A 46,274-nucleotide genomic window follows, 5' to 3' on the forward strand; every position below is an offset into this window, starting at 1 on the left:
CAGGAGAAGACCGTCCCCGAGATCGTCGAGCAGGTGCTCCTCGACGCGGGCTTTCCCGCCGCCCGCATCGTGAAGCGCCTCAGCGGCACGTACTCGAAGCTTGCGTCATGCACGCAGTACAACGAGACGATGCTCGCGTTCGTGTCGCGGCTGCTCGAGGCCGAGGGCATCTCGTACTGGGTCGAGGACGGTCGAGGTGGGCTCGACCTCGTCCTCGGCGATTCGCCCGACGCGCATCGCGCCGCGGCCACGGCGACCTTGCCGTTCGCGGAGGATGGCGGCGACGTGCTCGGCCCCTGGCGCATCCGCTCGATCGCCGAGCGGGAGGCGTTGCGGCCCCAGAAGGTGACCCTCCGCGACCTGGACTGGCAGAAGCCCGCGCTCGACCTCGAGTCCTCGAGCGAGAAGAGCAGCCCCGGCGCGCGCGAGCACTACGAGTATCCCGCCGGCTACGTCACGCCGGCGGAAGGAAAGGCGCGCGCGAAGGCACGCATCGAAGCGTTCGCGTCCGCGTCGAGCGGTGTGGAGAGCGAAGGCGTCGCCCCCGCGCTCGCCGCGGGCGGGACGTTCACGCTCGAGAACGCGCCGGCAGACGCCCTCTCGATCGAATGGCTCGTCACCGCGGTGACGCACACCTACGACGGCGAGCTGTCCCCCGGCCATCGCTGGAACACGGAGGCCCTCGCGATCCCGAAGAGCGTGCCGTTCCGGCCGTTGCTGAAGACCCCGCGCCCGCGCATCCGCGGGCCGCAGACGGCGTTCGTGACCGGCCCGGCCGGCCAGGAGATCCACACCGACGCGCACGCGCGCGTGAAGCTGAAATACCACTGGGACCGCCACTCCGCGTTCGACGACAAGAGCTCGGCGTGGGTGCGCGTCGCGCAGCTCGCGATGTCCGGGTCGATGGCGATCCCGCGCATCGGCTGGGAGGTCCTCGTCGAGTTCGAGCACGGCGATCCGGACCGGCCGATCGTGACGGGACGCGTCTACAACGCGATGTACCTGCCGCCGTACGCGTTGCCGGCAAAGAAGACGGTGTCGACGCTCCTCTCGTACAGCTCGCCCGGGGGCGCGGGCCACAACGAGATCCGCATCGACGACCTCGCCGGCAGCGAGCACATCCACATGCACGCGCAGAAGGACATGGAGCTCACGGTCGCGAACGACCGCACCTCCAAGGTGACGACGAGCCGGATGTCGACGGTCAAGGTCGACGAGACGATCACGGTGAAGGGCAACCGCTCGCGCGAAGTGCAGGGCCTCTGGGACGTCACCGTCGCCGGCAACCAGACGCTCGCCGTCGAGGGCGCGCGCACCAAGACGGTGAAGAAGGACGAGAAGGTCACCGTCGTCGGCGACCGCAAGCTGAGCGTCACCGGCGCGCACGACGTGACGAGCAAGGCGAACCTCACCCTTGCGACCGCCGGCGACGTCGCGGCGAACGTGACGGGCAGCCTGACGGAGAGCGCGGACGAGGGCGCGAGCCTCGTCGTCGGCGACGACATGAGCCTGACGTGCGGCGGCCCGAAGGCCGAGACCGCGAAGATGGGGAAGACCTCGACGATCGAGGGCAAACAGAGCCTCACCGTCGGCGGAGCGCTCATCGACGTCTCGGGCAAGGACCTCTCGCTCACGGTCGGCGGCAAGCGCACCTCCACGATCGGCGCAGCGTGGAACGTCACGTCCGCGGCCGACATCGCGATCGCCAGCGCCGACGCGCTGGAGCTCACGATCGGCGGCGCGCTCACGATGACGGGCGCGACGGGGATCGCCTTCAAGGTCGGCGGCTCGAAGGTCTTCGTCGGTGCCGGTGGCGTGACGATCGAGTCGAGCAAGGTGAAGGTCACGTCGGACGGTCCGGCCTCGCTGCTCGCGGCGGTCGTCGGCAGCAAGTAGGCGACGCCCCGCCGACCGGCGCGAAGTGACGCGGCTCAGGCTCGAGACTTCGCGGGTTTCACGCCGAGCTTCTTCGACTCCGTCGCCGTCTGCTGGATGAGCTTCTCGAGCACCGCGGCGTCGACGTCGGCGAGGCGCTTCACGTAGAGGCAACCCTTGCCGGTCGTGTGCTTGCCGAGCGACGCGAGCAGCTTCGCGACCTTCGGGCTCTCGAGCCCCGCCATCACGTAGAAGGTGAGCGCCGCCGAACGCGGCGAGAACCCGATGCGCGGCGCGTCGCCCTCGCGGCCGGACTCGTAGACGTAGTGGTAGGAGCCGAACCCGACGATGCTCGTGCCCCACATCTTCGGCTTCTCGCCGCTCGCCTTCTCCATCATCTTCGAGACGGCGACGGCGTCCTTCCGCTTCTGCGGATCCTCGATCCCGTCGAGGAACGCCTTCACGCTGAGCTCGTTCTGCTTCGTCTTCGCCTCGGCCATCGTGCCCGCCACTCTACTCGAAAGTCAGCGGAAGGCGGCATGTGTCCAGGCCTTCGCGCCGTCGTCGCCGGTCACACGCACGCGGACGGACGGCGTGGGTCGCGCTTCGTTTCCAGCGAGTTCACCAGGTCGTCGTAGTTGTGGAAGTTGAAGCGGCGCACGAGCTCGTTGCAGAAGGCGAGGCCGCGGACGCTGTTGCCGAGGTCGTCGAGCCGCGGCGACCAGATGCAGAGGCCGAGGACGTTGGGGACGACGACCATCATCGCGCCGGAGACGCCGCTCTTCGCCGGCAAGCCGACGGTGAACGCGAACTCGCCGGAGAAGTCGTACATCCCGCACGAGTACATGAGCGAGAGGCAGGCGCGGACGGTGTCGAAGTGGAAGATGCGCTCGTTCGTGATCGGGCAGACGCCGCCGTTCGCGAGCACGGCCGCGATGACGGCGGAGCGCTCGCACGTCGTCTCGATCGAGCAGCACTGGAAGTAGAACTCGAGCGTGTCGATGAGGTCGGTGTTCTCGGGGAACACGCGCTTCTCTTTCATGAAGTAGCCGAGCGCGTAGTTGCGATCGCCCTTCTCCTTCTCGGAGAGGTACACCGCGTTCGAGAAGCCGGGCTTCGCGCCGCCGGCGAGCCGGCGCCACTGCTCGATGACGTGGTCGAAGCGATCCGCGACGGTGGCGCCGCGCTTGATCAGCGAACACGTCGCGATCGCACCGGCGTTGATCATCGGGTTGTGGGGGCGGTTCTCCTTGTTGAGCGTGAGCTCGTTGAAGCCGCGGCCGCTCGGCTCGCGGCCGATCACCTCGTGCACGGCCTCGATGCCGATCTCCTCCGCCGCGATGCAGTAGTTGATCGGCTTCATCGTCGATTGCGCGGTGAAGTCCACCGCTGCATCGCCGGCCGACCAGCGCATGCCGTCGATGCTGCAGATCGCGACGCCGTAGGCCTTCGGATCGACCCGCGCGAGCTGCGGGATGTACGTCGCTACCGCGCCGTCCTCGAGCGCGCGGCCCTGCTCGAAGATCTCAGCGAGCTCACGCCCGAACCCAGCGAAGTCTGCGATGACGGCCACGCGGCCACTCTACTACGTTGAGGGGCGATGATCGCTCTCCGTGCCGTCGTCGCCGCGGGCGTGCTCCTCGTCGCTCGCGACGCGCGCGCCGACGACGCGAGCCCGTATCGGCTCAAGTGGCAATACGACGCGCCGCTCCTCGCGCTCGGCCTCGCCGGCTCGATGACGTCGTTCATCGGTCACCGAAGCCCGCGTGTCATCCCGGCTGCGAGCCGCCGGCGGGAATGCTCGCGATCGACGAAGGCGTCATCGGCAACTACTCGCGGCCTGCGCACGGGCTCGCGAGCGTGATCGTCCTCGGGCTCGTCGCGGCGCCGATCCTCTTCGACGCCGCGGACACGCGCTTCCGCGGCTGGTTCGAGGACACGGTCGTGCTCCTCGAGTCGGTCGTCGTCACGCAGGCGATCACGCAGCTCACGAAGTCCGCCGTCGGCCGCACCGCGCCTTTCGTCTACAACCCGAGCGCGCTGCAAGACGACCTCGACAGCCCGGACGCGTACCGCAGCTTCATCTCGGGCCACAGCTCCACGTCGTTCGCGGCGGCGACGTCGTACGCGGTCACGTTCTGGAAGCGTCATCCCCGGAGCCCGTGGCGCTTCGTCGTCCTCGGCGTCGGGCACGCGCTCGCGACGAGCGTCGCGCTCCTGAAGATCGAGGCGGGATACCACTACCCGACGGACGTCGCCGCGGGCGCGCTGGTCGGGAGCGCGGTCGGTCTCGCGCTCCCGATGCTGCACTCGGAGTGGTGAGCTCGGAGTGGTGAGCTCGCGCTGCCGGTCTACTTCTCCGCGACGACGCCGAGCGCGTTGACGTTGAACGTGAACGACTTCGTGTCGTTCCCGAGCGTGACCGCGATCGTGTCGCCGTCGACGCGCGCGAACGAGAGCACGAGCGAGCGTCCCTTCGGCGACGCGAGGCGATAGGTCCCCGCCTGCGGGACGGGATCGACCCAGCGCACCTGGATGCCCTGCACCGCGAGGTCCCACCTGCCCTTCGTGCCCGTCCACGAGCGGCTGCCGTCGATCTGGATCCCCTCCGTCACGCCGTTGGGGAGCGCCGTCTGCGTGATGTCGCCGGTGCCGGTCCCGCTGCGTCCGTCCGCGATGCGCGTCCACGTGCCCTCGTATTCGACGCGGCGCGATTTGGAGTCGAAATCCCACGTGACGTGGGCGGTGCCGGTGACCTTCACCTTGCCGTTCGAGATCTCCTTCCACTCGTGGTCGACGACGATCTCGTCCTCGTTCTTCTCGACCTTCACGACGTGCGTGCCGCTGAACTTCTGCCCGCGATAGATGCAGTTTCCAGGCTTCGCGCCATAGGTGACGGACAGCGTCGCGTCCACGAGCGTGATCTCGGCGCACGGCAGCTGCGTCTGGATGAACGTCTTCAGCTCGCCGGCGGCGTCCTTCACCGCCTTGCCGATCGTGAAGTTCGTCGAGATCTCGACCGTGTTCTGCTGGAGCGACGCGGCCTCGGACTCGGCCTGCGACTCCTCGAGCGCCTCGCGGGCCTCGCCCAGCGTCATCGGCTCCGAGGACTCCTCGGAGTCCTTGGGGCACCCGGTCAGGAACGCGCTCAGGGTGAGGGTGGCGGCCAGGGTCCCGATCGTCGTCGCTCGCATCATCGTGGTCTCCTCCCGAAGGTACGCCGTCCCGCGTTGCATGAACGTTGCCAGCGCCATTGTCGCTGTTTTCTGCGGGTTATTCCCGCGTCGTGAACGACGGGAGGGGAGGGCGTGACCACGCGAGGACGGACCGGCGCGCGTCCGGGGGGGACGCGCGGACGTCCACCCCTCAGCGCTGGGCGGCGAGCACCTCGCGCACGAAGTCGTCGACCGAGCGCGGCGCGTGGCCCGTGATGCGCTCCACCTCGTTCGTCGTGAAGTCGCCCCAGCCCGACGCGTAGGCGGCGCAGTAGTCGTGGATGACGCCGGCGGTCCAGTCGTCGGCGCCCATCGCGCGCATCGCGTCGGCGGCGGCCTGCGGCGGGACCGGCACGTAGGCGACCGGCTTGCCGAGCCCGCGCGACACCGCCGCCGCGACGGCGTGGTAATCGATGCTCGCGGGCCCCGTCAGCTCGAGGACGGAGCGGTCGAAGGTGTCCGTCGTCGCGGCGACGATCGCGGCGTCCGCGACGTCGCGCGTGTCGATCATGCCCATCTTGCCGTCGCCGACGCCGAAGTAGATCTGCCCCTGACCGAGGATGGTCGGGAGCGACGCGAAGAGGTTCTGGAGGAAGAGGTGAGGGCGGAGCACGACGTACGCGAGGCCCGAGGCGAGGAGCGCGGCTTCGGTGCGACCGTGCTGGCGCGTGTTGTCGGTCGGGCCGTCGGGGCTCGCCTTCAGCGCCGAGATCCGCACGATCTTCCTCACGCCGGTCTTCTTCGCCGCGTCGATCGCGGCGAGGGTCTGCTCCGCCGCGCGCGCGTTCGCGGGGGTGATGAGGACGACCGTGTCCGCCTCGACGAAGGCGCGCTCGAGCGACGCGCGGTCCTCGAACGAGCCGAGCGCGACCTTCGCGCCGAGGGCGGCGAGCGACTCGCCCTTCGCCGCGTCGCGGACGAGCGCGACGACGGGCGCCTTCTTGGCGGCGAGCCCCTCCACGACGCGCCGGCCGATGTTGCCCGTAGCTCCCGTGACGACGATGTTCTTTGCCATGCGCACCAGGATGGCGCTCTCGAGCGCGCGGCAGTAGCGTCGATCGGCGAAAGGCATTTTTGTCGTGGCAGCAAAAATCATCGGCGCCGCGGCGCAGGAGGACCTCAACGACGTGCAGCTCTTCGTGCGCGTCGTGAAGGCGGAGAGCTTCACCGCCGCCGCGAAGGAGCAGGGCCTCCCGATCTCCACCGTGAGCCGCCGCGTCGCGCGGCTCGAGGAGAAGCTCGGGACGCGCCTGCTCGAGCGGACGACGCGGAGCCTCCGCCTCTCCGAGACCGGGCGCACGTATTTCACGCACGCGGAGCGCGCGCTGGAGGAGCTCGCGCGCGGGAGCCGTCAGGTCCGCGAGCGCCACGTCGTACCGCGCGGCAAGGTGCGGCTCACCTGCACCGCCGCGCTCGGTCCCGCCGTCACGCGCGCGCTCGCGCCGTACCTCGTCGCGCAGCCGCTCGTCACGGTGGAGATCGACGTCACCGATCGCCGCGTCGATCTCTCGCTGCGCGGCATCGACGTCGCCGTTCGCGCCGGCGACGTCGGCGCGCCCGACTACGTCGCGAGGAAGCTCGTCGAGAGCCCGCGGCACCTCTTCGCGAGCCCCGCCTACCTCGCGCGGAAGGGGCGGCCGGAGGAGGTGGCGGACCTCGAGGCGCACGACCTCGTCGGCGCGGGGACGTCGGGCGCGAGCGCGGTCTGGGAGCTGTGGTCGGGCGAGCGCCGGCGTCGCTTCGCGTTCGCGCCGCGGCTCTACGTGACCGACTTCACGTCGGCGAAGCAGGCCGTGCTCGCCGGCGTGGGGATCGGCCTCCTGCCGTCGCGCACCTGCGCGGAGCACGTGCGGAGCGGCGAGCTCGTACGCGTGCTGCCGGCGGTCGCGGGTCCGACCGGCGCGGTATGGCTCGTGTACCGCTCGCGGCGCACCGCGACGGCGGCGGTGCGCTCGTGCGCCGAGCACCTCCTCACGACCCTACGCTTCGACCCGAACGCGTGATCGGCGCTCAGCCCGGCGCCGCTGCGCGTGAGGCGCACGCTCAGCCTGGCGGCGGGAACGTCTTCGCGAGGAGCTCGAGCGCGCGCGGTGTCTCGCTCGCCTCGATGTGTGGATCGGCGTGCCGCGCGCGTGGGACCTTCGTGTACGTGACCTCGGCCTCGCGCTTGCGGAGCGCCTCCGCCAGCGCGACGGACTGCGACCACGGCACCGTGCAGTCGTCGGCGCCGTGCGCGATCATGAACGGCGGCAGCACGCGCGCGGTCTCGACGTAGCCGATCAGGTTCGCGGCGCGCGTCGCGGCGACGCAGGCCGGATCGCCGAGGTCGAGCCAGCGATCGCCGCACACCCACGTCGACTCCGCGGTCGAAGGGCCGGAGTGGCGCTCGTACGTCTCGGGGCACGCGACGGGCGGGTGGGCCGCGTGCTGCGCGTCCATCTGCGCGAAGTCGGTCGGCCCGTACCAGTCCACCACCGCCTGCACCGCGGCGGACACGTGCGCGTTGCCGAGGGAGGGATCGTCGAACGCGGTCGGCTGATCGCCGGTGACGCCGAGCATCACCGCGAGCCAGCCGCCGGCCGAGTCTCCCCACGCCGCGAAGCGCTCCGGGTCGAGGTCCCATCGCTCCGCGTTCGCGCGGAGGAAGCGCACCGCCGCCTTCGCGTCGCGCGCGGCGGCGGGGAAGGGGGCCTCCGGCGCGAGGCGGTAGTTCACCGCCGCGAACACGTAGCCCGCGGCGACGACGGCCTCCGCGGCGGGGCCGAGCTCCACCATCCGCGCGGAGCCGGTGTGGAACGCGCCGCCGTGGAAGCGCACGACGACGGGGTAGGGCTTCCTCCCGTTCTGCGGCACGAACAGGTCGAGCTTCTGCGTCGGCGAAGACGCGGCGTAGGGGATCGCGGCGTGCGAGGTCGCCCCCGAGATCGCGCCGCCTCCTTGCGTCTCCGCGAACTCCACCTCCGCGGCGCTCCGCGCCGGACCGGCCGGCTGCGTCGCGCACGCGGCGCACACGACGCAGGCGGCGCACGCGGCGCACGCGAGGAGCATGACGAGGGCGCGCGGCGACATCGCGTCCAGCGTACCCCCGCGCGGCGGGGTTGCGGAAATAACATAACGTGTTATGTAATGCTCATGCCGGACCTCGTCGCCGATCTCGGGCATCTCTTCCTCGGCAGCCGCCTCAAGCGGGTCGCGGAGCGGCTCCAGGCCGACGCGGCCAAGGTGCATCGCGCGATGGGCGTGGACGCGCAGCCGGCGGAGGTCGCGCTCCTCGCCGCGCTCGATCGTTTCGGACCGATGACAGTCTCGGCGACGGTGGAGGCGCTCGGCGTCAGCCAGCCGGCGGTGACGCGCACGGCGGCGGGGCTCGTCGAGCGGGGCCTCGTCGCCTCGGAGCCGGGGGAGGACCAGCGGCAGAAGCTGCTCACGCTGACGCGGCAGGGCCGCGCGCTGATCGCGAAGGCGAAGAAGGCGGCGTGGCCGATCATCGACGAGGCGGTCACGGCGCTCTGCGCGCCGCTCGCGGGGACGTTGCTCGAGCAGCTCGCGCTCCTGGAGCAGGGCCTCGAGGAGCGGCCGCTCGAGGCGCGGGCGCTGGCGGCGGCGGACCGCGCGCGCGACGTCGTCACGATTCGCGACTACGACGACGAGCTCGCGACGGCGTTCCACGACATCAACGCGGAGTGGATCGAGTCGATGTTCGTGCTCGAGAAGAAGGACGTCGAGATCCTCTCGAACCCACGCGGGACCATCATTGATTCAGGCGGTGTTGTCCTTTTTGCCGAATCAAAGGAGCTCGGCGTGATAGGCACCGCCGCGCTGATGAAGGTCGAAGACGGCGTCTACGAGCTCACGAAGATGGGCGTGACGGAGCGCGCCCGCGGCCGCAAGGCAGGTGAGCTCCTGCTCTCCGCCGCGATCGCACGAGCGAAGGCGATGCGCGTAAAGACGCTCTACCTCCTCACGAACCGAAAATGTGTAGCCGCGATCCGACTCTACGAAAAGCTCGGCTTCATCCACGACAACGAGATCAATCGCCGCTACGGCGCCACCTACACTCGCTGCGACGTCGCAATGCGATATCCACTCTGACGTCCGCGCCTGACGTCCGCGCCTGACGTCCGCGTCCGATGTCGCTCTGACGTCCGCGCTATGGCTGCGCGCGGACGCAGATGCGGCCGACGAGCGAGACGTTCGCGCACCGCGGCAGCTCGGGTGGGCACTCGCTCGCGGTCTGGCACTCGTCGCTGCAGCGGAGCTGTCCGCCGGTGCCTTCGAGGCAGACCGCGCTCGTGCAGTCCTGACCGTCCGCGCACGGCTGCCCAGGAGCCGTCGTCCCGCGCGCGCCCGGGGTGCAGGCGCAGATGCCGTCGCACTCACACCGGAGCGCGAGCTGGCAGTCATGGTTGAAGCTGCACTCGGTGCCGGTCGCGCCGGGCCCGTTCGCGTCACGGGCCGCGCGCGCATCGCTCCCGGCGTCGAGCGCGGCGTCGCCGCCCTTCGCGTCAGCGGCCGTCGCGTCGGCGACATCGTCATCGTCATCGTCATCGCCATCGTCGTCGTCGTCGCTGCTTTTGACGGGAGGCCGGCGCCGATCGGTCGCGACATCGGCAACCGCGCCGTCAGCAGGAAGCACGACATAGTTCACGTCGCGGCACCCAACCGCGAGGATCCCCACATAAACCACCGACGCTGCACCCATCGCAACCCCGGCACGAAGCCGCCGCATCGATCCATCATACCATCACGCCACGACGAGCCCTCACCCGCGTGCGCGAGGTCAGGGGTCGCCGTTGCGTTCGCGGACGGCGGCTTGCCAGCGGTGGAGTCGTTCGCGGAGCTCGCGCATGCGGTGTTCGTCGGGCGCGGCGGCGAGGCGGGCTTGCGTGCGGACGGCGTGCGACTCGGCGAGGACCGCGTTCGTGTCTTCGTGCGCGGCCTCCGCGCGTGCGCCGGCTTCGCGTGCGTGGCGGATGACGTCTTCCACCGTGCGGTCGCTGTCGGGGAGCTCCGCGTCGTGCAGTCGCGCATAGACGCCGCTGCGAAAGACGCGCGGCTCCTTTGGTTTGGGATCCTCCTGGGTCATCGACATCCACCCCGAGCCGATCGTTCGAAGTGCAACCGATGGTCCATCCGTTAGCGCAGCAATGATTCGACGTTTGCGGCTTTCACGCGTCGCCGTTCGCCCCATCCCCGGCGAGCATGGCGCAAGTTGCACCAGCACGGCCGGCGGGACCACGCCGGATACGGCATACCGGATATCGGAACGTCGAATGCAGCCGATCACCGCATGAAGAGCATGAAGAGCATGAAGACGAAATCCGACGAGCTCGGGCGTGGCCACACGCTCGCGACCGGTCGGCCCGGCAGCCGGCACCCCATCTCCGAGGCGAGGCACGCCGGAGCCCACGCAGAGTCCGTCGTGCGGAGCGACAACCCGCACGGCGACATGAAGCTCTCGAGCGCCCGCGGAACGACACAAGAGCGCGAGCACGAGGACCTCGCCGAGGGAAAACCCGGCGCCGACCGCAACCTCGCCGACGCAACCGACGACTGACCCGCCAGCCCGCGAAGCCGCACGCCCCGCGGCCGTTCCGCGTCCGACGGTGCGGCTCCGTTCGTTCGGCGCGGTGGCGCTGGGGTGGCTCGGCCGTACGCGGTCGCTCCGCGGCCGACCGTACGGTCCGTCCCCGCGTCGTTGCGCGGGTGGTCGTGTTCGCTTCTTTACACGGCTGGGGGTGGGGGCTTAGATGAAGGCCATGGCCTGCGCATGCCTTCGTTTCGCCGATGTTTGGCGCGGGGCGTGGCGGTTCGTGGCGTCGTCGGTCGTGGTGCTGATGGCGCTCGCGTGGTTCGGGCTCGTGAGCACGGCGGGGGCGGCGGTCGCGCCGCGGCTGGCGGCGAGCGCCTGCGATGCGCGGGCGTCCGATGTGTCGCATGCGTGGGGGAACGACGAGAAGGTCGCCGTCGATCTGAAGGCGATCGAGGTCGACCTCGACGACGACGACGATGACGATGACCCGCTCTGGCACGTCGTCGGGCATGCGCCGGCGTTTCGTTGGGCTCCGGGGGCGCCGCGGCCCGCGGCGGCGGAGCGCGGGGCGCTGCCGATCGATACGTCGCGCTTCGTCGCGGGTATCGGGCTCCCGCGCGGGCCGCCGGTCTAGGCGCCGTCCCCAACCCCTCGCGCGCGCCGGCCGGCAGCTCGGTCCGGCGTCGCATCCATTTTCATTCGACCGTCGCGGTCAGCGCGGCGGAGCTCGGACATTGCGCCATGGCCCGAATCGCGACGCTCCTCGTCGTGCCGGTGCTCCTCTCGATGGGGTGCCGGAGCGAACATCATCCTAGTCACACCGACGACACGAAGTTCCTCGTGACGAGCCCGCTCCGGAAGGACACCGAGCTCACGCGAGACTACGTCGCGCAGATCCGCGCGATCCAGCACATCGAATTACGCGCGCTCGAAAAGGGATATCTGCAAGGCATCTTCGTCGACGAAGGGAGACGTGTCCCCCGCGGCGCGCGGATGTTCCAGATCATGCCGCGCATGTACCAGGCGGAGGTCCAGAAAGCCGAGGCGGAGGCCGACCTCAGCGAGATCGAGCTGAACAACACGCGGCTCCTCGCCGAGAAGAACGTCGTCTCGCCCAACGAGCTCGCGCTCGCGAAGGCGAAGCTCAATCGAGCCAAAGCGCAGGTCTCGCTCGCGACGACCCAGAAATCGATGACCGAGATCCGCGCCCCGTTCGACGGGATGATGGGCCGGTTCCACGTGCGGATCGGCAGCCTCGTCGACGAGGGCGACCTCCTCACGACGCTGTCCGACAACAGCACGGTATGGGTCTATTTCAACGTCAGCGAGACCGAATATCTCCACTACCAGGCGCGCTCCGACGGCGGCGCCGCTCCCACGCCGGTGCAGCTCGTGATGGCCGACGGGCAGCTCTTCGAGCAGCCCGGCAAGGTCGAGACGATCGAGGCCGACTTCAACAACGAGACCGGCAACCTCGCGTTTCGCGCGACGTTCCCGAACCCGAGCGGCCTCCTCCGCCACGGCGAGACCGGGAAGGTCCGCATGACCGCGCCGCTCCCGCGCGCGCTCCTCGTCCCGCAGAAGGCGACCTTCGACGTCCTCGACAAGAAGTTCGTCTACGTCGTCGACGACAAGGGCGTCGTCCACTCCCGCCCGATCACGATCGCCGCGGAGATGCCGCAGGTCTACGCGGTCGAGAGCGGCCTCGACGAGCGCGACCGGATCGTCGTCGACGGCCTCCGCAAGGTCCGCGACGGCGCCGCGATCGCGGTCGAATACAAGTCGCCGGCGGAGGTGCTCGAGCACCTCGAGGTGCCGGCCGAATGATCACCGCCAAGTTCGTCCACCGGCCCGTGCTCGCGATCGTCCTGTCGATCGTCATCGCGTTCCTCGGCCTCCTCGCGATGCAGTCGCGGCCCGTCTCGCAGTTCCCCGAGATCTCGCCGCCGCGGGTCATCGTCACGCTCGACTTCCCGGGCGCGAGCGCCGACGTCCTCGTGCAGTCCTCGCTCATCACGCTCGAGCGCGCGATCAACGGCGTCCCGGGCATGAGCTACATGATCTCCGACGCGACGAGCGCCGGCGAGGCCACGATTCAGGTCATCTTCGAGCTGGGGACCGACGAGAACCAGGCCGTCGTCAACGTGAAGAACCGCGTCGACCAAGTGCTCAATCGCCTGCCGCCGCTCGTGCAGCTGGAGGGCGTGGTCGTCAACAAGGTCCAGCCCAGCATGTTGATGTACGTCAACCTCTACAGCTCGGAGAAGACCGCCGACCAGAAGTTCCTCTACAACTTCGCGAATGCCAATCTCCTCCCCGAGCTGACGCGCGTAAAGGGAATTGCCCAAACGCGCATCCTCGGATCTCGCCAGTACGCGATGCGGATCTGGCTGAACCCCGATCGGATGCGCGCCTACGGCGTCTCGACCGAAGACGTGATGAAGGCGATCGACGAGCAGAGCGTCATCGGCCGGCCCGGCCGCCTCGGGCAGGCGTCCGGCAAGCAGGCGCAGGCGCTCGAATACGTGTTGACCTACGAGGGCCGCTACAACAAACCCGCGCAATACGAAAATATCATCCTCCGCGCCAACCACGAGGGCGAGACGCTCCGCCTCAAAGACGTCGCGAAGGTCGAGCTCGGGAGCGAGTTCTTCGACATCTATTCCAACCTCGACGGCCTCCCCTCCGCCGCGATCGTGCTCAAACAGACGTACGGCAGCAACGCGAGCGAGGTGATCGGCGTCGTCAAGGCCAAGCTCGAAGAGCTGAAGCGGACCTCCTTCCCCGCGGGGATGGATTACAAGATCAGCTACGACGTCTCGACGTTCCTCGACGCGTCGATCGAGAAGGTCGTGCACACGCTCGGGGAGGCGTTCGTCCTCGTCGCGCTCGTGGTCTTCGTGTTCCTCGGCGACTGGCGGTCGACGCTCATCCCGACGCTCGCGGTCCCGGTCTCGCTCGTGGGCTCGTTCCTCTTCATGCAGCTGTTCGGGATCACGATCAACCTCATCACCCTCTTCGCGCTCGTCCTCGCGATCGGCATCGTCGTCGACAACGCGATCGTCGTCGTCGAGGCGGTGCACGTGAAGATGGCGGAGGAGCGCCTCTCGCCGTACCTCGCGGTGAAGAAGGTGCTCGGCGAGATCAGCGGCGCCGTCATCGCGATCACGCTGATGATGACCGCGGTCTTCGTCCCGGTCGCGTTCATGACCGGCCCGGTCGGCATCTTCTACCGCCAGTTCTCGATCACGATGGCGACGGCGATCGTCCTCTCCGGCGTGATCGCGCTCACGCTCACGCCGGTCCTCTGCGCGATGATCCTCCGGCCCGACCACGGGACGCCGAAGCGGAAGACGCCGATCGGCGTCGCGCTCGGCGCCTTCAACCGCGTCTTCGAGCGCGGCACCGGCATCTACGCGCGCGGCCTCGAGCGCATCGTCGATCGGCGCAGCGTGACGTTCGCGCTCCTCGCCGTCTTCGTCTTCGGGATCGCGGGCGTGAACCGGGTCCTCCCCGCCGGCTTCGTCCCGAGCGAGGACCAGGGCATGATCTACGGCATCATCCAGACGCCGCCGGGCGCGACGCTGGAGCGGACGAACGACGTCGCGCGGCACCTCCAGGAGATCGCGCAGAAGGTGGACGGCGTCGAGTCGGTCTCGTCGCTCGCCGGCTACGAGATCCTCACCGAGGGCCGCGGCTCCAACGCCGGCACCTGCCTCATCAGCCTGAAGAGCGGGTCCGCCCGCAAGCGATCGGTCGCCCAGATCATCGAGGAGCTGGAGGAGAAGTCGAAGGACGTCGGCGCCGTGATCGAGTTCTTCGAGCCGCCGGCGGTGCCGGGCTACGGCGCCGCGAGCGGCTTCGCGCTGCGCCTCTTGGACAAGAGCAACGAGACCGACTACCAGGAGCTCGATCGCGTCAACAAAGAGCTCATGGACAACCTCGCCAAGCGCAAGGAGCTCACCGGGCTCTTCACGTTCTACGCCGCGAACTATCCCCAGTACGAGGTCGTCATCGACAACGAGCTGGCGATGCAGAAGGGCGTCTCGATCAAGAACGCGATGGATAACCTCGATATCCTGATCGGGAGCACCTACGAGCAGGGGTTCATTCGATTCGGCAATTTCTTCAAGGTGTATACCCAATCAGCTCCGGAGTTCCGGCGCCTCCCGTCCGACGTGCTGAACCTCTACGTCAAGAACGACCGCGGCGAGATGGTGCCTTATTCGGCGTTCATGACGCTGCGGAAGACGCAGGGGCCGAACGAGATTACCCGTTACAACATGTACAACTCCGCCGCGATCCGCGGCGAGCCGGCGAAGGGCTACACGAGCGGGGAGGCGATCGCGGCGGTCCGCGAGGTGGCGGCGGAGACGCTGCCGCGCGGCTACGACATCGCGTGGGAGGGGCTCTCGTTCGACGAGGCGAAGCGCGGCAACGAGGCGCTCTACGTCTTCCTCGTCGTGCTCGTCTTCGTCTACCTCGTGCTCGCAGCGCAGTACGAGAGCTTCCTCCTCCCGTTCGCGGTCGTCCTCTCGCTGCCCGCCGGCGTGTTCGGATCGCTCGCGGTCCTGAAGGCGATGGGGCTCGCCAACGACGTCTATGCCCAGGTCGGGCTCGTGATGCTGGTCGGGCTCCTCGGCAAGAACGCGGTGCTCATCGTCGAGGTCGCGGTGCAGAAGCATCGGGAGGGCGTGGCGATCGCGCGCGCCGCGATCGAGGGCGCCCGGATGCGCTTTCGCCCGATCTTGATGACGTCGTTCGCGTTCATCGCGGGCCTCATCCCGCTCGTCGGCGCGACGGGACCGGGCGCGGTCGGCAATCGCACGATCGGCGCGTCGGCGCTCGGCGGCATGTTGTTCGGCACCGTCTTCGGCGTCGTCATCGTGCCCGGACTCTACTTCGTGTTCGCGTCGCTGGCGGAGGGCCGGCGCCTGATCCGCGACGAGGAGGACGAGCCGCTCTCCGAGGACGTGGCGCACCATGTGTAGGCTCCTCTTCGCGCTCCTCCCGCTCCTCGCCGTCTCCTGCGTCCCGTCGCTCGACGGGAACCCGCCGCGCGAGCCGAACCGCGAGGTGCCGGCGAGCTTCGGCGCCGCGACCGCCGCCGCCCCCGGCGCGACCGACCTCTTTCACGCTCCGGAGCTGCGCGCGCTCGTCGACGCCGCGCTCCGCAACAACCAGGAGCTGAACATCCGGCTCCAGGAGGTCATCGTCGCGAGGAACGAGGTCTACGCGCGGCGCGGCGAATACCTGCCCAAGGTGCGCGCCGGCGCCGGGGCCGGCGTCGAGCGGGTGGGGAAGAACACGAGCCAGGGCGCGAGCGACGAAGACCACGGCCTCCCGGAGGACCTCGGTGATTTCCAGTTTGGCCTCTCCGGCTCCTGGGAGATCGACGTCTGGAAGAAGCTCCGGAACGCCGCGGCGGCGGCGGACCTCCGCTATCGCGCCACGATCGAAGCGCGGCGTTTCCTCGTGACGCAGATCGTCGCCGAGATCGCGCGCTCGTATTACGAGCTCATCGGGATTGACAATCAGCTCGACGTCCTCGCGCGCAACATCGAAGTACAGGCGAGCGCGCTCGAGGTCGTGAAGCTGCAGAAGCAGGCCGCGCGGACGACGGAGCTCGCGGTGCAGCGCTTCGAGGCGGAGGTCCTCAAGAACAAGAGCCGCCGCTACGAGCTCGAGCAGGAGCGCGTCCAGACCGAGAACCGCATCAACTTCCTGGTCGGGCGCTATCCGCAGCCGGTGAAGCGCGACGCCGCCGCGTTCAAGGACACGTTGCCGGTGGTCGCGTCGGGCCTCCCCTCGGAGCTGCTCGAGAACCGGCCCGACGTGCGGCGCGCGGAGCTCGCGCTGAGGGCGTCGAAGCTGGACGTGGAGGTCGCGAAGGCGGCGTTTTATCCGTCGCTCAGCATCGAGGCGGGCGCCGGCTACCGCGCCTTCAACGCGCGACACCTCCTCTCGACGCCGGACTCCGTCGTCTACAACCTCGCCGGCAACCTGACCGCGCCGCTCCTGAACCGGCAGGCGATCGCGGCGCAGTATCGAACGGCGAACGCGCTCCAGATCGAGGCGGTCGTCGACTACGAGCGCACGCTCTTGCAGGCGTTCACCGACGTCGTGAACCAGCTCGCGCTCGTCGACAACTTGCAAAAGAGCTACGAGCTGAAAGAGCAAGAGGTCGCGACGCTCGCGCGCTCGGTCGAGATATCGAACATCCTCTTTCAGTCCGCGCGCGCGGACTACATGGAAGTCCTCCTCACGCGCCGCGACTCGCTCGAGGCCGAGATGACGCTGGTGGAGACGCGAAAAGCGCAGCTCCAGGCCAGCGTCGGCGTCTACCAGGCGCTCGGGGGAGGGTGGCGCCAGGGCAACTGAGCACGAACCTGAACGCGGCGCTCACTCCTCGGTGTTGTCGAAGTCGACGTCGCCGGTCTCCGCGTCGACGACCAGGTCGCGCGTCGCGCCAAACGGGTTTGCGAGCGCGGCGACGCCGGCGCCGGAGAACGGATTTTCGACGTGGCCGCCGAGGATCGCGCCGATGTCGATATGCCCAGTTCCCTTCGGCAGCTTGTAATGCGAGAGGTCGATGCCTCCCGCGATGTCGACGGCGGCCTGCGCGCATTGCGCGGCGGAGCCGACGGCCGCCTTCGCCGCGGCCCAGCACGAGTCGACGTCGCCGGGCTTCCCCCACCAGAGGCCGGCGCAGCACTGCAGCGCGAGCTGGCAGACCGCGGCGAGGTTGGCGCCGCACGCGACCACCTCCTCGCCGATCTCGGGGAGCTCGCCGCCGAGGAGCCCGGAGATGTTGCCGAGGTCGCCGGCGACTTGCTGGATGAAGTCGGCCGAGTCGGCGGGGATCGCGTCCGACGCGAGGCTCTGCGTCGCGAGGTTCCGCGCGGCGGTGATGCCGGAGCCGTCGTTGATGTGCGTGACGAGCTCGGCGTCGTCGCTGTCCTCCGCCTTCTCGAACGAGAGCGAGACGCCCTTCACCGCCTTGCCGGAGTCGTCGTAGCCCGTCATGAAGAGGTCCTTCTTCCCGCGGAACATGCGCCACTCGGTGATGCCGTACTGCGCGGTCGTCTCCTTCGACGCGGCGGTCTTGAGGGTGGGCTTCGGCTTCCCGAGCGCGGAGGTCGTCGACGACCGTCGCTCCTTCTTCTCGAGCTCGGGGGCCGAGCATCCCGTCGCCGCGGCGGCGACGACGACGGTGGTGAGACCAGCGAGCACGATGTTGAGCGTCTTCATCGATCGCCCATGCTGCACCGTCGATGCCGGCCCCTGACGCGACGCCAAGTGCGCGAAGTTACGGGGATTCGGGCCCCGGTCGCTCACAGCCGTGACCAGCTGCCGGATCCAATCACGCCGGCAACTTGCAGCGAGCGTGCACGTCGTATCCTAGGCGGTCACGATGTCGCTCCGTGCACCTCTCCTGCTCCTCGCGCTCGCCGTGACCGTAACCGGCTGCAAGCGCGAAGCTCCGCCCCCCGTCGCGCCGCTTCGCCCCTACACCCCGCAGCCGGCGTACGGCCCGCCTCCCCATGCGCCGGCCCCGCAGACCGGAGCGGCGATGGGCCCGTTCGGCTTCCTCCTCCCGCCAGGGGTCTCGCTTCCGGCGCCGGCGCCGGGCGAGCTCCCGTGGCCGTTCGATCCGAAGTACTGGCCGCCGGGTTGGGCCCCGCAGCCGCAACCGCAACCGTCGCCGTCCCCATCCCCATCCCCGTCGCCGTCGCCCGCGCCGAGCGGCGCGTTCACGGCGGACGAGATGCGGGTGCTCGATCTCGTGAACCAGCGACGTGCGCGCGGGGCGACGTGCGGGGACGCGTCGTTCGGACCGGCAGGGCCGCTCGCGATGAACGCGCAGCTCGTCCAGGCGTCGCGCGGACACAGTGCGGACATGGGGCGCCGCGGCTACTTCAGCCACGAGTCGCCCGAGGGCACGGGGCCGGGCGAGCGCGCGCGGAATGCCGGTTACAGTTATCGCGGTATCGCGGAGAACATCGCGGCCGGCAACGCGTCGCCGGAGGACACGGTGGAGCAGTGGATGAACAGCTCCGGCCACTGCGGAAACATCATGACGCCGAGCTATCACGTGATGGGCATTGGCCACGCGGCCGCCCCCGGCACGCGATATGCCCATTACTGGACGCAGATGTTCGGTTTTTGACGCCGGCGGACGAGCCCGGCTCAGTGCCGCTTCTCGTGGTCGACCGCGGCCTGGATGCTCGGCCACGCCGTCATGCGCGCGAGGTAGTCCTCGAGCGTGCCTTCGAGCTTCGTCTTCGTGAGGAAGCTGTACGCGCGGAGCGCCCAGAACGCGTAGGCGTCCGCGACGGTGAAGGTATCGCCGAAGATGAACGCGCGGTCGCCGAGCTCAACGCGCAAGAGCTCGACCCGGCTCGCGAGCCGCTCCTTCGTCCACGCGAGCGACTCCGGCGACATGCCCGGGATCATCGTGTACGGCGCGAAACCTTTGTGGAGCTCGGTCGCGATGAAGTGGAGGAGCTCCTCGAAGCGGACGCGCTCGAAGGTGCCGGGCGGCGGGGCGAGCTTCGCGACGGGGTGCTGGTCGGCGAGGTAGCGGACGATGACGGAGAGCTCGGTGAGCCGCGCGCCGTCGTCGAGCTCGAGGACGGGCACGTAGTCCTTCGGCGAGATCGTGGCGAGCGCCTCGCCGTGGGCGGTGATCTTCGTCTTGAAGTCGACCTTCTCGAGCTCGAACCGCAAGCCGAGCTCGCGGAGGACGGCGTGGACCACGAGCGAGCAGACCTGCGGCGAGTAATAGAGCTTCATCGCGCGCGCACTCTACCGCCCGCGCGTCAGTACATGAACGAGATCCTGAGCGCCGACAGGAACGTCGCGCCGGCCTCGTCGACCTGGGCGCCGCTCCCGAGCTGGAGCTTCAGCTCGCGCGTGGGTTGCCAGTGGATCTGCGGCAGGAGGACGAGGTCGCGCGTGCCGTCGCCCTCCAGGATCGAGTTGGCCTCGACGCCGATCGTGAGGTGGCCGGAGAGATCGTAGAACACGCTCGGGTTGACGACGCCGGCGTGGCCGCTCCCTCCGCGCCGCCGCCCCGAGACGCGAGCGCCGATCATCGTGAGCACGCTCCAGCGCGTATCGAACCGCGCGGCCGCGATGTAGAGGCCGGTCGCGCGGACCCCCGGCGGTCCGAGGAGGTACTCGCCGGTGGCGAGCCAGCCATGGGTGATCATCCCGTCCGCGATGGCGGGGAGCGTGCCTTGAACGCTGGCCTTCCACGCGTCGATGCCCTTCGACGACGCGGGGAGCTCGAGCTCCACGCCGTAGCCGTTCGCGAAGACGTACTCGAGCTCGGGCCCGCCCGTCACGAGGTGCTCGCCGCGCGAGACGGTCTGCACGAGCGCGTTCACCTCGAGCTCGCCGCGCCGCGCCCCGAGCCCGCGGACCATGTCGAAGAGCAGCGGCTCGGGGATGGTCACGACCTTCGGATCGAGCCCGAGCTCGATCTCGGTGGCGTCCGGCGTCCCGTCGTGATCGGTGTCGGCGCCGTCGGCGGAGGATGCGCGGGCCGGGGCCACGAGGAGCAGCGCAGCGACGACCGCGCGCGGAAGACCATGTCTCTTCGTCACTCCGTCCTTGTAGACGCTCCGCGCCGAGCGTCCAACGAGGTGCCGAACGATTACGCGTCGGCGCCACGCAGCGCACCCGTCACCCCAGGCGCCCACGAAGTCGATGGCTGCCCCTGACGTGGGTGCCGCCGCCGGCTTCCTCTTGGACGACGGCGTCGCGTAGCATGAGCGAATGGCCGCTTCGCCATCCTCCGCGATCGCGGTCCTCGGGGGTGTCGCGGCGCTCGGGGCGATGGCAGCCTGCTCGCTCGTCGTCTCGACGGACGGTCTCTCCGGGGACGCCGCGAACGCCGCCGAGTCGGGCGGAGAGACGGTGCCCGACGGAGGCTCGAACGACGAGGGCATCGTCGACGGCGGATCTTCCAGCGGCTCGGTCGACCCGTCGAGCGCGACGAGCTGCGCCGACATTCTCCGCGCGAACCCCAGCGCCGAGAGCGGAGCCTTCACGATCGGAGCTCGCACCCTGCACTGCGAGATGAGCCTCGCCGGAGGGGGCTGGACGCGCGCGATCGATCTCGACGCCGCGCGCGACGGGTGCCCGAGCGCCTGGCGCTTCGACGCCGAGCCGGGCGGATGCCGGCGCGCGACGAACCAGGTCGACGGCGTCGTCTTCGACGCGCCCCTCTCCTCGTTCACGGAGGTCCTCCTCTCCGCGGTCGGCCGCCAGCGCGCGTCGCCGGACGCGTTCCACAGCGACGACCTCGACAGGGCGTACATGGATGGCGTCTCGGTCACGACGACCATCGACGGCAAGCGCGCGCACGTCTTCTCGTTCGCGGTCGGGCTCACCGAGGACGCTACCATCGAGCCCGAGAACCACTGTCCTTGCGACAAGGGCGCGAGGACGCCGGCCTCGTTCGTCGGCGCCAACTTCCTGTGCGACACCGCCGTGACGACCGGCTACCCCGAGGAGGTCTGGCAAACCACGAAGGACCTCTGGGCCCAAGACGCACGCGGCGCCGACTGCACGAAAGCCGTCGCGCCGGGCCCGCGCTTGTCCACCGTCAAGCTGCCGAGCGCGAGCGCAGGACCGCTCGAGGTCCGCCTCATGGCCGACCAACCACGCAGCAACGAAGACGTCGCCCTCAAGCGCCTCGTCGTCTACGTCCGCTGAGCGCTCGGCGGCCGTTCAGTCGTTCTTGGCGCCTTGGGCGATCCAGCGGCGGATGGTGTCGCGCTCGCCGGAGGGGAGCTGGTCTTGCTCGTTCGGCATCGAGTCGCCGCACGTGCCGCCGGTGCACTGGGCGTCGAGGGCGCACTGCGTCGCGTCGAGCTTGCGCATGAGAAAGCTCTCCGCTGGATCGCCGGACTTCACGTACGACATGCTCGGGAGCTTGGACGAGGGCTTGCCGACGAGCGCGGCGTGCGTCGCCGCGGCGCCGCCGTTCAAGTAGATCGAGGTCGTGCCCGTCGCGTCGCCGTGGCAGAGCGGGTCCACGCAGGTCCGCGTGATGATCGGGATCACGTCGCGCGAGAACGAGACCGTAGGCGTGCTCGGCTCGAACGACGGCGGCGTCACCTCGGAGCTGCAGACGCGCGGTTTTGCGTCGTCGCTGCTGCTGCAAGACGTCTGGGCGGCCGCGAGCGCGCCGCCGGCAAGACAAGCCAGTAACAGTCTCTTCATGGTTCCTTCGGGGTCAGTTGGCGTCGGGTCCGGCGTCCTGCGGAGGGGCTCCGCTCGTGGTGCTCGAGCTCGACGACGATGATGACGATGACGACGACGACGACGATGACGAGCTCGACGACGTCGACGTGCTCGTCGAGCTGGTGTTCGGGCGCGGAGGAGCAGGGCCCGCGCCCTCCGGGATCGGCGGCATCGGCGGGGCCTCCGCGGGGACGAACCGCGCCGCGCCGGCGTCGGTCCTGCTCGCGCTCGGCGCCGATTCGTCCTCGTCGTCCGCGCCGCAGGCCACGGCGAGCGCGACCATCGCCGCTGCGAAGATGCCGACGTTGGCTGCCCGCATTGCCGCAGGCTAGCAGGTCGCCGCGCGCGACCGATAGCGCTCGCCGCGCGACGATGCTGTCGGACAAACGCGGCGCGAGTAAGCAATCGTCGCTATCTCGCTGAGCTATTGACCGCGACGCGGCGGGCGGATTCGATCGCAGGCGGAGGTGCTCGATGCGGCAAGCGTCGCTTGCTCTGGGTCTGCTCGTCGCCGCGCTCGTCGGAAGCGGCGCGGTCGCGGGTTGCGGCTCGGATGAAGAAACATCGTCGGCCAGCGCGTCCACGTGCGTGAGCACGCGCGAGTACTTCACGGCGCAGGTCTACGGCAAGGCGATGGTGACGTGCGCGTCGTGCCACACGCCGGGCGGCGCCGCCGAGCAGCGCGGCGCGAAGTTCAAGATGTACCGGGACACGTACCCGGACTTCGTCTCGGCCAACCTCAACGCCCTCCGGCAGTATGCCCGGCTCGAGGTCGACGACACGCCCCTCATCCTCCTCAAGCCCCTCGGCGAGTGGGAGCACGGCGGCGGCAAGGTGCTGAGCCCCGAGTCGGAGGAGTACAAGACGCTGAAGTCGTTCATCGGCGAGCTCCGCGCCGGCGGCGACAAGCAGTGCAACGGCAACGATCAGCTCGGCGTCGAGTACCTCGAGAACAAGGAGACCGCGCGCAAGGCGGCGATCCTCCTCGGCGGCCGCTTCCCGACCGACGAGGAGCTGAAGGAGGTCGAGACCGACGAGGGGCTCGACACGTTCGTCGAGAAGCTCACCGACGAGGAGCTCTTCTACGACGTCCTGCGCGAGATCTGGAACGACGCGCTGCTCACCGAGCGCCGCCTCGACGCCAACGTCGGCGACCAGTTCAAGAACGCGCCGATGCTCTACGACGACAAGTACCCCGGCTACACCGGCGAGCACCGGACCTGGGCGACCGCGTCGGTGACGCAGGAGCCCCTCCGCTTCATCGAATACGTAGTCCGTAATCGCCTCCCGTTCTCCGAGGTCGTCACTGGCAATTACGTCGTCGCCAATCCATATACCGCCAAGCTCTACGGCCTCCCGCACGAGGCGCCGCTCACGCCCGAGTCGTTCCTCGAGTGGAAGCGGATCGATTTCGCGCCGGTGCAGAACCGGGTGGAGGAGAACAAGCCCAGCGCGACCTTCGGCGTCCCGGTCGCCGGCGTCCTCTCCACCCCGTCGTTCCTCTCGCGCTGGGAGACGACGCCGACGAACAAGGGCCGCAAGCGCGCGCGCGTCGTGCTCAAGACCTTCCTCGCGACCGACATCCTCAAGTTCGCGCAGCGCCCCGTCGACTCGACCGCGCTCACGTCGGTCCAGAACCCGACCGCGAACTCGCCGATGTGCTCCGTCTGCCACACCGTCATCGATCCGATCGCGGGCGGGTTCCGCGGCTTCAGCGAGTCGAACTCGCTCTCGCGCTTCGACGCCGGCGACAAGTGGCACGACGACATGCTGCCGCCCGGCTTCAACACCGTGCAGATGCCGCCCGACAACTACGGCAACGCGATCATGTGGCTCGGCGCGCAGATCCCGAAGGACTCGCGCTTCGGCATCTCCGTCACGCAGGTCATGTTCCGCGGCATCGTGGGCGACGAGCCGCTCTCGTTCCCGCAGGACAAGGAGGCGCCCGACTACGCCGACCGCGTCCGCGCGTACACGGTCCAGAGCGACTGGTTCGTGAAGATCGGCGACGAATTCGCCGCGTCGAGCTACGACCTCCGCAAGGTCGTCGTCGCGATCGTCAAGAGCGCGTATTTCCGCGCGAAGTCGGGCGACGCGGCGAAGGACGCGCTCCACGACGGCCTCGGGCAGGGGCGGCTCCTCACGCCCGAGATGCTCGGCCGCAAGTACAAGGCGACGACCGGCCTCTACTACTTCGCCAACGACTCGATCGCGAAGAACGAGGCGCGGGCGCGCGACGGGTACCGCAAGAACGACCTCGTCGACGACAACGACTGGCGCCTCACCTACGGCGGCATCGACTCGAACGACGTGACGAAGCGCGCCGAGACGATGAGCCCGATCATGCTGGCGACGAGCCAGTACACCGCCTCGATCGTGGCCTGCCGCGCGACGAGCTACGACTTCACGAAGCCGCCCGCGGAGCGCCGCCTCTTCAGGGAGGTGGAGCTCACGACGACGCCGTTCGCGCCGCGCACCGCGGCGGGGCAGGACCTCATCCCGTCGCCCGACGCGGAGACGAAGATCCGCGAGAACATCAAGTACCTCTACTGGCGCCTGCTCGGCCAGACGGTCGACGCGCGCTCGCCCGAGGTCGACGACGCGTACGCGCTCTTCGTCGACGTCTGGAAGGACCACGAGGACAGGAACCTCACGCAGAAGGACGGCAACACGCGCCTTCCCAACAACCGCTGCGTCGCGGACAAGGACTGGGACAAGCCCGCGCGCTTCGGTCCGGACAAGGACGGCAACATCCGCCCGCAGTACGACGCGCTCAGGCCGCGCCCCGACAAGGCACCGTACGAGCCCGGGATGGTGCTGAACCGCGACGAGAACTTCACCGTGCGATCCTGGCAGGCGGTCATGACCTTCCTGCTCCAGGACTATCGCTTCACCCACGAATGACGAAGAGGAGTCGACCGATGGATCGCCGAGCATTCCTGAAGCTGGCTTCGATGACGGGCATCGCGCTCTTCTCGCCGTGGGGGTTCCGCACGAACGAGGCCCACGCCGAGGGGACGACGTGGGGCGGCCCCTACTTCCTCCACATGCACGCGAGCGGCGGGTGGGACCCGACCATGTTCTGCGACGCGAAGGTCACCGCCGAGGGCCCGACGCCGGTCTACGAGAACCGCGTCGTCACCGCCGTGCGCGACGTCAACGGCATCATCGTGCCGACCGAGGGGCGCGACGGGCCGTTCACCCTCCGCATCGACGGCAACAACGGCGGACCGATCGAGGACCCGGCGCACTTCTTCAGCACCGTCGGCAAGGACGTCCTCGTCCTCAACGGCGTCGACACGCAGACCAACAACCACGACACCGGCGTCCAGGCGCTCGCCTGCGGTCACAACGACGTCGAGCTCCCGGCGCTGGCGGCCCTCTTCGCCGGCACAGTCGCGAAGCAGCGCGACGTGCCGATGGCCTTCATCGCCGCCGGTCCGTACAACCGCACCGGCGACGTGGTCGGCATCTCGCGCTTCCCCGGCGACAAGGTGAAGCTCCTCGTCGATCCGTTCCGCGCCGCCGCGGACGACGACAACCAGCTCCTCTCCGAGGTCGCGGTCCGGCGGATCCAGGAGCTCCGCGCGAAGCGCCTCGATCAGCTCCAGGGCGGCGTCACGCTCCCGCGCACGAAGCGTACCTACGGCGCGACGCGCGACGCGATCCGCGGCGGCGAGTCGGTCAACCTGCTGAAGAGCGTCGTCGAGGCGCCGGCCCCCACCGCGGCGGAGCTGAACGCCGGCCTCGCGCCCGCGACCGCGGCGTACCTCTCGGCGCCGGTGCGCGACGACAGCCCCGTCACGCGCTTCGCCGATCTCGGCCGCCCGCTCGAGACGGTGCTCCGCTGCTTCCAGGCGGGCGTGACCGCCTCCGCGACCTACGCGCAAGGCGGCTTCGACACGCACGGCAACCACGACGTCGCGCAGGGCGAGGCGCTCGGCCGCTTCCTCGCGCGCCTCCGCTACGTGCTCCTCCGCTCGGAGCAGCTCGGGCTCAAGGACAAGCTCTTCATCATGGTGACGTCCGACTTCGGGCGCACGCCGCGCTACAACACCGGCAACGGCAAGGACCACTGGAACGTCACCTCCGCGCTCCTCGCCGGTCCGGGCATCCGCGGCGGCCGCGCGATCGGCCGCACCGACGAAGGGCACAAGGTCCTCCGCATCGCGCGCGACAACCCTACCGTCACCCTCCCCGACAGCGACGCGAACGGCGCGCGCATCCATCCCGCGCACATTCACCACGAGCTGAGGCGCGTGCTCGGCGTTGCAGAGGCGCCCTTCGCCGGTCAGTTCCCGCTCCCGAACGCGCCGAGCTACACGCCGCTCCCGCTCCTCGCCTGATCGCTCGCGATCGGCGCGAAGACGATCTCCTGCACGACCACGCTCGCGTCTTCGATCGTGAACGGCGCGAGCTCGACGAGCTGGGACCGCGGCTCGCCGTTCGTGTCCAAGAGACGCGCGCGCGCGGCGTACCTCCCGGGCGCGAGCGGGAGCGACGTCACGAAGCTCGCGCACGGCTCCTGGAACGACGCGAGCACGCCGCCGGTGTCGGGGCTGACGAGCGCGACGTCGATCACCGCCGCCCTCTCGTCCGTGCACGCGGCGTCGTCGGCCCTCCCCATCAGCGTCCAGTGGAGCGTCGCCGTGCCGAGCGGCTCCGTCGCGGAGCTCGTCGAGACGGGCTCCGCCGGTCCCTCGCCGCCGCATGCGACCAGCGCGATCGCGCCGGCGAGAACGAGCCATTTCATGCCGGAGTCGACGAGCAAGCGGCGCGCCCGCGCCAACCGCGCGAAACTGCGTGTATGTCGCACGCGATCGCGCGTGGCATTCCGACCCAGCTGTGGCTCGGCTCAGACGATCAGGACGTCCGACGCGCCGTAGGCGATGACGTGGCGCGTGGTGCTGCCCAGCACGAGGTGGCGCGCGAGCGAGCGGTGGCGGTTGATCACGAGCAGCGCGTTCGCCTCGACGCGGTGGAGCACGTGCGGCGCGCTCCCGTGCAAGAGATGCAGGAGCGACTCGTCCACCCCGGCGTCCCGCAGCACCTTCGACATCGTGGCTCGTGCCTCCTGCCGCGTCTGCGCGCGGTACGTGCTGATGTCGGCGGGGCGGGCGCCGTCGAGCCTGAGACGATGCTCGAACGGCCCCTCGTAGGCGTGGACGACGGAGCGCGGCGCGGCGGGCGCGACGACGTCCGCCGCCGCCACGCCGTCCGCGATCGCGGAGTCGACGTCGGTCGCGATCACGACCTCCTTGTACGGCCGCGTCGCGGGCCGGCGAACGAGCAGCACCGGGCGACCTCCGAAGACGGCGAGCCGCTCGGCGGTGGACCCGACGAACGCGTCGCGCGTCGCGCGCCCGCGCGCTCCCACGACGACGATCGCGGGCTTCAGCTCCTTGATGCTCTTCGACATCCCCAGCGTGGCGCCGGCGTCGACGAGGTGCGACCGCGCGGAGACGCCCGCGGCGCGCGCCTCGTCGAGCGCCTCACGAAGCGCGGCGCGGAGCGTTCGATCGCTCGTCGCGCCGAACGCGCGGGCCAGCGCCTTCGGGAGCGTCCGGGACGCGTGGACGACGTGGAGGGTCGCGGCGTTCGCCTGCGCGATCTGGATCGCGCGCGCGACGGCGTTGTGGGCGGGCCGCGAGAAGTCGGTCCCGACGACGATCGGACACGGCTCGTGTGCACCTCGCGTTGCCGGCATGAGCTTTCGTAGCATCGAGCTCAGCGCTGCCGCAACGTGAGGCGGAGCGCCACTCGAAATACGTCGCGCTACGCAACACCGGCGATCGCGTAAAGTACGCGCGGCCGTGCCCCTCGTCCTCCTCTTGCTCCTGCCGTTCGTCGGCAGCCTGATCACGGCGTTCTTGCCGACGCGCGCGCGAACGCTCCTCGCGTGCTGGGCCGCGCTCGTGGCGACGGCCGCGTCGCTCTGGGCGATCGCGCTCTATCCGCAGGTGCGCGACGGGGCCGTCCTCCGCGAGCAGATCGCGTGGCTGCCCTCGCTCGGGCTCGCGCTGGTCGTCCGCGTCGACGGCTTCGCCTGGATGTTCGCGGTGCTCGTCTCCGTCATCGGCGCGCTCGTCGCCCTCTACGGGCGCTACTACATGTCGCCCGACGATCCGGTGTCGCGCTTCTACGCGTTCTTCCTCGCGTTCATGGGCGCGATGCTCGGCGTCGTCCTCTCCGGCAACCTCGTCCAGATCGTCTTCTTCTGGGAGCTGACGAGCCTGCTCTCGTTCCTGCTGATCGGCTACTGGCACCACCGGGTCGACGCGCGACGAGGCGCGCTCATGGCGTTGACCGTGACCGGCGCCGGTGGCCTCGCGCTCCTCGGCGGCGTCGTCCTCCTCGGCCACATCGCCGGCAGCTACGACCTCGACGCGGTCCTCGCGGCCGGCGACGTCGTCCGCGCGCACGCGCTCTACCCCGTCGCGCTCGTGCTGGTCTTGCTCGGCGCATTCACGAAGAGCGCACAATTCCCGTTTCACTTCTGGCTCCCGCGCGCGATGGCGGCGCCGACGCCGGTGTCCGCCTACCTGCATTCGGCGACGATGGTGAAGGCCGGGGTCTTCCTCCTCGCGAGGCTCTGGCCGGTGCTGGCCGGCACCGAGCTGTGGTTCTGGCTCGTGAGCGGCGCCGGCGTGACGACGCTCCTCCTCGGCGCGTACATCGCGATGTTCCAGAACGACCTGAAGCGGGTGCTCGCCTACTCGACGATCAGCCACCTCGGCCTCATCACCCTCCTCTTCGGCCTCAACAGCTCCCTCGGCGCGGTCGCCGGCGTGTTCCACATCATGAACCACGGGACGTTCAAGGCGTCTCTGTTCATGGCGGCGGGCATCGTCGATCACGAGACGGGCACGCGCGACATCCGGCGCCTGAACGGGCTCCTCCGCGCGATGCCGATCACGGGCGCGCTGGCGCTCGTGGCGAGCGCGGCGATGGCGGGCGTGCCGCTCCTGAACGGCTTCCTCTCGAAGGAGATGTTCTTCGCGGAGACGGTCTTCCTCTCCTCGCATCGGTGGGTCGAGCTCGGCCTCCCGGCGGCGGCGACGATCGCGGGGGTCTTCGGCGTCGTGTATTCGCTTCGCTTCGGCTACGACATCTTCTTCGGTCCTCCTTCGACGGACCTGCCGCGCCAGCCGGAGGAGCCTCCGCGGTGGATGCGCATCCCCGTCGAGCTGCTCGTCATCGCGTGCCTCGTCGTCGGTATCGCGCCGTCGATCTCGATCGGGCCCTCGCTCGCGGTCGCGTCGCGTCCGGTCGTGGGCGGCGTGCTGCCCGAATACGACCTCGCGCTGTGGCACGGCTTCAACCGGCCGTTCATCATGAGCGTCGTGGCGATCGCCGGCGGCGTCGTCGCGTACCCGCTCCTGCGCCGGCAACAGGCGCGCGGCCGCTTCCAGAACCCGCCCGGCGCTGAGCGCTGGAACGGCAGGCGTCTCTTCGAGAGCGCGATCGTGAGGCTCACGCGCATGGCCCGCGCGGCGCTGCGCGTCGTCGGCACGCGGGGCCTCCGGGCGCAGATGTTCGCGATCGTCGCGACGGCGCTCGTGCTCGCGCTCTGGTCGTCGTGGGGCTTCCCGTTCGTCTGGGGCGACCGCGCGCACCTCCCGGTGTCGCCCGCGTTCGTGCTGCTCTGGATCATCGGCATGGTCTGCGCCGTCGGCACGGCCGTGCAAGCGAAGCTCCACCGGCTCGTCGCGATGACGCTGATGGGCGGCGCCGGGCTCGTCACCTGCCTCACCTTCATGTGGTTCTCGGCGCCCGATCTCGCGCTCACGCAGCTCGTCGTCGAGATCGTGACGACGATGCTGTTCTTGCTCGGGCTGCGGTGGCTGCCGATCCCTCCCGAAGGGCGCCGCGAAGACCGCACGACCGGCGAGAAGGCCCGCCGCGTCCGCGACCTGCTGCTCGCCATCGGTGCCGGCGGCGGGCTCGCGGCGCTCTCCTACGCGATGCTGACCCGCCCCGCCCCGCACAGCATCTCGCCGTTCTTCCTCGCCCGCGCGCTGCCGGAGGGCGGCGGCGCCAACGTCGTCAACGTGATGCTCGTCGACTTTAGGGCCTTTGACACCTTCGGTGAAATCACCGTCCTCGGCACGGTCGCGCTGACGGTCTACGCGCTCTTGCGGCGCTTCCGCCCGCCGCTCGAGGCCGTCGCGCAGCCGCACCAGCAGCGGCAGCTCCCGCCCGACGTCGTCACCGATCTCGTCTCGCCGCGGACGACGAAGGAGGTCGCGCGCGGGTACCTCATGGTCCCGTCGGTCGTCGCGCAGGCGATGTTGCCGACCGCCTTCGTCATCGCGGTGCACGTCTTGCTGCGCGGGCACAACGCGCCGGGCGGCGGCTTCGTCGCCGGCCTCGTGATCGCGGTCGCCTTCCTCATGCAGTACCTCGTCGCCGGCACGCAGTGGGTCGAGGCCCGGACGAGGATCCGCCCGACGCGGTGGATGGGCGTCGGCCTGGCGTGCGCCGCGCTCACCGGGCTCGGCGCGGTCGCGTTCGGCTATCCCTTCCTCACGACCCACACCGCGCACGTCACGTTGCCGCTGTTCGGCGAGGTGCACCTGCCGTCCTCGACCTTCTTCGATCTCGGCGTGTTCGCGGTCGTCGTCGGCGCGACGCTCCTCATCCTCACCGCGCTCGCGCACCAGTCGATCCGCGCGCCGCGCAAGCCGGCGCCGTCCTCGTCGAAGAACACGGGAGCGACGTAGTTGGAGGTCGTCCTCGCGCTCGTCATCGGGGTGCTCGGCGGGGCAGGGGTGTGGCTCGTGCTGCGCCAGCGGACCTTCCAGGTCGTCATGGGGCTCACGCTGCTCTCGTACGCGGTGAACCTCTTCATCTTCAGCATGGGCAGCCTCGTCATCGACCGGCCGCCGATCGTCGAGCCGGGCACGCCGGCCGACCTCGAGCACTACACCGATCCGATGCCGCAGGCGCTGGTCCTCACCGCGATCGTCATCGGCTTCGCGAGCACGGCGCTCTTCCTCGTCGTGCTGCTCGCTTCGCGCGGCCTGAGCGGCACCGACCACGTCGACGGCACGAAGGACGAGCCATGAAGCCCGCGCTCGCGCACCTCTTGATCGTGCCGATCGTCCTGCCGCTCTTGGCGGCGGCGCTCATGCTGCTCTTCGACTCCCGGCGCTCGAAGTTCAACTCGTTCGTCAACATCGGCGCGACCTTCGTCGGGCTCCTCGTCGCGCTCGAGATCCTCCGGCGCGTCGACGAGGCCGATCGGCCTGGCGCGATCGGCGTCTACCTCACGTCGAACTGGGAGGCGCCGTTCGGCATCGTGCTGGTCGCGGATCGACTCTCGGCGCTCATGCTGGCGCTCGCGGGCGCGGTGAGCCTCGGCTCGGCCGTGTACGCGAGCGCGAGCTGGAGCCGGGCGGGGGTCTACTTCCACCCGCTCTTTCAGGTCCTCGTCATGGGCCTCAACGGCGCCTTCCTCACCGGCGATCTCTTCAACCTGTTCGTCTTCTTCGAGGTGATGCTCGCCGCCTCGTACGGCTTGCAGCTGCACGGATCGGGCTGGGTGAGGGTGCACTCCGGCCTCCACTACATCGCGGTGAACCTGGTCGCGTCGTCGCTCTTCCTCGTCGGCCTCGGGATGATCTACGGCGTGATGGGCTCGCTCTCGATGGCGGACATCGCCGCGAAGCTGCCGCACGTCGCGGAGCACGACCGCGGGCTCCTGCACGCGAGCGCGTCCATCCTCGCGGTGGCGTTCCTCGTGAAGGCGGCCATCTGGCCGCTCAATTTCTGGCTCGTGCCCGCCTACGCGGCCGCGAGCGCGCCGGTCGCGGCGATCTTCGCGCTGATGACGAAGGTGGGAATCTACACGCTCCTCCGTCTTTGGACCTTGCTCTTCTCCGAGGACGCCGGTCCGTCGACGCACTTCGGGGCGAGCGCCTTCGTCTACGGCGGGCTCGCGACGATCGCCTTCGGCGTCATCGGCGTCATCGCCTCCTTGCGGCTCGGGCGCATCGCCGGCTTCTCGGTCATCGTCTCGTCGGGGACCCTCCTCACCGCGATCGGGTTCGACGCGGTCTCCGTGACGTCGGCGGCGCTCTATTACCTGGTCAGCGCCACGCTGGCGGTGAGCGTGCTGTTCCTCCTCGTCGAGCTCGTCGAACGCCGGGCCGCCGACGGCCCTCTGCCTCTGCACGAGCTCGACGTGCTGCCGGGCGAGGACACGAACCTCGACGACGACGAGACGCCGCTCGTCGGCCGCATGATCCCGATCCCGGTGGCGCTGCTCGGCCTCGCGTTCATCGCCTGCGCGCTGCTCGTAGCCGGGCTGCCGCCGCTCTCGGGCTTCGTCGCGAAGGTGGCGTTGTTGACCGCGCTCTCGAGGCCGGACGAGCTCGGCCTGGCGAGCACGCCCTTGCTCGCGGCGGCGGTGCCGTGGCTGTTCGGAGCGCTGCTCGTCTCCGGTCTGGCGGTGACGGTGTCGATGTCGAGGGCCGGCGTCCGACACTTCTGGTCGGGGAGCGAGCGGGTGCCTCCGCGCCTGCGCTTCAGCGAGGGCGCGCCCGTCCTCGCGCTGCTCCTCGCGTGCGCGTGGCTCACCTTCCGCGCCGAAAACGTCATGCGCTACATGCGCGCCGCCTCCGAGTCGCTCCACTCGCCGGCCGGCTACATCGACGCGGTCATGTCGACGAAGCCCGTGCCGGGGCCGACGCGGCCCTTCGCCGACAGGGAAGGACCCCCGTGAACCTCCTGAAGAAGCTCGTCCCCGCGCCCTTGCTGTCGTGCGCGCTCGTGGCCTTGTGGCTCATCCTCTCGCGGAGCCCGAGCCTCGGGCAGGTGTTCATCGGGCTCGCGCTCGGGCTCGCGATGCCGCTCGTGACCGTCCGCTTGCGCGCGACGCCGGTGCGCGTGCGAAGACCGCTCGTCGTCGTGCGCTTCGTCCTGCTCGTCGGCTACGACGTGGTGGTGTCGAACTTCCAGGTGGCGTGGGGCGTCCTCACGTGGCGATGGCGAAGACCCGCCGCGCGCTTCGTGGTCATCCCGCTCGACGTGCGCGCCCCGGCGGCGCTCGCCGCGCTCGCGATCGTGACGACGGTCGTGCCGGGCACGGTCTGGTCGGAGCTCGCGCTCGATCGCAGCACGTTGATGCTCCACGTGTGGGACGTCGACGAAGAGGAGGAGGCGTACATCGCCCGCTTCAAGGCGCGCTACGAGGCGCCGCTGAGGGAGATCTTCGAATGAGCCCCGTCCTCTCCTACGCCACCGTCTTCGCGCTCGGCTGCTACGCGGTCGCGTCGCTCCTCGTGCTCGTGAGGTTGGTCGGCGGCCCGCGCGCGCAGGACCGCGTGCTCGCCCTCGATCTCCTCTACATTCACGGGCTGCTCGTCATGCTGGTCCTCAACATCCGGAACGCGAGCGACACGTACTTCGAGGGCGCGCTGCTCATCGCGGCCTTCGGCTTCGTGAGCTCCTCGGCGATGGCGAAGTTCATCCTTCGCGGTGAGGTGATCGAATGAACGTCTGGGTCGAGGTGGTGGTCGCGGCGCTTCTCTGCCTGAGCGGCCTGTTCGTCGTCCTTTCGGCGATCGGCTTCTTGCGCCTGCAGGACTTCTTCATGCGCATGCATCCGACGGCGCTCGCCTACACCTTCGGGAGCTGGTGCGTGGCCCTCGCGAGCGTCATCTACTTCACGACGCTCGAGTCTCGCCTCGTCCTGCACACCTGGCTCGTCGCGATCATGTTCTGCATGACGGTCCCGGTGACGACGCTGCTGCTCGCGCGCGTGGCCCTGTTCCGCCGCCGCACCGCCGGCGCCTCCGACGTCCCCCCTTCGCTCACGCGCGGCCACAAGGAGCCCGAAGGATGATTACGCTCTACGGCTTCGGAAACATCTTCCCCGAGGGGCGCGGCGAGACGAAGGACCTCCGCGCGCAATGGGCGCTCGAGGAGACGGGGCTGCCGTATCGAGTCCATGCGCTCGATCACACCGCCGGCGATCTCGACAGCGAGGCTTACGGTCGAATCAGCCCCTTCCGCCAGGCGCCGGTCATCGACGACGACGGCTTCGTCGTCGCGGAGTCGGCGGCGGTGGTGCTCTACGTCGCCGAGAAATCCGGCAAGCTGATCCCGAGCGATTTCCAGGGCCGCACCCGCGTCGTTCAGTGGTGCTTCGCCGCGAGCAGCACCGTCGAGCCGACGCTGGTGTCGATCGACGTCATCGACATCTTCGGCAGCGTCGAAGATCCGAAGCTGAAGGCGGAGGTGCGCAAGCTCGCCGGCCGCTGGCTCGCGCACGTCGAGCGCCGGCTCGAAGGCCGCGAGTGGATCGCGTGCGCCGAGTTCACGGCCGCCGACATCATGATGGCGGGCGTCCTCCGCACCATCCGGAAGACCGACCTGATGGATCCGTACCCGAAGATGAAGGCCTACTTCGAGCGCTGCTTCGCTCGCCCGGCCTGGCAGCGCACCCTCGCCCTCTACGCCGAGCGAATGGGCATGAACGCCGACGACATTCGGTAGCGCGCGCCCACTGTGCCGTAGGATCGAGCGATGAGCTCTGCATCCGAGCAGCGCATTCGCCTGAGCGCGGTCGTCGTCGTCGGCTCGATGGTGGTCGCGTCCTGTCACAAGCCGACGACGGTGCCGCTCGCCGGCGGGGACGCGGCGGCGCCGGCGGCCTCCTCCGTCGCGGTGAACGCTGCGCCGCCGCTGCCCGCGCTCGAGCGGTTGCTGTGTCCGAGCGAGATGGTCGACGCGGGGAGCGCGGACAACGGCGGGATCGGCCTCGGCCGAATCGACACCCTCGGCGGTGGACGCGAGGTGCCGACCGATCCTCGGGTCGACCCCAAGGGCGGCGCGTGCGCGGACGGCGACGTCGTCTGCGACGAGCTCGAGACGCCGATCTACAAGGACGACACGTGCGGCCCCGCGAACGTGAACCTGCGCAGCGCGGCGAAGGAGATCGCGGCGGGGGTGACGAAGGAGCGGGCGGTGTCGCCCGCGGACGCGCGCGTGCGCGAGCACCTCGACCTGAACCCGGCCGAGAACGAGCGCCTGCAGAAGCTCGGGTTCGCGGTCATCGATCGGCTGCGCCCCGGCGGGTACGCGCACGCGTATCACTCGATCTTCCAGGACCAGCTCCCGGTCTACGTCTCCGTCGACTCGATCCTCCACGCCGTGTTCGTCGCGAACGACACGCTGAGCGAGCAGTACGAAGTGAACGAGCTCTGGCCGCGCCTCGTGCGCGCGATCAAGGCGATGCGGCACGGCCTGGCGAAGGGCGGCGTCCGCGCGCGGTACGGCGCGGCGGTGGAGGCCGACGTCGAGATCTACCTGCGCGTCGCGTTCTCGCTCCTGCTCCAGTCGCCGATGGAGGAGGCCGAGGACGTCGCGGTGTTCGGGGCGACCCCCGACGCGGCGGCGCGGCGAGCGGACGCCGACGAGCTCTACGGGCTCGCGAAGGCGGCGGAGAGCCTCGTCACGGACCAGAAGCTGTTCGGGCGCGCGCGCGCGATCGACTTCACGCCGTTCACGCCGCGCGGTCGCTACGCGACCTACAGCGGGCCGACCCAGACGCTCCCGCTCTCCTCACGCGCGTCTTCGCCCGCGACGCGCTTGGAGCTCAGGGGCGGGCTCGCGGACTACTTCCGCGGCGCGATGTGGCTCTCACGCATCGAATTCAACCTCGTCTCGCGCGGCTCGCGGAGCTCGCACGCCGGGACTCCGGATCCGAGTGAGACGCCGCACGAGGCCCGCGTCGCGCTCGCGCTGTCGGAGCTGATCCGCGACACCGGTCAGAAGGACAACCTCGCGTTCGTGCAGCGGGCGTGGGATCGCCTCGCCGGGCCGCGCGAGGACGTCCCGCTCCTCGAGCTCGCGACCATCGCGCGGGACGCGAAGGTCACGCCCGCCGACGCGGACCCGGTCCCGAAGCTCGCGGCGAAGATCGGTGAAGGGTACAAGCGCACGGTCCGCACGCACTTCACCGCGGAGGGCGCCGGCGAGCTGCCCGTCATCACGACGCTCCTCGGCCCGCGCATCGCGCGCGACACGCGTGGCGCGACGAAGCTCGTGAAGGACGACGTGCCCGATCGCGCGCTCATGCACGCGGCCGACTTCGCGTACCTGCTCGGCAACGATCGGGCGAAGACGTACCTCGCCGCCGATCTCGGGGCGTTCCCGGCGCTCGCGAAGAACCTCGACGAGGCGCGCGCGATCGCGAGCAAGCCCGGCGGGCAAGACCTCTACGAGTCGTGGCTCGGCGCGATCCGCGCGCTCAACGCGCCGGCGCCCGAGGCCACGACGCTCCCGTCCTTCATGAAGACGCCGGCGTTCGCGGACCTTCGCCTCGACTCGACCATCGTCGCGTTCGCGCAGCTCCGTCACAACTACGTCCTCATGAACGCGCAGCCCTACGATACGTGGGGCTGCGAGATCCCGGACGGCTACGTCGAGCCCGCGGTCGAGGTCTACGACGGGCTCCTCCGCTACACGGACAAGCTGTCCGAGGCGTTCATGCCGACGACCGCGGACGCGCGGAAGACGCACGACCAATACATCAAGCGGGTCCGCACGGTGCTCACGACGCTCCGCACGATCGCGCAGCACGAACGGGCAGGGAAGCCGCTGACCGACGCCGAGCAGCGCTGGATCGCGATGGTCGCCGAGCACATCCCGGTCGGCGGGTACGGCGGCGACAGCGGCGGCCCGCCTTCGTACACGGGCTGGTACTTCGATCTCTTCCCCGACCGCTCCCACGGCGCGAAGGCCTCCGGCGAGCTCGTCACCGACGTCTACACGTCGACGCAGACCAACACGATCCTCTACCTCGGCGCCGGCGGCCCGCGCCTCGGCGTGTTCAAGGTCGACACGAACGGCCCACCGCGCCTCATGGTCGGTCCGATCGCGACGGGCTATGAGCACCTCGGCGAGCTGAGGCGCCGCTTCGAGAAGCCGGAAGATCGCGACGAGGGCGGCGACTTCGAGGCGGTGAAGGGCGCGCCCGCGGCGCCGTGGGCGGCGAGCTACACCGCGCCCGCGAGCGCGGAGCCGGACCTCGCGATCCAGACGAAGGACTGCGACGGCAAGCTCTTCGTCCGCGCGACGACCCCGGCCCGCATCGCGAACGTGCGCCTTCGCTTCCTCGACCATCACGGCGACACGCTCCTCACGAAGGACATGACGCTCGAGGCGGGCGACACGAACCTGGAGCTCGAGCTCCCGAAGGACAAGAGGGCGTGGATCGTCGGGCACGGCGTCGTCGAAGGCGTCGCCGTCCGCATCGGCGACTTCCGCGGCCTCGGCGGCGGCACCGTCTACGAGCCGGAGTGGCCCATCCGCGCGAGCGTCGCCGCGTACCAGCCGACCTCCCTCTTCGCCTTCGGACGGATGCGGACCGTCAAGCTCGAGCGCTGAGCGCGCTCGCTCGGTTCCAGTGCGTCCCTTGACGCGTTCAGTCCTCTGCCTCAATATGAACATCGGCCGACCGCTCCGGCCTCACCTCGCACTGACCGTCCCCCCACGGTCCTCGCGCGGGGCAAAGAGGGATGACCTCGGAGCCTGGTTGTTCGTCTCTTCTCCACGGTCGCCAGCAGGGGGGTGCAGGACCCGTGGCTGGAGAAGACGATCATGCCGAGCCATCTCAAGAAGCTGGTGCGCTCCCGAATGGAGAAGACAGGGGAGAGCTACGAGCAGGCGCTTCGTCACGTCCGCGCCCAGGAGGAGCGTGAGCCTACGAGCACCCCTGCCGCGGACACTTCGTACACGAAGAGCAGCGCCCGCTCGCGGAGCGTCGCCGATACGGCATTCTCCGTCGCCGCGGTGCGCGCAGAAGAGGCGGAGCGCCCGGAACCGGAGCGGCTCTTCGAGGACCCCTACGCAGCGTCGTTCGCCGCCGCAGGAGCACACGTGGCGGAGGCCACGCAGCGCTTCCTCGATCTCCCTTTCTTCCGGGACGGGATAAGGCTCCGCACGAGATTCATCGACGACTTCGTGCGTGAGGGCATCGCCGCCGGCCTCACGCAACTGGTCCTCCTCGGCGCAGGATTCGACGCGAGAGGCCTCCGCATCCCCGAGATCGCAGAGCGTCGAGTCTCCGTTTACGAGATCGACACTCCGGATCAGCTGCAGAGAAAGCGGAGCATCCTCATGGGCGCGAGAGTGAAGAGCCCCGCCACCGTGGTCCCCGTGCCTTTCGATTTCGACACAGACGATTTCGAGAACGAGCTGACGGCCGCCCTCGTAGCCAAGGGCTTTCAGCGTGACCCCGGCACCCTATACGTTTGGGAAGGTGTGATTGGCTACATCGACAGCGCCGCAATCGCGCGAAGCCTCCGCTTCATGGCAAACGCAGCCGGCCCGCGCAGCCGATTGGTATTTACGTACGGCGACGGAACGTTCGCCCCGGACACCGCGGAGACCCGTTGCCGCCAAGCCGGCTTCACCTCGTTCGAGGAGTTGGGCGGAGACGAGCTATGGCGCCGCTACCTTCCAGGCGCCCCCCACCCAAACGCGTGGGCCATGAAGCTCGGCACTGCCGCCGTCTGAAGTGCTCCGGCGATGCGTTCCTCGACCTCGACGTCATTCGGCGCGAGCTCGGACTACCGGGCTCTTTGCCATGAGCGGATCGCGTTGACGGTCGCCGCTTCTACGCCGCTTCGGCAACCTTCATCGTCGTCAGCTGATTCGGTCGACCCATAGGATGAGGCGTTCGACGGACAGGATTCGGCGATCGAGAGCGGCCTTCTCGTCTTCGTGAGGCTTGAGCGCGGCCTCCTTGTTCAGGCGAATTTGCATTCGTTCGTACCGGCGTGATCGCGGCGTGCTGAAGAATCCTCCGACGTTGGCGCCGGCTCGTCGCGCGTTGCTTCGCACTTCGCGCATCGCCACGCTCAGCTCCTTTTTCTGCTGGGCGAGCTCCTTCTTCAACGCCTTCAGGTCGGCAAGCAACGCCTTCTTCTCCTCCGGCGTATCGGGTGTCTGGTCGATCAGGGACTCCAGTTGCTCGACGATCCCCGTCAGGACGCCGACGGCCGATCGGAGGCGACGGCGCATCTCCTGGATCTCCGCCGTCATGGGCGGCGAGGAGAACGTTTTCTCGAAGAACCCTCGGTGAGCGTGGACATGCTTCGCGTGCTGCTCGACGACCGCGATCTGGTGTTCGATAGCCGGCACCGCCGACAGGAAGCTCTTCACGTGGGACGCGAACGCGTTCGCGTCCCGATCCCAGGCGGCCACGGCGGCAAACGAGTTGACGTTCTGGACATGAGCGATGAGCCCTTCCCCGACCCGAGCGTCGGGGATCGAGAATACAGGCAGCGGTGGAAGAGCGACATTCACGGTTCTTCTCCTTTTTTTCTGCGTCGTGCCGGCGAATGAGAGTGACCAATTTGGTAGATTATCCGGATCGTCGAGATCCAGCCCGAAAGGGAAGTCCCGTCGCGCATGCGACACCCCACGTCGCATGCGCGCTGATACGGCCAAAGTGATCGTCGAGCGTCCGCGTCGTGCCCACGCGGGCGTCTATCCCCGCGGCAAGCTGAAGGTTCGCGATCTCGAGACCGCGCCTGTGCGCGAGGTGGGCCGGCCATGGCGGCTCGTTCACATTCACGCGGAGATCTCGCCGCGCCTCTCCGTGCGGAGCGCGGTGCAAAGCTCCGCGAGAGCGTGTGGTGGCGAGGGGGCATCGTCTTCCACGCAGATCGGTTCGGAGGCGTGCGCCCGTTCGAGTCGGGGGCTCATGGCGGCGCTACTTCGTCTGTCCGAAGACCGGCCTCCTTCGTGTCGCGCCGCCGCGCCGTCGTGCCAGCCGCTACGCCGCCTCCAAGCGTCGCTGTCGAAGCGCGAGCTGCGCGAGCACGCCCTCACCGGCGCGAGTCCGTGCTGATGGGCGCCCGTGCGCTGCGCGTGGCTGTCCAAGGGGCGGTCAACGACCTTGATCCAGAGGGCTTGCTCAGCATGGGCGCGCCCCTCGACGAGTACGACTCCGAGATCGAGGACTTCGTCACGGCGATCACTGACGGCAAACCCATCACCGAAGGCCATGGGGCCAGATCTGGGATCGGTGGTTGGTCCCGCGAGACGCGACCGACCCCGTCTCGCCGATTTGGCTGCCAGGCTCGCGAGCATTCAGCGCGTTTGGCGCGGCGAAAGCTAAGGGCGTCACCGTGCGGAATGAGGTGATCGCTGAAGAGGACTACCTCCACGACCACTCGCTCGGACGCAGGTGCGGACCTCGCCGGCGAGCGCCGGGTTCAGGAACGTCTCGACCGCCTGGACCAGCGCGGCGATGTCCGGCCAGCGCAGCTCATCCTCGACGACCATCCGGGCATAGACCGCCGCCCACGCTCCGGGCGGCTCCGGCAGCACGCTCGGGAGCGCGTGCGTCTTCCGGGAGGAGAGGGTCTGCTCGAGCGCGCCGCGTAGGTGCGCGCCGTCGATCTCCCGAACCCGGCGAGCAGCGCGATGTCGGAGCTCCTTGACGCGCGAATTGGGCCGCGCGTCTCGAGCGGGTAGATACGGAGGGACGGCGGCGCGACACCAGCGAAGCCGAGGATGTCGTCGGCGACGATGTCGGGCTCACCGAAGATGAGCTCAGCGAGGCCGATGAGAGGCCGAGACGACGGCGATGACCTCTCGGACGCTTTGATCTTCGAGATACGTGAGCACCTGCCACGAGAGCGGAACGGGCGCGTCCGGGGTCACCGGCCTTCCTGGCGGAGCGGTGAAGATGGTCGCCGCCCGAAAGGCGTTACCTGCACCGACGCGTAGGCCGACCATGAGCGTCGCGAGCGAAACGAGCGGCGCGGCGACAACAAGTACGTGCGCCATCGCGATCCAGCCCTCACTCGCACATCGTGACGCCGATCACCGCCATGCCCAGCAGCTCTTGCACGACAACAACACGATGGTGCTGGCGACGAAGAGGGCACTGGCGCTGGCGAGTATGATCGTGCCCGCGGTGCGGGATGACTCCGAGTCACAGATCATCCCGGTGGCGCAGGTTACGCCCGCGCCGGCAGCGCCCGCGACGAGACCGGCCTCGACGATCACGAAGGCCGTTCGAGCTGACGCACCCGGATCGACGCGCTCGACGGCGATACCTGTGCCATCAAAGTGGCAGACGCCGGAAGGTTCGCAGTTCGTGGCGATCCATCGATGGACGGGGAGCTCGCCCGAGACAGTCGTGACCTTCTCGTCGCCACGGAGCGTCGTGGCGACGCCCTCTTCTGTCGTGACCGGAGCTTCTCCGCGAGAGCCGACTTCGACGGACACCCGCTCGACTTCGGCGCTGCTCAACCGCAAGACGCGATGGGCGCAACCCGAGGAAGCGGCAACGCACGCGATGCCCACGAAGAAGTGAAGCCCGAATCGCATCCTCAACGGCCCTGTCTTTTCCAAGACCTTCTCTCGCTTGGCATGTTCCTCAGCGTAGCGCAATAAGCGTTGGAGCCTGACGGATTCAAACGCGGTTCGGATGAAGCTCGGGGGGGCGCGGCGATCGGCTCACACCCGAGCTCGGGGTGCTTCCGGCGTGCGCGTGGGGTTCGGCGTGGCGTGAAAGGCGCGGATAAGGCGCGTTGATTCGGCTCGCGGATGGACGTCGTCGTCGACGGCCGACGGGCGTCCTTCTTCTTGTCGGCTCATTGAGCTCATGTGGCGTCGACATCCCCGGCCCAGACATGATGGTTGGACCAGCCGTCACGCTATCTCACGGGTTACGGTGGCAGGCCTGTTGAGCATCGCCGGCGCAGAGCCGCATGCGGAGGCTGGTCCAATGAAAGAAGTACGATTTTGTCGGTCTCGACGTCCATAAGGAGAGCGATCACCATCGCCCTCGCTGAGGGCGGCGGCGGCGGTCCACAAGTCGTTGCCACGATCGCGAAGGGCCGTGCACCGATCGCGACCGCGACTACGCTGCTCGAGTGAGCACGATACCCGAACGCAGCTCGCGGAGAGCGCGTTCCTCCGCTCCTATCGTCGTACGCTCTGCCGACTTCCCCATAGGCGACCGCCATCGCCTCGCCGCTGTCGCGGCTCCGTCCAAGGGGGTGATTGCGTGACCGCGTACAACGCTGGTCACCGGCAATGCCTGCTCCGCAATCTATTATTTGCGAAATTGTGAATGTGATGCAGTTGTCAATGAAGCGCCGGCCGATTTGGCGCGCAACACGAGACTGGTCAGAACGCGAACGATTGACGAGACCGCCGACGCACGAAGCGATGTGGTAGCTTCGACATCATGAGCTGGTCGGCGGACTGGAGTGTCCCGCATTCGCGAATCGACGAGGCGACGCTGAAGAACGCGCTCCAGGCCGCGTGTCGCGCGGCAGGGCATCGGCTCGATCGCCTCGTGGCGGTGGACGGTGACTTTACGCGCGCCGGCATCGCGATCGGCGACAAGGTGGGTTGTCTCGAATGGCATGCGAATACGCCGACCGAATCGTCTGAGCAAGCGTGGGACCGCGAGGCCATTAGCGCCATGCTCGACGTCGATGATGAGGAGCTCGACGACGACGGCTACCCACGTGACGAGTACCTCGAGCCGTGCTCGTTTCTCGGGCTCTCGGCGCCGACGCTTGCGAGCGTCGAGATCGTCGGTGAGGGGCGTGGAGCTATCGTGCTCGATCGCCACCGAAACGTCGCCCGCCTTCGTCGCGTCATCGCAAGCGACGAGCTCGAGGACGCATTCGTCGCCGGAACGGCCGGCCTTTCCGGCATCGTACGCGCGCAGGGTCGGACATTCGCGTTCGGAGGGCCCGCCCTGCTCTATGTCGACGGAGTGCGCGTCGACACCGGGATCGAGGAGCATCTCCAACTCACGGCGTTTCATCCGATCGACGCACGCACGGCCGTCGCCATCACCGACGACGGGGCGGTGTGGCGGCTCGTCGACGGCCGCGCTACGCGGCTTTCCGAGATCGTCGCTCCCGACGGCACCGCCGGATACTGGGACAATCCCTTTTCGATCGCTGCGCGGCAGGACGAGCTTTGGATCGGCAACGGGAGCGGCATGCTCTACTGCATCGGCGGTGACGGCGTGCGCGTCATGGAAGGTGTGGGCGCCGATCGCGTCGTCATCGGGAGCGACGACCGGATCTGGCTGCTCTACGGCGGCTCTCTGCTCGTCGGGGATGGCGAGCGTTTCGTCGCGGTCGACTCGCCGCTCGAGTTGGAGGCGCTTGCCGCTGCGGAGGGCGGTCGAGTCGTGGCGTTTTCGACCCGGGGGCCACGACCGAATGCACGCGCGGCGATGTTGGTCATCGATTCATCAGGCACGAGAGAGACGCCGCTCACGGTTCATCCGACCTTCTTCAAGGAAGCGGTATGCACATCAGGCGACCTCGTCTGGGTGACGACCTACGACAGTCTCGTCGCGATCGATCCCGGCGGCCCGCCACACACGCGAATGAGCCTCCGCTCGACGCGCGACGACAACGCCGACGACGAAGTGTGGAGCGCAATGGTCGCGATCGGAAACGCGGTCGCCCGTCAGCTCGGCGGCTGGGACGTAACGCGTCCCTGAACCAGCCGACTCCGACTCCGACGGAGCGTAGGAGGCGGCGTCCCGCTGACTGCTGAAACTTGAGGTGGCGGTTCCACCCGGCCCCGAGGGAATCTCGGGGTGCTTTCCCAGAAAGGAACCGCGATGAAGAAGCCTGCCAAGGAACCGTCTCGAGGCCAAGCGTCGTTGTGGACGCAGCTGCTCATCCCGCTCGCCGCGCTGGTTCGCGGCGACCTCCTCGCCCTCGTCCACCAGCTCGGGATGCAGGCCCGTCGCCGCGATGCTCGAAGCCGAACGGGGACGAAGCTCTGCGGGGAGCGCTACAAGCACGATGCCTCACGCCGCGCAACGCGCTATCCCGCCTCTTCAAGCAGGGGATACACAAGTTCGCCCAGCGCCGAGCAGCGCGTTGACAATAGAATGACAACGGCGCCCGACCCTTCCGAGCCGGACGCCGCTTTCACCAACGAGCCCAAGTAGTTGGAATTGTAGGCGCGATTGGGGTTGAACCAACGACCCCTACCGTGTCAAGCGACGCTGCCCCGTTTCCGACCGTTACGCATCGCTACGAGAGCAGGGGAAAACCGACGCAGGCGTTTCCTAAGCGTTCCACTCGTTACGGCGCGTTTCGGCCGAAGTGGGGAGGTTAGTGGGGAGGATTCGCCCGCAGGTGGGGAGGATCGGCGGGGACGGACAACAGCGCTTGGCCCACACCCAAGCCCATTCGGGACCGAGACGCTGCGTTTTGAACGACGCCGGTTGGGCGTCGCTTAGTATCGAGCGCGATGAAGGTACTTCACCTTGGCTGGTCCGTTTGGAACGAGGGGCAGCAACTGTCGACTGCCCGGCCCGAATCGCGCTGGTCCTATTACTGGCAGGGGCGACGAACCGGTCAGATGCCATTCGCGGGGACGGGCAAGGCTGCGATGGACGTTCTAAAAGAATACGTCTTCGAGGAGGTGAGGCGCTCCGACTTCAAAGCTGCTCCGTCGCGGCAACGGTGTCTATTCGCGTTTCCCCCGCAGGTCTTGAGAGAGGACGAGGCCGTCGCGACGTTGGAGTCGATGGCGCTCGTCCGATCGCCAACGGTTCAGGCGTTCTGGAAGAAGGGCGTTTGGAAGGTATTGATGGAGCTTGAGCTCGCTGGTGGCGCCGTTCACATCGGTGACTCCAAGCTGCTCGATTGCAGCCACCTCACCGTCGAGCAGATCGAGACCGAAGCCGGCAAGTACTGGCGCGGGGAAGGCAACACCGACGAGCTGCTGTACGAAGGACCCTTTCGGGTAACTCGCATGGTGAAGAGCTTCGAGCCTCAGGTCCTTGCGCCCCGGTGAGGGTCTGATGAGCCGCTCGCGCCCTGAAGTGGTAGATCGCGAGAATGGATCTCTTCACGCCGGTCGTCAGTGTTGATCTCCAGCATCAGAACTTCAGGCGGCTGACGTCGGAAGGACGCGAGCCTGAACGCGACGTCCTCCGGCGATGGGCGACCGACTTCCCCGATCGCGACGGCAAGTTCGTCAAAGAGTTCCAGACCACGTTCAACTCGTGCTTCTGGGAGCTCTACCTCCACGCGACGTTCCGTGCATCTGGTCTCACCCTCGACTTCACGAAGGCGGCGCCAGACTTTTCGGTCGACTCGGGCGCGACCGCTTTCACGGCGGAGGCGGCCATTGCGAGCCACGCGGCGGGCTTCGCAGCGGAGTGGGAGGTCGACCCCGCAGAGGAGCTGTCTCCGGAACGCAAGCGCGCCGTGCTCGACTATGCCTCGATTCGGCTCGCGAATGCTTTTGACGGCAAGCTCCGAAAGTTCCGGACGAGCTACTCGCGCTTCGACCATGTCGCCGGAAAGCCGTTCGTTGTGTGTCTCGCACCCTTCGAGCAGCCGTACTCGTATCTACTCGCGGAGCGGGGTCTCCGACGCCTGCTATACGCCTTTGACCTGCCCGTGTTCGTCGATGACGACGTGACGGGAAAGCGAGTCATCGTCGGCTCGTCCACGCCTGAGCGCGTCTGGAAGTCGTCAACGGCCGACGTCCCCTTCGGGCTCTTCACCGACGCGCGGGCAAGCGAAGTGAGCGCGGTCATCTACAGCAGCGTGGCGACATTCGGAAAGGTGCAGGCGCTGTCCGAGTCAACTCGCCCCGCGGTCTTCACCGCGGTCCGCTACAACGCGACTGGCACGCAACCGTTTCTCATCCACGCGCCGCGAGACCATTACGAAGAAGGTCTGTTGGACGGTCTCCACGTCTTCCTGAATCCGTATGCCGCTATCGCCTTCGATCCTTCGATCTTCGATCCTCGAGAGGTCGCCATCCACCACGGCTTCGACGACGAGCTCGGGATCGTTCGTACCTCCATGCCTCATGGGTTCCTCTTCAGTCGAACCGTCATGACTTTCGGGCCGACCGACCCGGCTAAACACGGCCCCTCGCCGGCAGGGAGTCGCGGGAAGCTTGCCGAGCTGGAACCGTGGCCGGAGGGAGAACTGCGCCCGATTGGTGGCTCGTTCACGGCGTACTCCAAAATCCACCTCGCCCACTATGCGGGGTGGACGATCCTCGTCGCGCACGATCGCTTCGACGACGAGTGGGGCGCTCAAGCGACACGCGGAGTGTACAAGGATCTTTTCGCGTACATGCAGGGCTCGAAAGGCGATCCGGACTCGTTCATGGCGCCCGGCTTCTTCGCGAGCCGAGATGAAGCCTTCTCGGCCATGAAGAACGAGATCGACGAGCTACCGAAAAAAGCGTGAGGGGCGGCGCGGCGGCTTCACCTCGCGGCCAACCTGAGCCTCATCCGCGCTCTTGCGTGCCGGCCGTTGGTTCTTCCGGAGGCACGTCTTCCCGGGCACACTCGGCTGGGCAAGACGCACCTCGAACCGGCGCGATCTTCTAAAGGTGACGCCATCTTG

General features: G+C 68.8%; 43 protein-coding genes (1 of these 43 only partly in view). 27 read left to right on the forward strand and 16 right to left on the reverse strand.

The annotated features are described in order from the left end of the window. Positions 1–1,896, forward strand: the 3' portion of a protein-coding gene (gene tssI / locus KF837_29080; GenBank protein MBX3231414.1) for a type VI secretion system tip protein VgrG. 339 nt of this gene lie to the left of the window's left edge; only the last 1,896 of its 2,235 coding nucleotides appear in the window; its start codon lies off the left edge, out of view; it ends in the stop codon at positions 1,894–1,896. A gap of 35 nt (positions 1,897–1,931) precedes the next feature. Here tssI and KF837_29085 read toward each other — a convergent pair whose 3' ends face one another. Together KF837_29085 and glsA are read right to left on the reverse strand one after the other, a co-directional pair. Then, positions 1,932–2,375 carry a DUF1801 domain-containing protein gene (locus KF837_29085; GenBank protein MBX3231415.1) on the reverse strand — a complete coding sequence of 148 codons (444 nt, stop codon included), beginning with the start codon at positions 2,373–2,375 and terminating at the stop codon, positions 1,932–1,934. Between the two features lie 71 nt (positions 2,376–2,446). Continuing rightward, complete coding sequence (gene glsA, locus KF837_29090; GenBank protein MBX3231416.1) at positions 2,447–3,448, reverse strand: glutaminase A; 1,002 nt, start codon at positions 3,446–3,448, stop codon at positions 2,447–2,449. Between the two features lie 27 nt (positions 3,449–3,475). On the opposite strand from glsA, the gene KF837_29095 reads away from it, so the two are divergent. Further along, a complete protein-coding gene (locus KF837_29095; protein ID MBX3231417.1) occupies positions 3,476–3,739 on the forward strand; it encodes a hypothetical protein in 264 nt (87 codons plus the stop codon). Next, positions 3,673–4,197, forward strand: coding sequence for a phosphatase PAP2 family protein (locus KF837_29100; protein MBX3231418.1), 525 nt, complete (start codon positions 3,673–3,675; stop codon positions 4,195–4,197). Before KF837_29095 ends, KF837_29100 begins: the two co-directional genes overlap by 67 nt. A gap of 29 nt (positions 4,198–4,226) precedes the next feature. On the opposite strand, the gene KF837_29105 is transcribed toward KF837_29100, so the two are convergent. Then, positions 4,227–5,072, reverse strand: coding sequence for a hypothetical protein (locus tag KF837_29105; protein ID MBX3231419.1), 846 nt, complete (start codon positions 5,070–5,072; stop codon positions 4,227–4,229). A 169-nt stretch (positions 5,073–5,241) separates the two neighbouring features. Then, positions 5,242–6,105 (reverse strand): NAD(P)H-binding protein, encoded by an 864-nt coding sequence (locus KF837_29110; protein MBX3231420.1) that lies wholly within the window; start codon positions 6,103–6,105, stop codon positions 5,242–5,244. A gap of 79 nt (positions 6,106–6,184) precedes the next feature. Here KF837_29110 and KF837_29115 point away from each other — a divergent pair, with 79 nt between their 5' ends. After that, positions 6,185–7,093, forward strand: a complete 909-nt coding sequence (locus KF837_29115; GenBank protein ID MBX3231421.1) for a LysR family transcriptional regulator — start codon at positions 6,185–6,187, stop codon at positions 7,091–7,093. Positions 7,094–7,133: 40 nt separating this feature from the next. Here KF837_29115 and KF837_29120 read toward each other — a convergent pair whose 3' ends face one another. Next, complete coding sequence (locus tag KF837_29120; GenBank protein MBX3231422.1) at positions 7,134–8,159, reverse strand: alpha/beta hydrolase; 1,026 nt, start codon at positions 8,157–8,159, stop codon at positions 7,134–7,136. Positions 8,160–8,222: 63 nt separating this feature from the next. Here KF837_29120 and KF837_29125 point away from each other — a divergent pair, with 63 nt between their 5' ends. Further along, positions 8,223–9,182, forward strand: a complete 960-nt coding sequence (locus KF837_29125) for a bifunctional helix-turn-helix transcriptional regulator/GNAT family N-acetyltransferase (GenBank protein MBX3231423.1) — start codon at positions 8,223–8,225, stop codon at positions 9,180–9,182. Between the two features lie 58 nt (positions 9,183–9,240). Here KF837_29125 and KF837_29130 read toward each other — a convergent pair whose 3' ends face one another. Then, positions 9,241–9,819, reverse strand: coding sequence for a hypothetical protein (locus KF837_29130; protein ID MBX3231424.1), 579 nt, complete (start codon positions 9,817–9,819; stop codon positions 9,241–9,243). A 51-nt stretch (positions 9,820–9,870) separates the two neighbouring features. Next, positions 9,871–10,182, reverse strand: a complete 312-nt coding sequence (locus tag KF837_29135) for a hypothetical protein (protein MBX3231425.1) — start codon at positions 10,180–10,182, stop codon at positions 9,871–9,873. A 216-nt stretch (positions 10,183–10,398) separates the two neighbouring features. On the opposite strand from KF837_29135, the gene KF837_29140 reads away from it, so the two are divergent. From KF837_29140 to KF837_29160, 5 genes are all read left to right on the forward strand, one after another. Then, positions 10,399–10,647, forward strand: coding sequence for a hypothetical protein (locus KF837_29140; GenBank protein ID MBX3231426.1), 249 nt, complete (start codon positions 10,399–10,401; stop codon positions 10,645–10,647). 256 nt (positions 10,648–10,903) lie between these two features. Beyond that, on the forward strand, positions 10,904–11,257 hold the full coding sequence (locus KF837_29145) for a hypothetical protein (protein MBX3231427.1): 354 nt from the start codon (positions 10,904–10,906) through the stop codon (positions 11,255–11,257). 107 nt (positions 11,258–11,364) lie between these two features. Continuing rightward, positions 11,365–12,450, forward strand: coding sequence for an efflux RND transporter periplasmic adaptor subunit (locus tag KF837_29150; GenBank protein ID MBX3231428.1), 1,086 nt, complete (start codon positions 11,365–11,367; stop codon positions 12,448–12,450). Continuing rightward, positions 12,447–15,614 carry an efflux RND transporter permease subunit gene (locus tag KF837_29155; GenBank protein ID MBX3231429.1) on the forward strand — a complete coding sequence of 1,056 codons (3,168 nt, stop codon included), beginning with the start codon at positions 12,447–12,449 and terminating at the stop codon, positions 15,612–15,614. Before KF837_29150 ends, KF837_29155 begins: the two co-directional genes overlap by 4 nt. Further along, positions 15,607–17,004 (forward strand): TolC family protein, encoded by a 1,398-nt coding sequence (locus tag KF837_29160; GenBank protein ID MBX3231430.1) that lies wholly within the window; start codon positions 15,607–15,609, stop codon positions 17,002–17,004. Before KF837_29155 ends, KF837_29160 begins: the two co-directional genes overlap by 8 nt. 21 nt (positions 17,005–17,025) lie before the next feature. On the opposite strand, the gene KF837_29165 is transcribed toward KF837_29160, so the two are convergent. After that, positions 17,026–17,874 carry a hypothetical protein gene (locus KF837_29165; GenBank protein ID MBX3231431.1) on the reverse strand — a complete coding sequence of 283 codons (849 nt, stop codon included), beginning with the start codon at positions 17,872–17,874 and terminating at the stop codon, positions 17,026–17,028. Between the two features lie 163 nt (positions 17,875–18,037). On the opposite strand from KF837_29165, the gene KF837_29170 reads away from it, so the two are divergent. Next, positions 18,038–18,793: a hypothetical protein gene (locus KF837_29170; protein ID MBX3231432.1), complete on the forward strand. Its 756-nt coding sequence runs from the start codon at positions 18,038–18,040 to the stop codon at positions 18,791–18,793. A gap of 20 nt (positions 18,794–18,813) precedes the next feature. On the opposite strand, the gene KF837_29175 is transcribed toward KF837_29170, so the two are convergent. Together KF837_29175 and KF837_29180 are read right to left on the reverse strand one after the other, a co-directional pair. Next, the gene (locus KF837_29175) at positions 18,814–19,419 is read right to left on the reverse strand and encodes a glutathione S-transferase N-terminal domain-containing protein (protein MBX3231433.1); all 606 of its coding nucleotides are present in this window, start codon (positions 19,417–19,419) and stop codon (positions 18,814–18,816) included. A gap of 26 nt (positions 19,420–19,445) precedes the next feature. Beyond that, a complete protein-coding gene (locus KF837_29180) occupies positions 19,446–20,234 on the reverse strand; it encodes a hypothetical protein (protein ID MBX3231434.1) in 789 nt (262 codons plus the stop codon). A gap of 172 nt (positions 20,235–20,406) precedes the next feature. Between KF837_29180 and KF837_29185 the strand changes: the two genes are divergently transcribed. Further along, positions 20,407–21,348 carry a hypothetical protein gene (locus KF837_29185; GenBank protein MBX3231435.1) on the forward strand — a complete coding sequence of 314 codons (942 nt, stop codon included), beginning with the start codon at positions 20,407–20,409 and terminating at the stop codon, positions 21,346–21,348. A gap of 15 nt (positions 21,349–21,363) precedes the next feature. On the opposite strand, the gene KF837_29190 is transcribed toward KF837_29185, so the two are convergent. Then, complete coding sequence (locus tag KF837_29190; GenBank protein MBX3231436.1) at positions 21,364–21,858, reverse strand: hypothetical protein; 495 nt, start codon at positions 21,856–21,858, stop codon at positions 21,364–21,366. A 13-nt stretch (positions 21,859–21,871) separates the two neighbouring features. Then, positions 21,872–22,198 carry a hypothetical protein gene (locus KF837_29195; protein ID MBX3231437.1) on the reverse strand — a complete coding sequence of 109 codons (327 nt, stop codon included), beginning with the start codon at positions 22,196–22,198 and terminating at the stop codon, positions 21,872–21,874. Between the two features lie 269 nt (positions 22,199–22,467). On the opposite strand from KF837_29195, the gene KF837_29200 reads away from it, so the two are divergent. Both KF837_29200 and KF837_29205 read left to right on the forward strand, forming a co-directional pair. Further along, positions 22,468–24,783 carry a DUF1592 domain-containing protein gene (locus KF837_29200; GenBank protein ID MBX3231438.1) on the forward strand — a complete coding sequence of 772 codons (2,316 nt, stop codon included), beginning with the start codon at positions 22,468–22,470 and terminating at the stop codon, positions 24,781–24,783. A gap of 17 nt (positions 24,784–24,800) precedes the next feature. Beyond that, positions 24,801–26,225, forward strand: coding sequence for a DUF1501 domain-containing protein (locus KF837_29205; protein ID MBX3231439.1), 1,425 nt, complete (start codon positions 24,801–24,803; stop codon positions 26,223–26,225). Here KF837_29205 and KF837_29210 read toward each other — a convergent pair. Together KF837_29210 and KF837_29215 are read right to left on the reverse strand one after the other, a co-directional pair. After that, the gene (locus tag KF837_29210) at positions 26,198–26,632 is read right to left on the reverse strand and encodes a hypothetical protein (GenBank protein ID MBX3231440.1); all 435 of its coding nucleotides are present in this window, start codon (positions 26,630–26,632) and stop codon (positions 26,198–26,200) included. The two genes, KF837_29205 and KF837_29210, sit on opposite strands and share 28 nt — an antisense overlap. Positions 26,633–26,734: 102 nt before the next feature. Continuing rightward, positions 26,735–27,586: a universal stress protein gene (locus KF837_29215; GenBank protein ID MBX3231441.1), complete on the reverse strand. Its 852-nt coding sequence runs from the start codon at positions 27,584–27,586 to the stop codon at positions 26,735–26,737. A gap of 106 nt (positions 27,587–27,692) precedes the next feature. On the opposite strand from KF837_29215, the gene KF837_29220 reads away from it, so the two are divergent. The 9 genes from KF837_29220 to KF837_29260 all read left to right on the forward strand — a co-directional run bounded on the left by KF837_29220 (position 27,693) and on the right by KF837_29260 (position 38,406). Then, entirely contained in the window at positions 27,693–30,602 is a 2,910-nt protein-coding gene (locus KF837_29220) for a monovalent cation/H+ antiporter subunit A (GenBank protein ID MBX3231442.1), read from the forward strand. After that, positions 30,603–30,947, forward strand: coding sequence for a Na+/H+ antiporter subunit C (locus tag KF837_29225; protein MBX3231443.1), 345 nt, complete (start codon positions 30,603–30,605; stop codon positions 30,945–30,947). Next, positions 30,944–32,605, forward strand: coding sequence for a monovalent cation/H+ antiporter subunit D (locus tag KF837_29230; protein MBX3231444.1), 1,662 nt, complete (start codon positions 30,944–30,946; stop codon positions 32,603–32,605). The genes KF837_29225 and KF837_29230 overlap by 4 nt, the downstream gene beginning before the upstream one ends. Beyond that, positions 32,602–33,102, forward strand: coding sequence for a Na+/H+ antiporter subunit E (locus tag KF837_29235; protein ID MBX3231445.1), 501 nt, complete (start codon positions 32,602–32,604; stop codon positions 33,100–33,102). The genes KF837_29230 and KF837_29235 overlap by 4 nt, the downstream gene beginning before the upstream one ends. Further along, the gene (locus KF837_29240; GenBank protein MBX3231446.1) at positions 33,099–33,377 is read left to right on the forward strand and encodes a K+/H+ antiporter subunit F; all 279 of its coding nucleotides are present in this window, start codon (positions 33,099–33,101) and stop codon (positions 33,375–33,377) included. Before KF837_29235 ends, KF837_29240 begins: the two co-directional genes overlap by 4 nt. Continuing rightward, entirely contained in the window at positions 33,374–33,727 is a 354-nt protein-coding gene (locus KF837_29245; GenBank protein MBX3231447.1) for a Na+/H+ antiporter subunit G, read from the forward strand. Before KF837_29240 ends, KF837_29245 begins: the two co-directional genes overlap by 4 nt. Continuing rightward, positions 33,724–34,380, forward strand: a complete 657-nt coding sequence (locus tag KF837_29250) for a glutathione S-transferase family protein (protein ID MBX3231448.1) — start codon at positions 33,724–33,726, stop codon at positions 34,378–34,380. The genes KF837_29245 and KF837_29250 overlap by 4 nt, the downstream gene beginning before the upstream one ends. A 30-nt stretch (positions 34,381–34,410) precedes the next feature. Further along, entirely contained in the window at positions 34,411–37,275 is a 2,865-nt protein-coding gene (locus tag KF837_29255; protein MBX3231449.1) for a DUF3160 domain-containing protein, read from the forward strand. Between the two features lie 213 nt (positions 37,276–37,488). Continuing rightward, the gene (locus KF837_29260; GenBank protein MBX3231450.1) at positions 37,489–38,406 is read left to right on the forward strand and encodes an SAM-dependent methyltransferase; all 918 of its coding nucleotides are present in this window, start codon (positions 37,489–37,491) and stop codon (positions 38,404–38,406) included. Between the two features lie 129 nt (positions 38,407–38,535). Here the strand turns inward: KF837_29260 and KF837_29265 are convergent, their stop codons facing one another. Together KF837_29265 and KF837_29270 are read right to left on the reverse strand one after the other, a co-directional pair. Next, entirely contained in the window at positions 38,536–39,198 is a 663-nt protein-coding gene (locus KF837_29265; GenBank protein MBX3231451.1) for a hypothetical protein, read from the reverse strand. 1,527 nt (positions 39,199–40,725) lie between these two features. Beyond that, positions 40,726–41,241, reverse strand: coding sequence for a hypothetical protein (locus KF837_29270; GenBank protein MBX3231452.1), 516 nt, complete (start codon positions 41,239–41,241; stop codon positions 40,726–40,728). A gap of 859 nt (positions 41,242–42,100) precedes the next feature. On the opposite strand from KF837_29270, the gene KF837_29275 reads away from it, so the two are divergent. From KF837_29275 to KF837_29290, 4 genes are all read left to right on the forward strand, one after another. Continuing rightward, positions 42,101–43,384: a hypothetical protein gene (locus KF837_29275; GenBank protein ID MBX3231453.1), complete on the forward strand. Its 1,284-nt coding sequence runs from the start codon at positions 42,101–42,103 to the stop codon at positions 43,382–43,384. Positions 43,385–43,507: 123 nt separating this feature from the next. Next, the gene (locus KF837_29280) at positions 43,508–43,843 is read left to right on the forward strand and encodes a hypothetical protein (GenBank protein MBX3231454.1); all 336 of its coding nucleotides are present in this window, start codon (positions 43,508–43,510) and stop codon (positions 43,841–43,843) included. Positions 43,844–44,148: 305 nt separating this feature from the next. After that, entirely contained in the window at positions 44,149–44,697 is a 549-nt protein-coding gene (locus tag KF837_29285; protein ID MBX3231455.1) for a hypothetical protein, read from the forward strand. 44 nt (positions 44,698–44,741) lie between these two features. Continuing rightward, positions 44,742–46,115, forward strand: a complete 1,374-nt coding sequence (locus tag KF837_29290; protein ID MBX3231456.1) for a hypothetical protein — start codon at positions 44,742–44,744, stop codon at positions 46,113–46,115. The last annotated feature ends 159 nt before the right edge of the window (positions 46,116–46,274 follow it).

Source organism: Labilithrix sp., assembly GCA_019637155.1.
Classification (GTDB): Bacteria; Myxococcota_A; Polyangia; order Polyangiales; family Polyangiaceae; genus Labilithrix.

What these genes read in the sequence shown, in the direction of transcription:
- KF837_29125 (MBX3231423.1), top strand. Translation starts at nt 8,223, where the DNA reads ATGCCGGACCTCGTCGCCGATCTCGGGCATCTCTTCCTCGGCAGCCGC.
- KF837_29175 (MBX3231433.1), bottom strand. Translation starts at nt 19,419, where the DNA reads ATGAAGCTCTATTACTCGCCGCAGGTCTGCTCGCTCGTGGTCCACGCC.
- KF837_29140 (MBX3231426.1), top strand. Translation starts at nt 10,399, where the DNA reads ATGAAGACGAAATCCGACGAGCTCGGGCGTGGCCACACGCTCGCGACC.
- KF837_29205 (MBX3231439.1), top strand. Translation starts at nt 24,801, where the DNA reads ATGGATCGCCGAGCATTCCTGAAGCTGGCTTCGATGACGGGCATCGCG.
- KF837_29245 (MBX3231447.1), top strand. Translation starts at nt 33,374, where the DNA reads ATGAACGTCTGGGTCGAGGTGGTGGTCGCGGCGCTTCTCTGCCTGAGC.
- KF837_29275 (MBX3231453.1), top strand. Translation starts at nt 42,101, where the DNA reads ATGAGCTGGTCGGCGGACTGGAGTGTCCCGCATTCGCGAATCGACGAG.
- KF837_29135 (MBX3231425.1), bottom strand. Translation starts at nt 10,182, where the DNA reads ATGTCGATGACCCAGGAGGATCCCAAACCAAAGGAGCCGCGCGTCTTT.
- KF837_29095 (MBX3231417.1), top strand. Translation starts at nt 3,476, where the DNA reads ATGATCGCTCTCCGTGCCGTCGTCGCCGCGGGCGTGCTCCTCGTCGCT.
- KF837_29255 (MBX3231449.1), top strand. Translation starts at nt 34,411, where the DNA reads ATGAGCTCTGCATCCGAGCAGCGCATTCGCCTGAGCGCGGTCGTCGTC.
- KF837_29215 (MBX3231441.1), bottom strand. Translation starts at nt 27,586, where the DNA reads ATGCCGGCAACGCGAGGTGCACACGAGCCGTGTCCGATCGTCGTCGGG.
- KF837_29150 (MBX3231428.1), top strand. Translation starts at nt 11,365, where the DNA reads ATGGCCCGAATCGCGACGCTCCTCGTCGTGCCGGTGCTCCTCTCGATG.
- KF837_29280 (MBX3231454.1), top strand. Translation starts at nt 43,508, where the DNA reads ATGAAGAAGCCTGCCAAGGAACCGTCTCGAGGCCAAGCGTCGTTGTGG.
- KF837_29120 (MBX3231422.1), bottom strand. Translation starts at nt 8,159, where the DNA reads ATGTCGCCGCGCGCCCTCGTCATGCTCCTCGCGTGCGCCGCGTGCGCC.
- KF837_29085 (MBX3231415.1), bottom strand. Translation starts at nt 2,375, where the DNA reads ATGGCCGAGGCGAAGACGAAGCAGAACGAGCTCAGCGTGAAGGCGTTC.
- KF837_29195 (MBX3231437.1), bottom strand. Translation starts at nt 22,198, where the DNA reads ATGCGGGCAGCCAACGTCGGCATCTTCGCAGCGGCGATGGTCGCGCTC.
- KF837_29230 (MBX3231444.1), top strand. Translation starts at nt 30,944, where the DNA reads ATGAAGCCCGCGCTCGCGCACCTCTTGATCGTGCCGATCGTCCTGCCG.
- KF837_29190 (MBX3231436.1), bottom strand. Translation starts at nt 21,858, where the DNA reads ATGAAGAGACTGTTACTGGCTTGTCTTGCCGGCGGCGCGCTCGCGGCC.
- KF837_29110 (MBX3231420.1), bottom strand. Translation starts at nt 6,105, where the DNA reads ATGGCAAAGAACATCGTCGTCACGGGAGCTACGGGCAACATCGGCCGG.
- KF837_29260 (MBX3231450.1), top strand. Translation starts at nt 37,489, where the DNA reads ATGCCGAGCCATCTCAAGAAGCTGGTGCGCTCCCGAATGGAGAAGACA.
- KF837_29130 (MBX3231424.1), bottom strand. Translation starts at nt 9,819, where the DNA reads ATGCGGCGGCTTCGTGCCGGGGTTGCGATGGGTGCAGCGTCGGTGGTT.
- KF837_29165 (MBX3231431.1), bottom strand. Translation starts at nt 17,874, where the DNA reads ATGAAGACGCTCAACATCGTGCTCGCTGGTCTCACCACCGTCGTCGTC.
- KF837_29100 (MBX3231418.1), top strand. Translation starts at nt 3,673, where the DNA reads ATGCTCGCGATCGACGAAGGCGTCATCGGCAACTACTCGCGGCCTGCG.
- KF837_29240 (MBX3231446.1), top strand. Translation starts at nt 33,099, where the DNA reads ATGAGCCCCGTCCTCTCCTACGCCACCGTCTTCGCGCTCGGCTGCTAC.
- KF837_29160 (MBX3231430.1), top strand. Translation starts at nt 15,607, where the DNA reads ATGTGTAGGCTCCTCTTCGCGCTCCTCCCGCTCCTCGCCGTCTCCTGC.
- KF837_29290 (MBX3231456.1), top strand. Translation starts at nt 44,742, where the DNA reads ATGGATCTCTTCACGCCGGTCGTCAGTGTTGATCTCCAGCATCAGAAC.
- KF837_29105 (MBX3231419.1), bottom strand. Translation starts at nt 5,072, where the DNA reads ATGATGCGAGCGACGACGATCGGGACCCTGGCCGCCACCCTCACCCTG.
- KF837_29170 (MBX3231432.1), top strand. Translation starts at nt 18,038, where the DNA reads ATGTCGCTCCGTGCACCTCTCCTGCTCCTCGCGCTCGCCGTGACCGTA.
- KF837_29155 (MBX3231429.1), top strand. Translation starts at nt 12,447, where the DNA reads ATGATCACCGCCAAGTTCGTCCACCGGCCCGTGCTCGCGATCGTCCTG.
- KF837_29185 (MBX3231435.1), top strand. Translation starts at nt 20,407, where the DNA reads ATGGCCGCTTCGCCATCCTCCGCGATCGCGGTCCTCGGGGGTGTCGCG.
- KF837_29210 (MBX3231440.1), bottom strand. Translation starts at nt 26,632, where the DNA reads ATGAAATGGCTCGTTCTCGCCGGCGCGATCGCGCTGGTCGCATGCGGC.
- KF837_29285 (MBX3231455.1), top strand. Translation starts at nt 44,149, where the DNA reads ATGAAGGTACTTCACCTTGGCTGGTCCGTTTGGAACGAGGGGCAGCAA.
- KF837_29250 (MBX3231448.1), top strand. Translation starts at nt 33,724, where the DNA reads ATGATTACGCTCTACGGCTTCGGAAACATCTTCCCCGAGGGGCGCGGC.